This is a genomic window from Sphaerisporangium sp. NPDC051017 (assembly GCF_040683095.1).
GTDB lineage: Bacteria > Actinomycetota > Actinomycetes > Streptosporangiales > Streptosporangiaceae > Sphaerisporangium.
Genome location: NZ_JBFBCI010000015.1, coordinates 57672 through 115342, shown reverse-complemented (window position 1 = coordinate 115342; position 57671 = coordinate 57672). Strand labels below are relative to the sequence as shown.

The 57671-nt window shown below is 71.0% G+C and carries 45 protein-coding genes (2 of these 45 cut by a window edge); 17 read left to right on the top strand and 28 right to left on the bottom strand.

Going from position 1 to position 57671, the window contains the following annotated elements:
- The 6 genes from AB0M95_RS15595 to AB0M95_RS15570 all read left to right on the top strand — a co-directional run.
- Window positions 1-161: the 3' portion of a hypothetical protein gene (locus tag AB0M95_RS15595; protein WP_363764234.1), read on the top strand. Its footprint begins 1435 nt before the window's first position; only the last 161 of its 1596 coding nucleotides appear in the window; its start codon lies off the left edge, out of view; the stop codon is at window positions 159-161.
- A 101-nt stretch (window positions 162-262) separates the two neighbouring features.
- Window positions 263-2074 carry an LCP family protein gene (locus AB0M95_RS15590; protein WP_363764231.1) on the top strand — a complete coding sequence of 604 codons (1812 nt, stop codon included), beginning with the start codon at window positions 263-265 and terminating at the stop codon, window positions 2072-2074.
- 224 nt (window positions 2075-2298) lie between these two features.
- The gene (locus AB0M95_RS15585; protein WP_363764229.1) at window positions 2299-4194 is read left to right on the top strand and encodes an acyltransferase family protein; all 1896 of its coding nucleotides are present in this window, start codon (window positions 2299-2301) and stop codon (window positions 4192-4194) included.
- A gap of 80 nt (window positions 4195-4274) precedes the next feature.
- Window positions 4275-5390, top strand: coding sequence for a glycosyltransferase (locus AB0M95_RS15580; RefSeq protein WP_363764226.1), 1116 nt, complete (start codon window positions 4275-4277; stop codon window positions 5388-5390).
- 327 nt (window positions 5391-5717) lie between these two features.
- Window positions 5718-6464: an acetoacetate decarboxylase family protein gene (locus AB0M95_RS15575; RefSeq protein WP_363764224.1), complete on the top strand. Its 747-nt coding sequence runs from the start codon at window positions 5718-5720 to the stop codon at window positions 6462-6464.
- 82 nt (window positions 6465-6546) lie between these two features.
- Complete coding sequence (locus tag AB0M95_RS15570) at window positions 6547-7575, top strand: hypothetical protein (RefSeq protein WP_363764221.1); 1029 nt, start codon at window positions 6547-6549, stop codon at window positions 7573-7575.
- 83 nt (window positions 7576-7658) lie between these two features.
- Here AB0M95_RS15570 and AB0M95_RS15565 read toward each other — a convergent pair whose 3' ends face one another.
- The 5 genes from AB0M95_RS15565 to AB0M95_RS15545 all read right to left on the bottom strand — a co-directional run bounded on the left by AB0M95_RS15565 (window position 7659) and on the right by AB0M95_RS15545 (window position 16667).
- The gene (locus AB0M95_RS15565) at window positions 7659-8063 is read right to left on the bottom strand and encodes a RidA family protein (protein ID WP_363764218.1); all 405 of its coding nucleotides are present in this window, start codon (window positions 8061-8063) and stop codon (window positions 7659-7661) included.
- Between the two features lie 118 nt (window positions 8064-8181).
- The gene (locus tag AB0M95_RS15560; RefSeq protein ID WP_363764215.1) at window positions 8182-9207 is read right to left on the bottom strand and encodes a hypothetical protein; all 1026 of its coding nucleotides are present in this window, start codon (window positions 9205-9207) and stop codon (window positions 8182-8184) included.
- Window positions 9208-9290: 83 nt separating this feature from the next.
- Window positions 9291-10718, bottom strand: coding sequence for a hypothetical protein (locus AB0M95_RS15555; protein ID WP_363764212.1), 1428 nt, complete (start codon window positions 10716-10718; stop codon window positions 9291-9293).
- 7 nt (window positions 10719-10725) lie between these two features.
- Window positions 10726-14130, bottom strand: coding sequence for a hypothetical protein (locus AB0M95_RS15550; protein ID WP_363764210.1), 3405 nt, complete (start codon window positions 14128-14130; stop codon window positions 10726-10728).
- A complete protein-coding gene (locus AB0M95_RS15545; RefSeq protein WP_363764207.1) occupies window positions 14130-16667 on the bottom strand; it encodes a hypothetical protein in 2538 nt (845 codons plus the stop codon). The genes AB0M95_RS15550 and AB0M95_RS15545 overlap by 1 nt, the downstream gene beginning before the upstream one ends.
- 164 nt (window positions 16668-16831) lie before the next feature.
- Here AB0M95_RS15545 and AB0M95_RS15540 point away from each other — a divergent pair, with 164 nt between their 5' ends.
- Together AB0M95_RS15540 and AB0M95_RS15535 are read left to right on the top strand one after the other, a co-directional pair.
- Window positions 16832-18661 carry a hypothetical protein gene (locus AB0M95_RS15540; RefSeq protein WP_363764204.1) on the top strand — a complete coding sequence of 610 codons (1830 nt, stop codon included), beginning with the start codon at window positions 16832-16834 and terminating at the stop codon, window positions 18659-18661.
- A 23-nt stretch (window positions 18662-18684) separates the two neighbouring features.
- Window positions 18685-19212 carry a hypothetical protein gene (locus AB0M95_RS15535; RefSeq protein ID WP_363764201.1) on the top strand — a complete coding sequence of 176 codons (528 nt, stop codon included), beginning with the start codon at window positions 18685-18687 and terminating at the stop codon, window positions 19210-19212.
- A gap of 159 nt (window positions 19213-19371) precedes the next feature.
- Here the strand turns inward: AB0M95_RS15535 and AB0M95_RS15530 are convergent, their stop codons facing one another.
- The 5 genes from AB0M95_RS15530 to AB0M95_RS15510 form a co-directional block, all read right to left on the bottom strand.
- Window positions 19372-20712 carry a hypothetical protein gene (locus tag AB0M95_RS15530; protein WP_363764198.1) on the bottom strand — a complete coding sequence of 447 codons (1341 nt, stop codon included), beginning with the start codon at window positions 20710-20712 and terminating at the stop codon, window positions 19372-19374.
- A gap of 56 nt (window positions 20713-20768) precedes the next feature.
- Window positions 20769-24296 (bottom strand): CHAT domain-containing protein, encoded by a 3528-nt coding sequence (locus tag AB0M95_RS15525; RefSeq protein ID WP_363764195.1) that lies wholly within the window; start codon window positions 24294-24296, stop codon window positions 20769-20771.
- A 1-nt stretch (window position 24297) separates the two neighbouring features.
- The gene (locus tag AB0M95_RS15520) at window positions 24298-25086 is read right to left on the bottom strand and encodes a hypothetical protein (protein WP_363764193.1); all 789 of its coding nucleotides are present in this window, start codon (window positions 25084-25086) and stop codon (window positions 24298-24300) included.
- A 34-nt stretch (window positions 25087-25120) separates the two neighbouring features.
- Window positions 25121-25888, bottom strand: coding sequence for a Crp/Fnr family transcriptional regulator (locus AB0M95_RS15515; RefSeq protein WP_363764190.1), 768 nt, complete (start codon window positions 25886-25888; stop codon window positions 25121-25123).
- Between the two features lie 567 nt (window positions 25889-26455).
- Window positions 26456-27238, bottom strand: a complete 783-nt coding sequence (locus AB0M95_RS15510) for an MBL fold metallo-hydrolase (RefSeq protein WP_363764187.1) — start codon at window positions 27236-27238, stop codon at window positions 26456-26458.
- 92 nt (window positions 27239-27330) lie between these two features.
- On the opposite strand from AB0M95_RS15510, the gene AB0M95_RS15505 reads away from it, so the two are divergent.
- Window positions 27331-27933: a TetR/AcrR family transcriptional regulator gene (locus AB0M95_RS15505; protein WP_363764184.1), complete on the top strand. Its 603-nt coding sequence runs from the start codon at window positions 27331-27333 to the stop codon at window positions 27931-27933.
- A gap of 313 nt (window positions 27934-28246) precedes the next feature.
- Here the strand turns inward: AB0M95_RS15505 and AB0M95_RS15500 are convergent, their stop codons facing one another.
- Together AB0M95_RS15500 and AB0M95_RS15495 are read right to left on the bottom strand one after the other, a co-directional pair.
- Window positions 28247-28444, bottom strand: a complete 198-nt coding sequence (locus AB0M95_RS15500) for a DUF397 domain-containing protein (RefSeq protein WP_363764181.1) — start codon at window positions 28442-28444, stop codon at window positions 28247-28249.
- A gap of 11 nt (window positions 28445-28455) precedes the next feature.
- Complete coding sequence (locus tag AB0M95_RS15495) at window positions 28456-29310, bottom strand: helix-turn-helix transcriptional regulator (RefSeq protein ID WP_363764178.1); 855 nt, start codon at window positions 29308-29310, stop codon at window positions 28456-28458.
- 231 nt (window positions 29311-29541) lie between these two features.
- On the opposite strand from AB0M95_RS15495, the gene AB0M95_RS15490 reads away from it, so the two are divergent.
- Genes AB0M95_RS15490 through AB0M95_RS15480 form a run of 3 tightly spaced genes read left to right on the top strand, consistent with a single transcriptional unit; the run spans window position 29542 to window position 30865 of the window.
- The gene (locus AB0M95_RS15490; RefSeq protein ID WP_363764175.1) at window positions 29542-30348 is read left to right on the top strand and encodes an ATP-binding protein; all 807 of its coding nucleotides are present in this window, start codon (window positions 29542-29544) and stop codon (window positions 30346-30348) included.
- Complete coding sequence (locus AB0M95_RS15485) at window positions 30309-30596, top strand: type II toxin-antitoxin system Phd/YefM family antitoxin (RefSeq protein ID WP_363764172.1); 288 nt, start codon at window positions 30309-30311, stop codon at window positions 30594-30596. The genes AB0M95_RS15490 and AB0M95_RS15485 overlap by 40 nt, the downstream gene beginning before the upstream one ends.
- A complete protein-coding gene (locus tag AB0M95_RS15480; RefSeq protein WP_363764169.1) occupies window positions 30593-30865 on the top strand; it encodes a type II toxin-antitoxin system RelE/ParE family toxin in 273 nt (90 codons plus the stop codon). The genes AB0M95_RS15485 and AB0M95_RS15480 overlap by 4 nt, the downstream gene beginning before the upstream one ends.
- A gap of 195 nt (window positions 30866-31060) precedes the next feature.
- On the opposite strand, the gene AB0M95_RS15475 is transcribed toward AB0M95_RS15480, so the two are convergent.
- The 8 genes from AB0M95_RS15475 to AB0M95_RS15440 all read right to left on the bottom strand — a co-directional run bounded on the left by AB0M95_RS15475 (window position 31061) and on the right by AB0M95_RS15440 (window position 40493).
- Window positions 31061-31960, bottom strand: a complete 900-nt coding sequence (locus AB0M95_RS15475) for a glycosyltransferase (protein WP_358524703.1) — start codon at window positions 31958-31960, stop codon at window positions 31061-31063.
- Between the two features lie 204 nt (window positions 31961-32164).
- Window positions 32165-32932, bottom strand: coding sequence for a CDP-alcohol phosphatidyltransferase family protein (locus AB0M95_RS15470; protein ID WP_358524706.1), 768 nt, complete (start codon window positions 32930-32932; stop codon window positions 32165-32167).
- Window positions 32910-33950: an iron-containing alcohol dehydrogenase family protein gene (locus AB0M95_RS15465; protein WP_363764277.1), complete on the bottom strand. Its 1041-nt coding sequence runs from the start codon at window positions 33948-33950 to the stop codon at window positions 32910-32912. The genes AB0M95_RS15470 and AB0M95_RS15465 overlap by 23 nt, the downstream gene beginning before the upstream one ends.
- A 64-nt stretch (window positions 33951-34014) precedes the next feature.
- Complete coding sequence (locus tag AB0M95_RS15460) at window positions 34015-34749, bottom strand: phosphocholine cytidylyltransferase family protein (protein ID WP_358524708.1); 735 nt, start codon at window positions 34747-34749, stop codon at window positions 34015-34017.
- A gap of 228 nt (window positions 34750-34977) precedes the next feature.
- Entirely contained in the window at window positions 34978-35661 is a 684-nt protein-coding gene (locus AB0M95_RS15455) for a DUF5941 domain-containing protein (RefSeq protein ID WP_363764164.1), read from the bottom strand.
- A 1-nt stretch (window position 35662) separates the two neighbouring features.
- Window positions 35663-37384 carry a CDP-alcohol phosphatidyltransferase family protein gene (locus AB0M95_RS15450; RefSeq protein WP_363764162.1) on the bottom strand — a complete coding sequence of 574 codons (1722 nt, stop codon included), beginning with the start codon at window positions 37382-37384 and terminating at the stop codon, window positions 35663-35665.
- Window positions 37385-37958: 574 nt separating this feature from the next.
- Window positions 37959-39386 carry a bifunctional cytidylyltransferase/SDR family oxidoreductase gene (locus tag AB0M95_RS15445; RefSeq protein ID WP_363764159.1) on the bottom strand — a complete coding sequence of 476 codons (1428 nt, stop codon included), beginning with the start codon at window positions 39384-39386 and terminating at the stop codon, window positions 37959-37961.
- A gap of 78 nt (window positions 39387-39464) precedes the next feature.
- Window positions 39465-40493 carry a glycosyltransferase family 2 protein gene (locus tag AB0M95_RS15440; protein WP_363764274.1) on the bottom strand — a complete coding sequence of 343 codons (1029 nt, stop codon included), beginning with the start codon at window positions 40491-40493 and terminating at the stop codon, window positions 39465-39467.
- 103 nt (window positions 40494-40596) lie between these two features.
- On the opposite strand from AB0M95_RS15440, the gene AB0M95_RS15435 reads away from it, so the two are divergent.
- Window positions 40597-42156, top strand: a complete 1560-nt coding sequence (locus AB0M95_RS15435) for an LCP family protein (protein ID WP_363764156.1) — start codon at window positions 40597-40599, stop codon at window positions 42154-42156.
- Window positions 42157-42177: 21 nt separating this feature from the next.
- Here AB0M95_RS15435 and AB0M95_RS15430 read toward each other — a convergent pair whose 3' ends face one another.
- Window positions 42178-43008, bottom strand: coding sequence for a phosphoribosylaminoimidazolesuccinocarboxamide synthase (locus tag AB0M95_RS15430; protein WP_363764153.1), 831 nt, complete (start codon window positions 43006-43008; stop codon window positions 42178-42180).
- Window position 43009: 1 nt separating this feature from the next.
- On the opposite strand from AB0M95_RS15430, the gene AB0M95_RS15425 reads away from it, so the two are divergent.
- Both AB0M95_RS15425 and AB0M95_RS15420 read left to right on the top strand, forming a co-directional pair.
- Window positions 43010-43315 (top strand): M15 family metallopeptidase, encoded by a 306-nt coding sequence (locus tag AB0M95_RS15425; protein WP_363764271.1) that lies wholly within the window; start codon window positions 43010-43012, stop codon window positions 43313-43315.
- 496 nt (window positions 43316-43811) lie between these two features.
- Entirely contained in the window at window positions 43812-44888 is a 1077-nt protein-coding gene (locus tag AB0M95_RS15420) for a ParB/Srx family N-terminal domain-containing protein (protein ID WP_363764150.1), read from the top strand.
- A gap of 110 nt (window positions 44889-44998) precedes the next feature.
- Here the strand turns inward: AB0M95_RS15420 and AB0M95_RS15415 are convergent, their stop codons facing one another.
- The 3 genes from AB0M95_RS15415 to AB0M95_RS15405 all read right to left on the bottom strand — a co-directional run bounded on the left by AB0M95_RS15415 (window position 44999) and on the right by AB0M95_RS15405 (window position 51920).
- Window positions 44999-48136, bottom strand: a complete 3138-nt coding sequence (locus tag AB0M95_RS15415) for an InlB B-repeat-containing protein (RefSeq protein ID WP_363764148.1) — start codon at window positions 48134-48136, stop codon at window positions 44999-45001.
- Window positions 48137-48146: 10 nt separating this feature from the next.
- Complete coding sequence (locus AB0M95_RS15410; RefSeq protein ID WP_363764145.1) at window positions 48147-50222, bottom strand: alkaline phosphatase family protein; 2076 nt, start codon at window positions 50220-50222, stop codon at window positions 48147-48149.
- Window positions 50223-50756: 534 nt separating this feature from the next.
- On the bottom strand, window positions 50757-51920 hold the full coding sequence (locus AB0M95_RS15405) for an acyl-CoA dehydrogenase family protein (RefSeq protein WP_363764142.1): 1164 nt from the start codon (window positions 51918-51920) through the stop codon (window positions 50757-50759).
- Window positions 51921-52091: 171 nt separating this feature from the next.
- On the opposite strand from AB0M95_RS15405, the gene AB0M95_RS15400 reads away from it, so the two are divergent.
- Entirely contained in the window at window positions 52092-53411 is a 1320-nt protein-coding gene (locus AB0M95_RS15400) for a UDP-glucose/GDP-mannose dehydrogenase family protein (protein ID WP_363764139.1), read from the top strand.
- 136 nt (window positions 53412-53547) lie between these two features.
- On the opposite strand, the gene purE is transcribed toward AB0M95_RS15400, so the two are convergent.
- Window positions 53548-54096 carry a 5-(carboxyamino)imidazole ribonucleotide mutase gene (gene purE / locus AB0M95_RS15395; RefSeq protein WP_363764136.1) on the bottom strand — a complete coding sequence of 183 codons (549 nt, stop codon included), beginning with the start codon at window positions 54094-54096 and terminating at the stop codon, window positions 53548-53550.
- Window positions 54096-55241, bottom strand: a complete 1146-nt coding sequence (locus tag AB0M95_RS15390; protein ID WP_363764268.1) for a 5-(carboxyamino)imidazole ribonucleotide synthase — start codon at window positions 55239-55241, stop codon at window positions 54096-54098. Before AB0M95_RS15390 ends, purE begins: the two co-directional genes overlap by 1 nt.
- A gap of 286 nt (window positions 55242-55527) precedes the next feature.
- On the opposite strand from AB0M95_RS15390, the gene AB0M95_RS15385 reads away from it, so the two are divergent.
- A complete protein-coding gene (locus tag AB0M95_RS15385) occupies window positions 55528-56121 on the top strand; it encodes a GtrA family protein (protein ID WP_363764133.1) in 594 nt (197 codons plus the stop codon).
- Between the two features lie 29 nt (window positions 56122-56150).
- On the opposite strand, the gene AB0M95_RS15380 is transcribed toward AB0M95_RS15385, so the two are convergent.
- On the bottom strand, window positions 56151-57422 hold the full coding sequence (locus tag AB0M95_RS15380) for an ATP-binding protein (protein WP_363764130.1): 1272 nt from the start codon (window positions 57420-57422) through the stop codon (window positions 56151-56153).
- A gap of 11 nt (window positions 57423-57433) precedes the next feature.
- A protein-coding gene (locus AB0M95_RS15375) for a response regulator transcription factor (RefSeq protein ID WP_030451323.1) crosses the window boundary here: on the bottom strand, window positions 57434-57671 show its final stretch. Its footprint extends 431 nt past the window's final position; 238 of the gene's 669 nt are visible here — the last part of the coding sequence; its start codon lies off the right edge, out of view; it ends in the stop codon at window positions 57434-57436.

Below are 57671 nucleotides of genomic sequence, written 5' to 3'. Positions count from 1 at the left end.
TCGACTATCGATACGTGCTGCCGGCGGTGCCGCTGGCGTGCCTGGCGGCGGCGCCGGCGGGACGGGGCCGCCCCCGGTCCGGGCCTGATCCCACCGGTTCCTGTGAACTTCCAGTAAAGCCAGGGATTACGATATTCCACCGAATATCCTCGCCTGAGTAGGCTTGACCGCCGGACGAACCCCTCTGGAGTCCTCATGATCATGCGTTCATTCACCCGATCATGGCTCCCAGAGCCGGGCCGATGACTAACCTCATGACGAAATGAGCGAGTACCGACACGACGCGGTCGGAGACCCCCGGGGCGAGCCGCCACAACCCGGCCGCCGGAGCCGCGGCCGGGGCCAGCAGCCTCCCGGCCCGCCTCCGCCGTCCCAGGGGGAACGCGGCCGCCGCCACCGCGGCGTCCCACCCGACCAGCTCGTCGCCGCGCACGAGGATTCCGGCGCGCACGGCGCCTACGCCCCGACCCGTTCCCGCAGCATGCAGGAGACCGACCCGGCCGACGTTCCGCGCTCTGGCCGCCGCCGGGGCGGGCCGCCCCCGCCGCCCGACGAGCCCTCGCGGGGCCGCAGGCGCAACCCCCCGTCCGGGGGCAGGCGCATGGGGGTGCTGTCGTGGATCAGCATCGCGCTCACCGCGGTGCTGGTGATCGTCGCGCTGAGCGGCTACACGCTGTACCGCAACCTGCTGGGCGGCATACACACCGAGGACGTCAACGGCGACCTCAACGCCAACCGCCCGGTCAACAGCACCGGCGCGCTCAACGTCCTGCTCGTCGGCTCGGACTCCCGCGCCGGCGACAACAAGAGGTACGGCCAGCACATGGCCGGCGAGGGCGAGCGCACCGACACGATCATCCTCATGCACGTCTCGCCGAACCGCGACAAGGCGACGCTGATCAGCTTCCCGCGCGACTCGATGGTGCAGATCCCCGCCTGCAAGAACGCGCGGACGAAGGCCCCGATCCCGCCCCGCCTCGACATGATCAACTCGGCGTTCAACGAGGGCGGCATGGCCTGCACGATCAACACGGTCGAGGCGAACACCAACATCCGCGTCGACCACTACATCAAGGTCGACTTCACGGGCTTCAAGAGCATCGTCGACGCGCTCGGCGGCATCCAGATCTGCGTCCCCACGGCCGTCGACGACAAGGACGCCAAGCTCCACCTCCAAGCCGGAAAGCAGATCGTGAAGGGCGAGACCGCCCTCGCGTACGTCCGCGCCCGCCACTCCCTCGGCGACGGCAGCGACATCAGCCGCATCAAGCGCCAGCAGATCTTCCTCTCCCAGGTGGCGAAGAAGGCCACCAGCGGAGACACCCTGACCGACCCGACCAAGCTGCTCGGCCTGGTCTCCGCCGCCGCCAAGGCGGTGGTCATGGACCCGCAGCTCGACGTCGACACGCTCATCGAGATCGCGCAGAGCGCCCGCAGCCTCACCGCCAAGGGCGTGAAGTTCGTGACCGTCCCCTGGGAGCCGTACCCGGCGGACAAGAACCGCGTGCAGTGGAAGCAGCCGGACGCCGGGCGCATGTTCGAGTCGCTGCGCAACGACATCGAGGTCACCCCGACGGCCAAGCCGAGCGCGGCGGCGTCGTCGTCCGGCGCCCCCGCCAAGCCCGCGCCGAAGCCGGGACAGATCCAGGTGCAGGTGCTCAACGGCACCAACACCGGTGGCAAGGCCAAGGAGGTCGCCGAGGCGCTGGCCGCCCAGGGCTTCAAGGTCACGCAGGTGGGCGACGCGCGGCAGGCCGACGGCACCGACCGGCCGCAGACGATGGTCCTCTACGCCAAGACGGCCGCCGAGGGCGCCGACTACGCCGCCCCGCTGGCCGCCAAGCTCGTGACCAAGGTGACGCCCGCGGCGGGCAAGGTGAAGACCGGGCTCACCACCCCGTTCACTCCGTCCGCGGCGGTCAACCCGCCCGCCGGGGCGACCGCGACGCCCGAGCCCGGCAGCCCCGTCATCCAGCTCGTCGTCGGCGCCGACTTCAAGGGCGTCAAGGTGCCCGTGACGATCCCGGACAGCGCCCGCGTCGTGGACTCCAAGACCGACGTGTGCAGCACCTGACCCGCGCCTGATCGTCGTGCGGAACGGCCCGGCCCCCCGGTGGGGCCGGGCCTTTTCATGATCGAATCTGGGGGAACTCGGCCCTCTGCCGCGACAACGACCGGCGGGCGCGTTATGGTGGATGATCTGGCCGGGCCGCCTTCCGCCATTCCCGTCCGCCTCGCAGACAGGCCGCCCTCCAGACGCCAGCCCTGGTCTCCCGACAGATAGCCGAGCTTTCCCCCGTGAGCGACACGAGATCCTCCTCCTTCCAGGTTCCGGCGCCCCGCACCGACGACGTCTCCACCGACGCCGACGCCGCGGCCGTCCCCGGCAGACCAGGAGAGGGGCCCGTCGAGCCGGGCCCGGACGCGAAGGCGGCCGAGGAGGACGCGCCGACGGCCCGCTGGCCCGTCCCCGACTACGCCGAGCCGCCGACGGGCGCCTGGGACCGGCTGCGCCCGCAGACCGGCGACCAGCCCCGGCAGCCTCTGTGGCCCGTCGCCGAGCCGGACGCGCCCACCCCTCACGACGGCGCCCGCCGTCCCATCGGTGACGACGACCCGGAGACGTTCAGCTTCGACCGTCCCTCGTGGGACGAGCCCCCGCAGACCTCCTCCGGCGGCCACGCCGCGCCGCCGTCCTGGGCCCGGCACCCATCGGGGCCGGTGAGCCCGTCCTGGGATCAGCAGGCGCCGGGGCCGAGCCCGTCCTGGGGCCGTGAGGAATCCGGGCCTGCGAGCCGGGCCGGCGAGCACGCGTCCGGTTCGTATTTCCAGCCCGGCCAGCACGCGCGGCAGGCGGGTGACCACGCGTCGGGGCCGCAGGCGTGGGACGGGCCCACCCCGCCCGCCGGCGACCGCCAGGCGCCGCCCCCGCCGGTGCCCGCGTGGGAGGCTCCCCCGGCCTCCGCCTCGCCGTCCTCCGACGGCTTCTCGTACTGGGAGCGGCGGGTCCCCGAGGCGCCGGCGCCCCCTCCCCCGGGCTGGGACACGCGGGGGTCCGCGCCTTCCGGCTTCGGCGGCCCGGGCATCGGCGGCGGCGCCCGCAGTCGGCGCCCGTCCACCGAGGCCGCCTGGGACGCGCCCGCCCCCGAGGCCGAGGAGGCCCCGGAGGCCCGGCCCGCCAAGCGCCCGCGCGAGCCGTACCTCGACAACGTGAAGTTCCTCCTGATCACCCTGGTCGTCACCGGCCACTCGCTGGTGCCCACCCTGTCGGCCCACTCCTCGCGGTCGGCGTACCTGTTCATCTACGTGTTCCACATGCCGCTGTTCGTCATCATCAGCGGCTACCTGAGCCGGAACTTCTGGAACTCCAACGCCAAGACCAACAAGCTCGTCGACACCTTCCTCATGCCATACGTCGTCGTGGAGCTCGGGTACGCCCTGCTCCGCTTCGCGTTCGGCCACAAGTTCAGCCTGACGATCATCGACCCGGCCTGGCTGAACTGGTACCTGCTCGCCCTGCTGCTGTGGCGGCTGTCCACGCCCGTGTGGAAGCGCATGCGCTACCCGCTGCCGATCGCGGTGGCCGTCTACCTGCTCGCGGGCCTGTCGGACCTGCCCGGCGACTTCAGCATGGACCGCTTCTTCGGGCTCATGCCGTTCTTCGTGCTCGGCCTGCTGCTGCAGCCCCACCACTTCGACATGCTCGACCGGCTCTGGGTGAAGATCCTCGCGGTCGGCGTGCTCGCGGGCGCGGCCGCGGTGGCGATCTTCATCTCGCCGCGCGTGCCGCTCGACCCGATCTACTACAAGGACAGCTACGCCGACCTGCACATGTCGTGGTGGATGGGCATGGCGATGCGCGCCGCCCTGCTGGTCGCGGCGCTGCTCGTCTCGGCGGCCGTCCTCGCCCTGGTCCCCCGCAAGAACACCTGGTTCTCCGACCTCGGCACCCGCACCCTGTACTGCTACCTGCTGCACGGTGTGCCCGTGTACATCGCCAAAGAAATGGGCTGGCTGGGCTTCCCGTGGCTGCACGGCCCGCTCGGCGTGATGGCGATCACGAGCAGTTGCTTCGCCCTGGCGATCATTCTGTGCCTGCCGGAGACCCGAACGGTCTTCAAATGGCTGCTCGAACCACGCCTCACCTGGCTTTACCGCAGGCCGTCCGCCGAGGCCAGCGCGGGTGCCCGCTAGGGGCGTATGTTCAACGGCATTTCCACCGCGATTAACTGGACGCATCCGGATCTGAAGGAAACGGCACCCAACATCTACATATGAAGGTATGTGTCGGCACGATCGTCCACCATCCGGAGGACGCTCGGATCATGCACCGGCAGATCCGCGCCCTGCTCGACGCCGGACATGCGGTGACGTACATCGCGCCGTTCACCCACTGCAATGTCACCCCGCCCCGCCAGATCACCGCGATCGACGTGCCCCGCGCCGTCGGCCTGCGGCGGGGACGTGCGCTGAGCGCCGCGCGGCGCGCCCTCAAGAAGGGCGCCAAGGACGCCGACATCCTGCTGATCCACGACATCGAGCTGCTGCTCGCCCTGCCCCGCAAGCGGCCGACCACCGTGTGGGACGTGCACGAGGACCTCGTCGGCTCGCTGGAAACCAAGACATACCTGCCCGAATCGGCCCGCCGGATGCTCCCACACCTCGTGAACCGCATCGAGAGCCGGGCCGAGCGGCGCATGCACCTGATCCTCGCCGAGGCCGCCTACCGCGACCGCTTCCTCGGCAACCACCCGGTGATCCCCAACACCACGTACGTGCCCGCGACGCCGCCGCCGCTCCCCGGCGCCAACCGGCTCGTCTACGTCGGCCACCTGTCCGAGGCCAGGGGCGCGCTGGAGATGATCGAACTGGCGCGCCGGCTCGCGCCCGCGGGCGTCCGGCTGGACCTCGTCGGCGCCGCCGACCCGGACGTGCGCCCCATGCTGCGCGACGCCCAGCGCGCGGGCCTGCTCGACTGGTACGGGTACGTGCCCAACGACCACGCGCTGCGCATGGCCGAGGGGGCGATCGCGGGGCTCTCGCTCCTTCACGACGTGCCCAACTACCGGCAGTCGCTGCCCACCAAGATCATCGAGTACATGGCCAGGGGCATCCCGACCATCACCACGCCGCTTCCCATGGCCGCCTCGATCGTGGGCCGCGCCGACTGCGGCGTCATCGTCCCGTACGGCGACGTGGACGCGGTGGCCCAGGCGGTGCTGCGCCTGCGCGACGACCCCGAGCGCCGCGCGGTCATGGGCGCCCGCGGCTACGCCGAGGCCCGCGGCCACTACCACTGGCCTGACCACGCCCGCGACTTCATAGCCCGCCTGGAGGAATGGTCCCTCCCCGCCCCCGCCGCCGCCCTCCCCCGAGTGGTCCCCGCCTGACCGGCGCCCTCACCCGTCCCCGGGCCCTCACCCGGACGAGCGCCGTGCGGCGCGGGCTCCTGGGTGGGGGTGCGCGCCTACATGCTGTGGGGCTGGTACGCCGTGTGCGCTCTGCTCGCCCTCCTGGCCTCCTCGCCCTCCTCCGCCACGTCCTGCGCCGCCCCTCGAACACGAACACCCCCCAAGCCCCTCAGCACCGCACAAAGGCGCCGACATCCCCGTAGACCCATCCCGCTAAGGGCCCGCATGGGCTGTTCACCACACGGCCCTCCCGCGTCGTTCTGCTACCGGTGGCGTCGGGCACCTGGGGTTGGTGTACTTGGTGTCATGGCCAGCCATCTCATCCAGGGGCGCGAGGTCACCCTGCCGGTGAAGGTCGCGGACGCCACGGCCTGCGCGGCGATCTACACCGTCCGCGCCGACGCCGCCCGGGCCGTGCTCGCCTACTCTCCCGACCTGGACGTCACCGAGGTGCTCCCCGGCAAGGCGCTGTGCGTGCTCGGGTTCATCCGCTACGACGACGGCGATCTCGGCGCGTACAACGAGTTCGGCGTGGGCTTCATGGTCCGCCCCGCGGACGCGCACCGGCCGTCCGCCGCCCGCAACGCGCTGCACGGCATGCGCGAGCTGCGCAAGCAGGGCACGGGCGCGTTCGTCCACTGGCTTCCCGTGGACCAGCGCTTCACCATGGAGGCGGGCCGCTCGATCTGGGGTTTCCCCAAGGAACTCGCCGAGATCGACCTGCGCATGTCCTCGCCGTACAAGCGATGCATTCTCCGCAAGGACGGACGTCTCATCCTCGACCTGCTGATCCGCCCGGGAATGCCCGTCCCGCCCGGCTCCACCCGCCTGGACGCGTACACGCACCTGGACGGCACGACCCGCCGCGTCCGCTGGACCACCCGCCCCCAGAGCGTGCGCTCCCGCCCGGGCGGCGCGCTGATCAGGCTGGGCAACCACCCCATCGCCAAGGAGCTCAGCGAGCTGGGCCTCCCCAAACACGCCCTCCTTACCACGACGATCACCCACATGACCATGACCTTCGCCGAACCCGAGACCATCCCCCGATCCTGAGCCACCATTCAGCCGCGCCGTCCGCGCCCGGAACCCGGGCGCACTGAAGTACAGTTCAGCGGACCGTACTTCAGTATTGGAGTTGTCACTCTTGGTCCCCAAGCCGACCCACGTCTTCGACCGTGACTGGGAATGGGAAGCGCTCACCTCATTCGCGACCGGCTCTCATGCCGAGGTCTCCTTCGGCGTCGTCAGCGGGCGACGGCGTCAGGGAAAGACGTTTCTGCTGAGATCATTGACCGAAGCCCTCGGAGGGTTCTACTTCGAGGCGACCGAGGGTACGGACGTCGAACTGCTCCGCCTGTTCGGTATGGCCCTCGCCCGGCACTCCGGTTCTCCGGTCGGCTACCCCTTCGCGGACTGGCGGGACGCGCTCACCTTCTTCTTCTCTCTGCCCAAGGACCGTCCGATGCCCCGCGATCCCGCGCTGTACCACTCGGTTCTGTCCGCGGTTGCGGAAGGTAACAACACCTGGGGCGGCATAGCCAGCCATATCGGCTACAAGTCCTCGGACATCGCCCACCCGCTCAACGTCCTTGAGGACTGCGGCCTGCTCGTGAAAGAGAAAGACGCCTTCCGGTCAGGGCGGACGCGCTACCGCATCGCCGAGCCGTTGATCACCTTCTACCAGGCGATCATGCGCCCCGAATGGACGGACCTGAGCCTCGGTTTCGCCGCAGAAGTCTGGGAACGGTCGCGCCGGCGCTTCCTCTCCAAGGTGATGGGCCCGCACTTCGAGACCCTCTGCAGAGAGTACGCGCTGCGCTACGGCCGGGCGCACTTCGGCGAGGTCGTGGCCGGGACGGTCGCGGATCCCGCCAACAAGTCCCAGATCGACGTGGACATCGCCGTTCTCGGCGTCGCGCACGCAGGTGAGACGCGTGCGATCAAGTCCCTGGGGGAGGCCAAGTGGGACAAGGTCATGGATCTTCGCCACCTTGAGCGCCTCCGCCGGGCTCGCGATCTACTGGCCGCCAAGGGCTATGACACCACGAACACCACTCTGGCCTGCTACAGCGGCGCCGGGTTCCATGACACCCTCCGCGCCGAAGCCAAGCGCGACCCGGCGATCCTCCTCGTCGACATCCCCATGCTGTACGGCAACGCCTGACCAGGAAGCGCCGGGTCTGCTCACCAGAGGGGCGGGTGTTCTTTGAGCGTGCCGGCGGGCGGCTTCGCGGGTGGGGGCTGCGGTCAGCCGGCGGCGGTTATTTCGATTTCCACCAGCCAGTCGGTGTCGAGGGTCTGGGCGACGATCGCCGTGGTCGGGATCACGCGTCCGCCGAGCGCCGCCACGCGGGCCGCCGCGTTCGCCTCGGCGTACGACGCGTCGCGGAGGTAACTGGTGAGGCGCACGATGTTGTCCACGGTCATGCCCGCCGACGCCAGGATCGTCCGGAGGTTGGACCAGATGAGACCGAGCTGCTCCTCCAGTGTGGCGCCGGCCGCACCCGTCGCGTCGAGGCCCATCGTCCCGGCCACGAACAACAGCCGCTGGGCGTTGCGTACCTCGACCGCATGCACATAGTCACTGCTGCTCGCATAAACCCCGACATCGGGGTCGTGCGTCACGATCTCCATCTGAGGCTTCGATGTCACGAGGCCCGATCCTTTCAGGGATCGGAGACCGAAGAAACACGGTTATGTCGTAGTCGTTGGCGCGGACGCCCGTCAGCGATGGCTCAGGACGTTGACCACACGGCCGCTCGGGTCGCGGTTACAAGGCTCCGTCAACGTACCGGGTCGGCGTGTGGGGCGTCCGGAGACGGGAGGCGGGGGCCGTCGGCGGAAGACGCCACCCCGCGATGTCGGTCTGGGCGACGTCGGCGGCCAGAGGGCCCGCCGCCATCGCGGCGAGACGCGCGCGCCGCTGGGCAGAGCCTGTGAGGCGGACGGCCGCGTGTTCGGGCTCGCTTTTCACCGGGACGGCGAGGGCGAGGATTTCGGTGCACCGGCGGCTCATCCACGTACAGGCGGCGTGGAACCGCGTGACGGCCGTGGACGTGTAGAGGGCGGCCGGATCGGCGGCCAGCGGGGCGGTGACCCGGTCCAGGAGGATGGGCATGCCGGATGCCCGCCAGTCCTCGTCGGCCCACCTAGTGTCGCTCCGCACGGCCTCGACGGCGAGCGCGGAGTCGATGGGGACGATGGCCTCGTCGGGCCACGAGGCGGGGAGGTGCAGCTTCGCGCGGGCCCGCTGCCGCGCCCAGGCGGCGGCCACGACCGGGGTGGAGCGCTCGTGTCCCCTGCCGTCGACGACCAGCGTCGTCCGTTCCGTGCCGGTGTGGTCGAGGGCGACGGAGAGCCAGGTGGCGACCTGGTGGAGGCGCACGGAGGTATCGTCCCGCGCGATGTCCCCGTAGTCCACGACCAGGAGCGTCGCGTGCGCGCCGGCCAGCGCCGCGCGCAGTTCGGCGGCGGCCACCGTCCCGTCCTGGGCAGTGTCGTACGGGTCGCACGACGGCGAGACCATGAGACGGGACAGCGGCCTGGTGGGAGTGCGGGCCAGCATGACGTGCAGCGCGCCGCCCACCGTCCGGCTGCCGGGAAGGGCCGTCACGGCCAGGACCCGCGGTTCGTACTCGCCGCGGGAGACGGCTCCGGTGGCGATGGCGGTGAGATCGTCGAGCAGACGCCGGGGCAGCAGCCCACCGGTGACGGCCGGGGACATCCGCGCCAGCAGCGAGGCGATCCGCGTCCACCGCTCCGGCAGCCCGCCCGCCTCTCCGCCCACCACGCTCATGGGCCCCGCCTCTCCGGCGCAGCTCCCCTGTCCGGTGGGACCCGCCGCGTGCGCGGGGTGTGCGCCGGCGGAGGCGACGTCCGTCACGAGCTGGGGATGTAGACGACGCGTGCGCGCTTGTCCCCGTACCCCAGGCGCAGGGTCCACACGATGCTCCCCGGCTCGCCGCGCACCAGTTCGAGGAACTCCCGCTGCCTGAGCTGGATGCAGTCGTCACTCATGGACTGCCGCACATCCTTGTACAGGACGCTGCCAGGGGTGATCATGGTCGCCCCGCGCCCCCCGGGGTGCTCGTCGATGATCTTCCGCAGCAGTTCGACCTGCCGGTCCCACCAACTGCCCTGCCGCGGAAGGGGGATCGGTACGAGCCCCCGGATCGCCTCGTCGGTCTCGGCCAGCCGGACGAACCTCTTGGTGTCGTCGAGCGACTTGTCCAGAAGTCCTGCGAAGCGGCTGGCGATGGCGCTGCGGTACGACGTGACCTCGCGGGCCGCGGGGCGCAGATCCTTGCCGGGCACGACGCCCGCCAGGCCGACCCACGTCGCGGGGTCGTGCTCGGCCAGCCAGGCCACCGCCGCGGCCAGCTCCGCGAGCGGCCTCCACCGTTCGCCGCGCGCCCGGTCCTCACCGAGGAGTGTCGTGACGAACTCGGGATCGACCACCGGCGAGGGCCCCGCCCCGGCTTCCAGCAGCCTCGCCACTTCGAGGTCATCGGCGTCCTCGGCGTGACCGTCGAGTGCCTCGGAGACCAGTTCGGCGGCGCGGCGCCTCCACTCTTCTTCCTCCTGTGGCGCCAGACGCAGGAACAGCAGGGAGATGCGCCGCCGTACGCCGGCCGACCACTCCTCGTGCGGACCGGTCAGGTCGGTGAGCTTGTAGGCGCGGGCGTAGTCCTTGGTCTGTGTGGCCTCGGCCAGTTCCCGGCACAGCTCCCTCAGCGCGCCGGCCACGACGTCCTCCCGGCTCGGCGGAGCGGTCGGCGCCGGTTCGTCATCATGCGAAGGCCCGTCTCCGGGCAAGGGCCGCGCGCCGGCTCGGTTACCGGCGTCGCCGCTGCCCGCGTCGCCGTCAGCGTCGTCACCATCGTCACCCACGCCGCCCGCCTTGCTCGCCTTGCTCGCGTCGGCCGCGTTACCGGCGTTGCCCGCGAGGGTCACGTTTCCGGTCAAGGCCGGGGCAGCCGTCGTGGACGCGGTCCCCGTCGCGGTCGCGGAGCGGGCGGCGTAGAGGACACTTTCGAGCGCCTCCCTCGCCGCCCTCACCACCAGGTACTCCCCCTTCCAGCCGTCCGGCACACCGGCGGCCTCCGTGCCGCCGAAAGCCTCCCGACCGGCGACGGCCACGGCGGCGGGCTCGGCCTCGATGGCAGTCCTCACCCCGGAGTGAAGCACGTCGTACAGCTCGCGCAGCTTCGCCCGGACGGGACGGGCCTGTCCTTCGGGGAGCAGGGTGAGGACATCGATCAGTGCCGGGCCGAGCCGTTCGGGCCCGGCGGCGCTCGGTGTGGTCATGGCGGATTCAGTGCCTTCCGTTGAACGGGTTGCGCTCGGGCTTCAGCTCCGGCTCCCCCGGCTCCATGGAGACGCGCAGGACCGATCCAGGGATCCGTTCGACGTCGCGCACTGACCCGGCCTCCCAGTAGCGGGGCTCGCCCCGATGCAGGCGCAGCCGTCCCCGCACGTCGAGGGTGGCCACGTACCGCGCGACGGGCCCGCGCCCGCCGCTGACGTGCAGGACCGCCAGGTCCTCTTCCGTCCCGTCGGTCCGGCGGAGGAAGAAGCGGTAGTCCCCCATCGCGGAGGGGGACGGCAGCGGGGCGGAGATGATCCCGGGGACGGCCGGGCTCTCCAGGTGGGCCTCGTCGTGGAAGAAGCGGGGGAAGTACCCGGTCACCTCGTCGCCGGGGGCGGGCCGCCACTCGGGGAAGATCTCGGCCACCCGCTCCGTGCCGTCGGCGTCCGCGGCGGCGACGCAGACCGTCGCGGGAAGCTCGCGCAGCCGCCGTTCCTCGGTGCTCCAGCTGGACGCGCCGAGCGCCGGACGCAGGTCGATGACCTGGCCGGGGGCCGTCCCAACGTGGTAGTGGGCCGGTCCGTGGCTCAGGTGCAGGCAGGGGGTGAGAGACTGGTCGACTTCGAGCTGCGCCAGCACAAGCGCGGGACGGGTGCCGTCCGAGCTGGGCTCGAAGATGGCCGGGTCTGGGCGGTAGCCGCCAGGGTCCTGGTAATTGTAGGTGCGGAACACGCCCCACTGGATGCTCTTGGCCCGGCCGGTCGGGCGATGGATCTCGAAGCTGGGGATCATGGGTTCCCACGCGGCGGCCCGGGCGGCGAGCGTGCCCTTGTCGTCCACCTCGATCATCTTCGTGCCCGGCCACAGGAGCGGCTTGCTCTGCCGTCCGGTGAGCTTGAGCTGGAATCCGCATGGCAGGCTGTGGAACAGGTTCTCGACGTCGACGTTCACCCACGTCCGTCCTCGGTCGAGCTCCGACTCGCCGCCGCCGGTGCCCCTCTCGCGGATCGACTGGGCCCAGCAGGCTCCGAGGGACGCCGCCTGCTTGGCCCGCTCCGACTCGACGGCCAGCTCGGACGGGTTCCAGGGCAGCCGGTCCTCGCCGTGGGCGAGCACCTGGGTGACGACCTCGGACAGCAGGGGCATCCTGCTGGTCTTGCCGGACAACATGACCCGGTCGAGCACGGTGTCCTCCGGGTCGGTGAGCGTGGTGCGCACCAGCCACGCGGCCAGCTCGGCCGCCTCCCGCAACGCGGGGCGCAGCAGCGTCTCGAACTGCTCGCGCGGCAACCGCAGATCCTCCTTGGGAAGGAGTTCGGCGAGCTGGGGCAGGCCCTGGACGTTCTGCTCGTCGATCTTGCGCACCAGGTCCTGGAGGTCGGTCTGGCTGAGCTCGATCCACTCCTCCGTGGTGCCGCTGAGCTTGATCTTCGCCGTCTCGGCGAGGTTCCACAGCAGGTGGAAGGCGTCCTGGGCATGCTGCCGCACCTTCTCGTCGCGGCGATGCCAGTGTGTGGGCAGGCCCGCGGCCAGCGCCTTCCCGATCTCGTCCGGCACGGGATCTTCCGCGTCCGATCCGGCGACCAGCGCGGCCAGCGACCCCGGGCCGGCGCCCTTGCCGCGGAGGTTGGCGTGGACGCGCTCGGAGAGCCGCCGCCGCTGTTCCTCGGGTCCGGAGCCCGACAGCAGGGAGTCGAGCAGCGCCGCCTTGATCCAGTAGAAGACGCGCAGGGTCAGGTAGTTGCCGCCGAGCTGGGGGTGGCCGGTGGAGTTCAGCACCTCCGGGCGCAGGATGTAGTGCCGCCCCCGGACAAGGCTGTCGGGGTGGTCGGGGGTGATGTCCTGGAGGGTGAGGCCGATCAGCGCGACGTCGGTCGTACCTGCCCCGATGTCGATGAGCAGCATGTTCTGCCGCCAGGTCGGCGGGTCGGCGGACACCTGCCGGGCGCGGGCGCGGATCGCCTCGGCGCCGAACTCCAGCCGGCCGCTCCCGAAGTCGCGCATGAGGAAGTACAGGCCGGCGGCCACCCCCTCGTCGAAATCGATGACGACCTTCCGCAGGTCCAGGGACACTTCGAGCAGCTCGTGCAGGTGACGGCGCGCGGAGAACGGGGTGGTGGTCGGGTAGGTCGCCACCAGGTTGATCAGCCGCTCGACCGGCCTCTCGTCCCCGTCGCGGGCGAAGTTCTCGGTGTCCTCGACGAGGATGCGGTACACCCGCGCGATCAGGTCGTCGGTGGTGGCCTCACGGCCGTCCTCGACCGTCATGCCGGGCAGCAGCTCGCTCTTGAACAGGTACCCCTTCAGGTCCCGCCGCACGCCCTGGCCGTCCGCGCTGAGCTCGATCTCGACCGGGTTCTCGGCCGTGACCCGGATCGAGCTCGGCCGCTCCCGCAAATCCTCGTCGGGGTCGAAGACGACCTCGCGGATGTGCAGCTCCTCCAGGTTCGGCACCGTGAACGCGCGATCGAGGCAGGCCAGCAGCCGGGGGGCGAACCACTCGGCGAGGTCGGTGCCGCACGCGGCCAGCGACTTCTCCAGCACCAGGCAGATCTCGTCGAGCAGCGGATCGGTGGTCCCGCCGGCGGACGTGGGGAGGCCCTCCAGCAGCGCGGCGAGCGCGGCGGCGTCGGCGACCTCGCCGCCCGGCACCTGCGGCCGGACGGTCTGGACCAGTTCATCCAGCAGGGCACGCCACGGCGCGGCCAGCGAGGACGGGGGCTCGGCCCGCAGCAACTCCGCGAGCTCCTCGCGCAGCCTGGCCGCCTGCCCCACGTCGATCGCCCGCTGGTCGACGTGCCGCATGTCGGAGAACGCCACCGCGGACGAGGAGGTGCCGAAGTCGACCACGGCGAAGCCGGTGTAGTCCTTCTCGTCCTCACCGCGCCTGCGCACCACGATCGGCTTGTGGCGGGTCGTGCGGGGCCGCGGCTCGTCTCCGGCGGTGACGGGCGGGGGCTGGACTCCCGGGGGCATGAAGATCAGGCGCGCCCGCACATCGCTGGACGCCGACACGCGGCTGACGTCCGTGTACACGTACCGCCAGGTGGCCACCACCTCGGGGGACGCGCCCGTGCCCGCCCCGGCGAGGTGGGCGGGCAGCGTGACGCGGGTGGCCAGCTCACGGCGGCCCGACACCCAGCTACGCTCGGTCTCCCAGACCTCGGCCCGCTCGGCGGCCTCGTTCCAGGCGGAGCGGACCGCGCCGGCGAGGTCCTGTGAGCCGGCGGTCGCCCCGGTCGCGCTGACGACCGTCGCCTCCTGCAGTTCGGCCTTCGGGACGGCGGGGCCGGTGAAGAGCACGACGTCGGGCAGGACGTAGACGCCGCCGGTCTCGTACAGGCGGAACGCCCCGGTGGCGGCCACCTGCACGTGCTCGCCCGGCGTCTCGAAGGACAGTTCCAGCAACATCACCGGCTCCTCAGTTCCGCGATCACTTCGATGAGCGGGCTCGCGCCGCCTCCGGGCCCGCCGCCGTCCTGCGGGCACCCGCCGGTCCCGGACGTCCCGTCATCGTCGTCCGGCCTCCTGCGGTCGGGCGGGAACATCAGGCGGGGCGCGGCGGGGCCCGGGATGCGCTGCCACAGGGTTTGGAGCACCTTCAGCATCTCGCCGTGCAGACGCTCGACGTCGGCGTTGACCTGGGCCGTCAGCCCGGCCGTGAGCCCGTTGCACAGCTCCCGCTGGAGCCGGAACACGTAGACCTGGTGGCGGGCCATCTGCTGCTCCACGTCGCCGGGCCCCTCGTGGACGTCCGCGTGCCAGGGCAGGGCCCGTTCCAGGTACAGCGGGTACCCGGCGGCGACGTCCTCGACCGGCGTCTCGCCTTCGAGGATCCTCTTGACGCCCTTGGCCATCCACGACAGGTCGGCCAGCCGGGTGAGCACCTGCCCGACGCCCGCGCCGTAGAGCCGACCGAGCTTGGGCAGGCCGGCGTCCAGCAGCCGGGCGACCTCCGGGTCGCCCAAGCGCTCCTTGAGGTCGCCGAGCTGCTCGACGCTGGACTCGATCCAGCGCAGCGCCGCCTCCTCGACGCCGCGACGTCCGCGCGTGGCCGCCGCCCTGAGGACGTCCGCGTAGGAGTCGAAGAACGTGGCCGTGGTCTCGTTGCCGAGCGAGCCGTCGCCCTCCAGATCGTCCTCGTCGAGGAACCAGTCCACGGCCGGCGGCTCGGCGCGTTCGGTCTTCGGGATGAACCCGTCGTGGGAGCGCTGGAGGATGGCCTGCCACTCCGGCCACCGCATGACCTCGGTGACGGCCGAGGTGCGGATGCGCTCCACGAGCGGCGCCCCGTCGGCGGCGCGCAGCCCGGCCGGGTCGTGGAGCGCCTTGAGCGACTCGGCGACCCGCTGGTGGCGCAGCCGGAAGTCGTTGAACAGTTCCTCGACGAGCTGGCGGGCCGAGGAGTTCTCGTCGTCGGTCAGCTCCTCGGCCAGCAGCAGCCGTTCGAGCTGGACGAGCGCCTCGCGCATGCGCCGGTCCTGGGCGCGCATGGTGAGCAGCTTGTTGCGCAGACCGTGGGTGCGCGCGTGGTCCTCGATCAGCGTCCGCAGCGCCCTCATGCCGCCGTCCTCGGCGAAGGCCGCCAGCGACGCGGCCCACGGGTCGGCCGGGTCGGCGTCGGTCAGCCTCGCGGCGATCTTCCCCCACGCTTCGGCGGCCTCGGGCCCATAGGCGACGGCGGCCTGGACCTTCTGGCCCTCCTCGCCGGGGAAGTAGCCGGCCAGGCCGGTCTTGCTCATCGCCACGGGGGAGGAGACGAGCCGGACGCGCGCGGCCTGGTCCTGGACCAGGGCGAGCGCGGTGTTGGACAGACCGGCCAGCTTCTGCGACGCCGCTCGCAGGTCGGGGAAGGTGAGCCGGTCGTGCACGCCGACCGCGGGCGCGGGGACGAGGTCGAAACGGTTGCCCGCGACCAGGATGTAGTCGCGCAGTTCCTTCTCGTCGCGCCCGTAGCGCTGCAGCATGCCGTAGAACCGGTCGGGCACGCTGGTCGACGGGTTGCCGGCGTCGATCACGGTGATGATGGTGTGGACGACGCCCAGCTCGGTGCGGCTCAGGTACTCGTCCCGCAGCGCGGAGCGCCGCGAGTCCAGGCCGGGGAAGTCCAGCAGCACGACCTCGTCGCGGCCGCTCAGGCCGTCCAGCGGCCACACCAGGGGGTCCACCCGCACCTGATAGGACACCCGCTTGACCAGGGGAAAGCCGGCCCGCAGGGTTTCCCCGTCCCGCGCGACGCCCTCAAGGGTGATCGAGCGGACGGAGCGGGGCGGGAACTGGCCGGGCACCGGCCTGTCCGCGCCGAGGTCGACGGCTTCGCGGATCAGCTTGCCGACCACGACGGCCCTTTGCCCGAGCAGGCCGGGTCCGCTCAGGTGCGCGTCGCGCAGGGCGAGCAGCTCCACCGCGATCTTCCGGTGCTCGATGTTGCCGTGCGCGCCGGCCCACACCTGGGTTCGGCACCAGTGCTCCAGCCGGGCCCAGCCCTCGGCGATCGGGTCGTACTGAAGCGGGGTGACGTCGGCGTCGGGGAAGATCTTCTTGACCGACAGGGCGAGTTCGCCAAGCATGTCGCGCACGCAGTCGGTGAGCTCCTGCACGGTCATGTAGGTGACGGTCGCGAGTTCGTCCCACTCCGTGCGCGCACCTGGCTCTCCGGGCTTGAGGTAGAGCGCGGTGACGTTGCCCGTGGTCGCGCGCTGCTCGGTGGGGAGCAGGTCCGGGCGTCCGAGCAACGTGCCGATCAGCATCGACTTGCCCACCGAGAACGCGCCGACCACGCCGATGGTGATCGGTTCGTCCGCCTGCGTGACCAGTTCGACCGCGTGCCGCTCGACGCGGTCGCGCACGGCGCGCAGCGTCTCGTCGTCGGGGAAAACATGGGCGTTCAGCGCGGCGCGCAGCCTTTCGGCGTCCGCCCGCATCACCGCTATCTCGTCGATCGCCATAGGGCCGTCCCTCCGCGCCTTCCGAAGTACGGCGTGAGCGTACGTAGGGAACCGGGCCCCGCATCCCGTCCTTAAACGGGTTTCCGGTGAAACGTCCTGTGTTGACTGGAAGCACTTTCGAGGATCGCGCCGAATCCACCCGCGGGCGTAGAGAGGACGGGGCGGTGAGGGAGGAGCACTCCGACAGCGCCGACAACGCCGACAGCGACGTCGCGAAGGCGATCGACGGGCTCGCGGCGGAACCCGAGCTGAGGGGCCGCGCCGCCGAGTTGCTCGAGCTGAGCGCGATCCTGCGGGACGGCCCGGCGCATGGCTCGGCGGACGCCGATCCCTGGACCGGCACGGACCTGCTCGCGACGTTCGCGCGGGACGACGTGCTCGCCCCCGCGCCCACGCGACGCCCCCGCCTGCGCCGGAACCTGTCGCTGCTCGCCTCCAGCCTGGTCTTCCTGCCGCTGCTGTGCACGTGGCTCGGCATCAGCGGCGCGGCCTCCGCCTACGGCTCCATGCTCGGCGACCCCGAGGGCCGGCGCGCCTCCGCCGGCCACAGCTTCCTGGAGCTCTGGCAGAGCGGCTTCGGCGGACGGCTCACCGGCCTGCTCGACCTCACCCACGTGGCGGTCTACGCGCTGGTGTCCATCGGCCTGCTCATCGCCGTCACGGCCGCCGCCTCCGGGCTGCGGCAGGCGGACGAGCAGGCCGCCGCCCGGCGTCGCGAGGCGCTGCTCTCGCGGCTGGTGCCGGTGCTGAGCCGGGCCCAGCGGGCGCTCAACCGGCGGCGCCTGGACTCTCCGGCCCGGTTCGCCGCCGAACTGTCGCTCGCCGCCCACCACCTCGGCGAGCTCCTGGAGGACGTCGACCGGACGCAGCGCAGCACCTCCGACCTGGCGCTCCGCAACGCGCAGGCGTCCAAGGAGCTGCGGGCCTCGGCCGCGTCCCTGACCACCGCGACCGAGCGGCTCCAGACCACGAGCGCCGCGGCCGGCGCCGCCGCGACCGCGCTGCGCGGCGTCGTGGGCCGGCTCGGGGACGAGATCACGGGACAGGCCGCGGACGCGGCGGCCCGGCTGGAGACGTCCGCCGAGGCCGCCAGGACCGAGCTCGGGGCACTCCAGGCGACCGGCCGCGCCACGCTGCGCGAGGTCGGGGACCAGGTGGAGGAGACCCTCGCCGGGCTGGCCGAGCGCGTCTCCCAGGCCACCGACGGGCTCGTGGCGGCGGGCGGCGGCTTCGCGGCCGAGATCGGCGCGTCCGGCGGGCGGGCGGCCCGCGACATCGGCCACACCTACCAGGAGGCCGTCGCGGCGGCGGCCGTGGACCTAGAGGAGAAGATGATCTTGATCGGCGAACGACTGAACACGGCGGTGCGGGAGATCCGCGAGACCTCGCGCGAGCAGGCGGAGTCCGCCCGGGCGGCGGCCGCCCCGGACCTGGACGCGGCCTGGCGCGCGGCGGTCGCCGGCGGCCCGGCGGCGTCCGGCCTGCTCGATCGGCTGCTCGGCGACGTGGTGCTCCGGCTGGTCGACCCGCTCACCGAGGCCGCCCGGTGGCGGGCCCTCGGCCCGGAGGACGTCGCGACGGACCTCACCTGCCTGCTCACCCGCCTCGGCGACGGCCCGCGGCGCGAGCACCTGGTCTTCGGCGTGGGCGCCGGGTCGGTGACCGTGCTCAGGACGGACGGCCCGGCCCAGGCGTACGGCCCCGAGGAGGGCGGGCCCGAGCGGGGCAAGGAACTGCTGCCCACGTCACCCGGCGCCGTGCGGTGGGAGCGGTTCTCGACCACGGCCGGGGAGGTCACCGTGGCGTGCACGGCCTCCACGACCCGCCTGCTGTCGGGGCCGCGGTTCGCCGACCGGATCGCCGCGGAGTGGCTGGACGGGCCGCCCGCGCTGATCCGCTTCCTCGGGCACCTCGCCCTCCCCGAGCCGCAGAGCCGGGGAGACCGGACGGCGATCGTGCTGTGGGAGAAGAAGGCGGGCCGGGAGGACGGGTGATGGCGCGGAACCGGGAGCCGGGCATGTCCACGACCGCCGTGGCGGGCTGGCTGTTCGCGGACCTGCTGGCCGCGCTCGTGCTGGTCGTCCTCGGTGCCGAGGTCTCCGCCCCGGCACCGGGGACGGCCGCGAGACCCCCCGCGTCCCCGGCCCCGGCGCCGTCGCCCACCGCGCCGTCCCCATCCCCGGTGGTGATCAGCGTCTCTGATTGGCTTAGCGATCCTGTGCGTTACACAGAATCAAGGCACAACGAGCTGCCCGGTATTCACCGATCGTCTTCGTGCCCTGGTGCCGGCAACTGGAGCCGCCGGCCCGTCGAGCACGTCCCTCCGGACGCCGACCGGTCAGGCATGCACAGCCCGACCGGGGAGGGTGCCCGACGTCGCCTGGGCGCCGGGCGTGCTGGTAACAGCATGCCACGGCATAACTACGATTCGCTAATCGAATCAGAAAGCCTGTCGGTGAAGCCGAAGGTCTTCTCGCGCGCGGTGATGCGGGACTTCCACGACGGCGCCCTCTCCCCCGGCACCGCCCGCCTGGAGATATACTAAGGAGAAACTATGCTTCTGGACAATTTCGAAGCCCTGACCTGCGGCGATGCCATTTCCAGGGTCCAGTAACCGCGTTTCCCTTTAGTACCTGTTCACCGGCGAGTAACCGGCGGGCGGTCCGCGGACGGTGGGCCGATCCGCGGGCCGCGGAGCCGGAGATCAGGACACCGGAAGGCTCGCCGCGCGCAGGGCCGGGGGGACGAAGAGCCAGGCGGTCTCGGAGAACTGCTTCTCCGGGATGACGACGGCCGCCTGGTGGAAGTCCGCGGGCATCAGGTCCTCGTACCCGTGGGCGACCACCTCCCGGTACAGGGAGTCGGTGACGGCGAAGGCGATGTCGGCGGACCTGTCCCCCGCGAGGGCGTCCCGGAGCGGCCTCGAGTCCAGGACGCGGTTCACCGCGATCGACGCCGCGCCGACGTAGCCGTTCGCCGCCTCGCGGATGATCCCCCGGCACAGCGCCACGCGCAGCCGGAGGCGGTGGTGGTCGTCAAGGCCCGCGTTGGCGTCCTTGAGCTCGATGCGCAGCCCCCGGATCAGCTCGGGGATGACCACGGTCTCGTCGATGCCCGGGGGGAGGATCGCGAACTGGCCGTCCCCCGACGGCTGGCGGCCGACCTCGGCCTCGGCCACGCCCGCCCGGCGCCGGGCGCCCTCCAGCATCCGGACCAGCCGCTTCTGGGCGGCCTCCTGCTCGTTGTCGTCGAACCTGCTGTACTTCTCGATGTCCGCGCTCACGCACAGGCGCACGGCCGCGCGAGCGCGCGGGGAAGGTGCCGGCGGCGGTCCGTCGTGGCCGGTCACGGGCAGCGGCTCGCTGAACGTCTCGGGCGTGGACAGACCGGTGGGCAGGACGTTCGTCCGCTGACGCCGGGTGCGGGTGATCTCGGTGGTCAGGGACGCGCTCCCTGCCAGGTCGGGGATCCCCACGGGCAGCTCCACCAGCGCGTGCAGGCCGTACCTGCGGCGCAGCGCGCCTCCCTGCCGGGCGGTCACGGTGTAGCCGAACCCGTCGGTCCTGCGGATGCCGAAGACCTCCGGCTCCTCCTCGCCGGGGCCGGAACGGCGCAGCCGGCTCCACATCCACCGGCCCCTGCGCGCGTCGGTGGCCGGTGGCGCGGGCCAGGGGCCGGTCACCTCGTCCCAGGCGCCGTCGTCGGCGCGCACGCTGAGCGGCGTGGCCTCGTCGATCAGGCGCACCTCGAAGCGCACGCGCGTGTAGCGGCGTTCGGCGGGCAGCCCCTCCAGGTCGAAGGCGAACAGCACGCCGTAGTAGTCGATGCCCAGGCTGCGGCGACGGCCGCGCAGCGCGGGCGAGAGCCACTCGTCCGGGACGACGTAGGCCAGCGGGCGGGCCATGACCGCGCCCGACTGGCGCGACCACTGGTCGCCCGTGCCGAGGAACCGTTCGGTGAGGAACAGGTCCGGGCGGGACAGCACGTCCCGCGCGTCCAGTTCCGGCTCGTCCTCGAGGAGGTCGGCGCTCGGCAGGTCGTTCATCGGACCGGCTCCATTCTGTTCGTCCACGACTTCTCTCGCTCAACCGCAAGCACGGCTCAAAGCCCGTAATAGGTGCAGGCCGCCCACACGTGCGGCTCCCGGGAGGTCGACAGCTCCGCCGCCGCCTCGGCCTGCGCCCGTCTCAGCGCGCTCACCGGCCGCAGGCCGTCCTCCAGCCAGCAGCCGTGGAACTCCGCCATGACGTCCAGGGTGGTGACCTCGCCGACCCGGTACAGGGTCATCAGCAGGCCGCTCGGCCCGGCGGCCAGGAAGGCGCGGCTGAGCCCGATGACGCCGTCCGGCGTGACGTCGCCTGCCCCGGTCTCGCACGCCGCGAGGATCACCAGGTCGGCGGCGAGGTCCAGGGCGGGGATGTCGCGGGCGCGCAGAAGCCCGTCGTCGGCGTCCGACCCGGCGAGCGCGACGTAGGACATCATCGGGTCGTTCTCGACCACCTTGGCGTGGGTGCCGAAGAACAGCACCGTGCCCTCGGCGCCCGCCTCCCGCAGCGTCACGAACCCGGCGTCCGGCCCTCGGTGGACGCGGCGGCGGCCCTCGGCGTAGTACCCGGCGATGTCGCCGAACCGCCGTTCGAGCACCTCCAGCGGCTCCGAGCCGTCGGTGAGCGGCGCCGGGTCGATCAGGGCGACCAGCGACGGCGGCGCCTCGGCCGCGCGCGCCCGGCGGGCGGCCAGGTCCGGCAGGATCGCCAGCGCGGGAAGCACCCGGATCGCGTGCCGGTGGACCAGATGGGTGCCCTCCGCGTCGAGCAGCGCGCAGAACGGCACCTGGAACAGCTCGGCGTGCGGCACGACCGTGACGGGGGTGTCGGGGTCGGCGGGCAGCAGGTCGGCGGGGATGACCTGCCACAGCTCGGCGTGCAGCAGGCGCAGCGCGTCGGCCATGTCCCTGCGGAGCGGGTCGGTGAGCCGGCCGAGCTCCGCGAGCCGCCTGAACGTGCCGACCGCCTCGGCCAGCCGGCGGCGGTCCAGCGGGCGGCGGATCACCCTCATCGGCCCGCCCGGGGGGACCACCCAGATCACCAGCAGGTCTCCGGCGAGGAAGTACTCCACGACGGTCGCGTCATGCGCGGCCAGGATCTCCGCGAGCCGCGTGCGGTCGACGACGCCCGCCGCTTCCAAACCGGGAGGCGCCGGGCGGTCCGACCGGGCCTCCCGGAGGTCGGCGAACGCGCGGGCGCGGGACATCTCCGAGGCGACCAGGGCATCCTCGGGGGCGTCCAGGTCCAGCAGCAGGGTGGCGATGCGCTCGTAGAACGGCATCGCGCGCCGGGTCGACTGGATCCTGTCCCAGTCGTCGTCCAGCAGCGCCCGGGCCATCTCCACGTACCGGCTCGCCAGGCGCACGCCCTCCTGGGTGCCGTCGCGCAGCCGCGCGGCCCCGCCCGCCGCGTCCGACCGGGCCAGCCGGTCGCGCAGCAGGTCGAGCTCGCCGGCCCCGTCCCGGGCGAGGATCGCGAAGAGCTCCCTCGGCGCGGGAACCTCGTCCTCGCCGAGCACCTCGGTGTAGACGCGGCCGGTGTGGTCGGAGGACGCCCAGGGCGCGGGCACGGCGGCACGCAGCCCATCCGCGGCGGCGGCCAGCGCCCCGTCCAGCTCGGACGCCGCCAGGGTGAGGGCCGTGGGGTTCTCGGGCGCGGGCCGCAGGCGGCCGATGACCTCCTCCAGCGGGGCGAGCGCAGCCACGGCGTCCGACGCCGCCGCGTGGACCTCGATGGCCGTGACCAGGTCGGGCCCGCCGCGCAGCCGCTCGCGGGCGTCGGCGGCGGCCTGCCTGAAGTACCGGAGCCGGTCGGCCAGATCCGCGACCGAGGCCCGCGTCGAGCGGACGACGCTCCGCCACGGGCTCAGGGTGGTCACGCTGGTGCGGCGCAGGTCCGCGAGCACGGCCAGCAGGTCCTCCATCCGCGCGTGGTCCGAGCGGGCGAACGCGCAGCGGATCCGCGCCTCGACCAGCCCGAGGCGGTCGAGCACGTCCTTCCCCATGTCGCCGGTCGCGGGCGGGTCCGCGTACAGCCGGGCCGCCCGCTCCAGCACCCGGTCCGCCTGGCCGTAGCGGCCGCTCGTCTGGAGGTCGATGCCGAGGTGGCGCAGCGCCGTCCGGTCCTCGGCCGTGAACGCGTCGTCGGCTTCTTCGTCCGGATCGTCCCGGACGAGTACGGCCAAGCGCAGGTCCCCACCCTCGGGGACGAGACCGGCCGCGACGTCCGGGCCGGGCGCGAGGCGCAGGAACCCGCGACGGCCGAGCGCGTCGCCGGGCCCTGGCCGAGTCACCCGGTTCACGGGACCGTATGGCACGGACCAGAAGTCCTCGCCGGCCACTCCCCCCGCGCGCTCCGAGCCCTCCCCCGCGATGGGCACTTCCGCGTCCCCTGAGCTTTCCCCCACGTCCCTTGAGCTTTCCCCCGCGATCGCCACTCCCCTCGCGTACCCCGAGCTCTGCCCCGCGCCCGCCGCGTACCCCGGCCCCTCCCCGGTGGCGGCCGTTTCGGTGCGGGTGCTCACGGTAAGGCGGCCGCCGGGGCCCAGCGCCGCCCGCCACCGCCCGCGCAGCGACGCGTCCGCGAGCTTCGCGCGCAGCCGCTCCACCGCACCGCCCGGCGCGGGGGACGGCGGCGCGGGGTCAGGGTACGGATCCGGCCCGGGCGGGCCGCCGCCCTCGCCGGGCACCCAGTCCGCCTCCACCCGCCGCCCGGAGAACGTCGCCTCGTACCGGCCGGCGACCCCGTCGGCGCCGACGCCGCCCAGCCACAGCCTGCCCGTCACCTGGTCGCCGGCCACGTCGATCCGCGCGCCGCCCCGCCGCGCCTGGACCAGCCCGGCGATCGGCAGCCGCGGCTCCCGGTACGCCCAGAACGCCCCGACCGGGTCGGACGGCCCCGGGTCGATGACGACCTCGACGATCCCGCCGCTCGCCGTGACGCGGGAGCTGTCCGGCTCGGCGGCGATCATCATCATGTCGCCGGGAACGGTGACGGTGTCGGTCGCCAGGGTGACGTTGACGGCGAGCGGCGAGCCGGGCGGCGGTTTCTCCAGGTACAGCATCGCCGGCTGCTCGGGCAGGCGGATCCCGTTGTGGGTGCCCCGCAGGGTGACGGCGTACGAGGTCGGCACCGGGACGTCTCCTATCCGGCGGACGACCGGGCCCGCCTCCTGTTCGTGTAGCGGCACGAGCCGCTGCCGCACGCGCGCGATGACGCTGCCGAACCGGCCCGGGCCGAGGTAGAGGACGTCCAGGGTCCACGCGCCGCCGGCGTCCAGGGTCAGGTAGCCGTCCACCGAGGCGGGCCGTCCCTCGCCGGGCGGGCTCTCGGCGGCGAACTCCAGCGAGCCGCCCGCCGTCCACCAGTTCCCGCGCAGCGTCGCTGATCCCAGGCGGGCGGCGAAGGAGCCGTCCGGTGAGAGGGACAGGGTGTCGTCGGTGAAGGCGCGCGCGACGAACGCGTCCCTGGGCCGTGGGGGCGCCAGGTGCCAGCCGTCGAGGGTGCCATCGGGACGGGTTCTCGGCTCGGCCTGCTCGACCTCCGGCGTCTGTCCCCGCAGGACGCGGTCCGGACCGCTCATGTCACTCCTTCTCCGAGCTTTCCGGATTTACCGGATATTCCGGGTTTGCCGAGCCCCCACAGCTCCCCCAGTACTCCTGATGCGAGTGCTCCGGGTCCTGGTGCCACAAGTGCCTCGGGTCCTGATGCCACGAGTGCCCCGGGTGCTGCGAGTGCTCCAGGTCGCCGGGGTGCTGCGAGCCCTCTGGGTGCTCCGAGTACTGCGAACTCTCCGGCTGATCTGGGCTCTCTGGGCCGAAAAGCCGGATCCAGGCGGGCATAGGAGACTTCACGCCCGCCACCTCCACGCCCACCCGCCGGAACCGGTCCTGGCGCAGCACCGGGAACCCCGGGTGGGTGATCTCGTCGAACAGCGGCGCAGAGATGATCAGCGCGAGGTCGCGCCGCGGGTCGGCGGACAGCTCCGCGTCCAGCGTCTCGACCGCGCACATGCCGCAGACCGCCGTCACCGCCCGGCCCTCGAAGCCGTCGCGGCCCAGCCGGGTGATCCCCTGGTGAAAGGCCACCCGCAGACGCCCGGCGTCGGGGCGCCGCGCCGCACGGCGCAGCTCCCGGGTGAGGTCCTCGACGACGCGGGCCTCGTGAACGCCGGGAGGCATCACCAGCACGACCCCTGCCGGGTCCCCGGCGCCGTGGCACTGCTCCTGCACGAACACCCCGTCCAGGCCGGCCGCCGCGCAGGCCTCCCGTACGACGTCGAGCAGCAGGCGGTGCGGGTCCGCGGCCCGCGCGCGCGACGGCCACCGCGCGCGGACGGCCGCGCACAGTCGCCGTACCGGATCGGAATCCATATCGCCCCTTCGCCGCCGGCGTGCGCCGGACCGGTCACTCCCCCTCACCTTGGGGCCGGGGCGCGGGCCACACCCCGTATTCCGGCGGGATCTCGGAGATTCCCGCGATGGCGTGCAGGGCGGCGGGGTCGCTGATCAGGATCCGCCGGTATCCGGTCTCGACCACTCCCCTGTGGCGCAACGCGCGCAGCTCTTTGTGCACGGTGGGCTCGCGGGCCCCGGCCAGCGCGGCGAGGTCGGGCTGGGTCAGGGCGAGCCGGATCTCGATGCCCTCCGGCACCCGCTCCCCGTGCTGGGCCGCGAGCTGGACGAGCACGCGGGCGAGGCGCAGCGGCGCGGGCGTACTGCCGTACTCGATGCGGTGCCAGGTGGAGTTGCGCAGCTTCGCCGTGACGACCCGATACACCGCCCGTGACACCGCGGGATTGTGGTCGAGGAAGTCGAGGAACTCCCCCTGGCCGATACGGCGCACCACGGACGGTTTGACGGCGATGACACTCGCCACGCGCGGCTGGCCGTCCAGGCTGGCCAGCTCGCCGACCAGGTCGCCGTCGGTCCTGATGGCGAGCAGGACGGTGTGACCGTCGGCGGTGTCGCTGACGACCTTGACGCACGCGTCGATGAGCAGCAGGACGTGCCGGGAGTCGGGGTCCCCCTCGCGCAGCAGGGTCTCACCCGCGCCGAACTGCGTCGCGGTGCCGAGCCTCAGCATGAGGTCCCGCGTCGCGGGCTCCAGGCTGCCGAGAAGACTCCGGGCGGGCCAGTTTCCTAATCGCCGAGGTCCCGGGCCACGGCCCTTCATGCGGCCCTCCGCGCGTCACATGAAGAATTCACGGCCACGAGCCGGACGCCGCCGGCGGCCGGTCGAAGACGGGCGCTGGGCAACACCGATTCACGCCTGCAGGGGCGTGTTCCGTCGCTCATGTCGACCTCCGGTGGGGGACCGGGTGCTCGGTTTTGGAACGATGCAGTTCGCGCGCGGGACGCTAGGTGCGCCCTTTCCCGCGCTACGGAAACAGTAGCCAGCCAATGGCGGAGAGTGTGCGAAATTGCCCGATCATTCCCAAGAAGCCCGAGCGAACCCCCGATGCCCCGACTCCGCGACGACGGACCGGGGTCCCGGTACTAATGGCGCAGGATCCAACGGATATGCCTTTCACCTGCGCTTATGCAGAGGTCTCAGGCTGATAGGCCAGAGGATGCCCTCGCACCCTGCTGCGGGGGCATCCGCATGTCGGGACCTGCGGTGTCGTCGTCTACGACAGCGGGCCTGCCGGCGCCGTGCGGCTCCTCGACCCGTCCTCCCGATGGAGTCTTGCAGCCCAGCCCGACAGGGGCGCCGCACCAGTTGGCACGGCGGAGTTTCCGGTCATGTGGCCAGGTCCAGCCATTCCCCGACGGCCAGCACGTGTGCGCGCCGTCCGGCGTGCGTGCGGAACTCATTCTCCGGGTCCAAGACCTCGACGTAGCCCGCGATCTTGTCCGGCTGCTCCGCCTCGTAGTGCATCGGCACTGCGTACCGGGCGTCGAGGATCTCCGCGGCCGCGGCGGCCTGCATCGGGTCCATCGCGGCGGGCAGCGGGCTCGGCGGCTGCAGGTGCGGCGCGTCGACCACCGCGCCGTTGGCGGGCAGGAACACCGCGTCGAACGGGCTGAACCGGCGCGCGATGAGCCACCAGTAGCCGTGGAACATCGTGTCGCCGCCGTGGAAGACCCGTTGCCCGTCGGCCTGCACCACCCAGTTCAGCTGCGGGTCGCCCAGCCCGTCGACGGAGGGGACCGCGGTGACGCGGAACGGCCCGACTTCGCGGGTGGACCAGGCATCCACGACCTCGGCAGCCAGCCGGTGCAGGGCCAGCTCGCGCTCGGCCAGCAGCGTCGTCACGTTGTCCACGTCGTCGCCGTGACCGGGCGCCGGTCGCAGCACCGGCGCCCCCGGCGTCAGCGCGTCCGCAAGCGCGGACGCGTCGGTGTGGTCCCGGTGCAGGTGGGTGACCAGTGCGGCGGTGACCTTCCCGCTCGGCACCACCAGCCCCTCGCCGGGCTTCCACCCCGTGAACAGCGGTGAGAGGTCCCGCGCGTAGTCGATCACCAGTCGCTTGCCGCCTGCCTCGACCTCCAGTCCGGCCCAGCCCAGTCGTCGCACCCGCATCTCGCACTCCTTCGTCCCGGTGGTTGCCGCCGAATTTAGCGTACGGTCGTTCGCCAAATCAATAGCGAACACACGTACGCTATCCTCGTCGCATGTCACCACGACGCTCAGCGGCCGAAGCGCAGGCCACCAGGGGCCGGATCCTCGGCCGTGCCGCCGAGATCGCCTCCGAAGAAGGGCTGGACGGCATCACCATCGGCCGGCTCGCCGAGGAGCTGGAGATGAGCAAGTCCGGGGTGCACAAGCACTTCGGCACCAAGGAGACGCTGCAGATCTCCACGCTGGACAAGGCGTTCGTGGACTTCTGGCACCGGGTGGTCGAGCCCGCACTGGCCGAGCCGCCGGGTCTGCGGCGGCTGCGCGCGGTGTGCGCCAACTCCGTGGGCTACCTGGAAGCGCCACTGCTGCCCGGCGGCTGCCTGATGACCGCGGCGCTCACCGAGTACGACGGCCGCCCCGGCCGGGTCCGTGACGCGGTGGCCGAGGTGTGGTCGCGCTGGCGGGAACAGCTGCGGGCGGACCTGACCGCGGCGGTGGAGAACGGCGAGCTACCCGCCGGGTTCGACGTCGACCAGGCGCTGTTCGAGATCGTCGCCGCCGGGCTGGCACTGAACGCGGCCATGCAGCTCCAGCACGACCAGGCGGCCGCGGACCGGGCCCGCCGCGCGATCGAACGGGCCTTTGACCAGTCCTGACCGCACGCCGGCACTGGCCGAGCACGCCAAGCGAGAGGCGATCGAGCAGGCTCCCACCGACTTCGCCACCTTAGATACGACCGCCTGACCTGGTGCCGCGCACGGGGCGGGCCGTGATCAGCAGGGGCAGGGCACCTGCCGGGGCCAGTTCCGTTCGCGCTTGCACTGGGCGACCCAGCGTGCGAGGTGTTCCTGGTATGCCTACATCCGGGCATACGCCGCGCCGACCAGTTCCAATCTTCGACGGTCAACGCTGCCGCAAGCACGCGGTTGTACGCCGAGCTGGAATCAAGGCCGCGCCCCGAGCCACCACTCAGCCCACCTCACCCGCCTTGACCCCCGCCACGAACGCCCGCCACGCGCCAGACGAAACCCTCATCAGGGGGCCGCTCGAATACTTACTGTCCCGTAAGACCCACCCGCCGGCATCGAGGTATGCCACCTCAACACAGTTGTCACCAGCAGCGCTGAAAGTACTCTTGCGCCACACAAACAGCTTCGTCTCGTCCACGGCATCCGCCTTTACGGTCGCAGTTGATCTGCCAACGAGGCCACGTACGCGACAGAATCTTCGACGGTCAACGCTGCCGCAACCACGCGGTTGTAAATCAGGGTATATGCCTGAAGTTCCGATGGTCGTTCCAGGAACAAGTTGTCGGTCGCGGTCTCCAGATAGACGACGGACGGATCAAGATCACCGGGAAAGTCCAGGATCACGAAGGAGCCGTGCATAGCGGCATGGGCACCTATCGAGTCCGGCAGCACCTGAATCGTCACACTGGACCGCTTCGCGGTCTCGACCAGGTGGAGGAGTTGTTCCCGCATGATCTCCTCTCCGCCGACCACCTTCCTCAGAGCAGCCTCATCCAGTACGGCCCACAACTGTGGAGGGTTGTGCCGGACAAGGAGCCGCTGCCGGGCCAGCCTCGCCTGGACCTTCCGCCCAATCGCCGTCTCGTCATCGACCAACACTTGGCCGCCCCGGAAAATGGCCTCCGCGTATCCGGGCGTCTGAAGCAGGCCAGGGACGGTCAGGGCCTCATAGGTGCGGATCTGGGAGGCCTCAGCCTCGAAACCGGGCAGTGAGCCGCTGAATACGTCGCGATACTGCGCCCACCAGCCCTTTTCGCGACTCTGCCGAGCAAGGTCTAGGATCGCTTCCCGCACATCCCGATCCGTGACCCCGTATAGATCGAGAAGAGCGCGGATGTTGGTTGTATCCGGTCTCACCCATTTGTTCGTCTCCATGTGGGTGAGGCGGCCGCGCGACCACTCCAGACGTTTGCCGACCTCATCGACTGTCAGTCCCGCTTCCTCCCGCAAGCGGATGAGTTCCGCGCTGAGACGACGCCGCTTGATCGTAGGACTACCTGTCACGATATAAGCCTCCCTACCAGCCCAAATGGCCGACGCTAGCTCATTTTGGACACTTTATTTTGGGGTTGAAAATCTCATGTCCAAGCGCCACCATGTGACGAGTATGCATCACTCCAAGTGACGGTGTTGTCGCTATCTGGAGATCGACCTCAACTTCTCCAACACAGGGGCGGCTAGGTGGGCAGGCGTGGACCGAACGGTCGGCACAGGCAAGGCGTCATCACTGAGGACATGCCACGAGGAAGCTGGGACACCACCGAGCGCGCCTTAGCCCAGCAGTTGAACGAAGTCGAGCCGGCATGGACGGTCTGGTACGGGGTGGGAAGCCGCCGCTTCTTCGCCATCGCGACCTGGGGCACCTCCACGCCTTTGATCGTCGAGGGTCGTTCCATCGACGAGGTACGTGTGCTCATGCGGGAGGTGGAGTCCGAGTCCCCGCCGTATGCCGAGCACGTCCCGCACGTACCAGCACCCACCTCTCAAACCCATGTCCTCACCACGCCCACTCCCCATGGAGCATCGATGACGAGAACGCCGGACGGTCTTCGTACCGTCACCTGGGACATCCCGCACGACCTCGCGGCGGTCGGCAAGGCTCGGCACATGGCGAACGAGGTCCTCACCGGGTGGGGGCTGAGCGACCTCGCCGATGACGTGGTACTGGTGATCGGCGAATTGCTGAGCAACGCCGTCTCCCACGGCGCGCCGCCGATCCGGCTCTCCCTCTGGGCCACCGCCGACGACCTGTGCGTCCGCGTGACCGACCACGGCCCCGAGGCACCACGACACCTCGACCTGGGCCCGCACGCCGTCCACGGCCGTGGCCTCCCCATCTTCGCAGCACTGGCCGGGGCAAGACCGTATGGGCACGATGGAGAACGGCCCCCACGACGACGGAAACGAGAGCTTCCCGATCAGGCCCTCGTAGCGCCCAGTCCGCGATCGAACCTTTTGGCCGGAACTTTGGCCGAGACCCAAGCTAGACGTAGCATCGTTCTATGGAGCTCATTCCGATCAGTGAGGCGAAGGACCGGTTGACCGAGTTGGCCGACCGCGCCGCACGCGAGCACGATCACTTCACGCTCACCAGGAACGGCCGCCCTCATGCCGTGATCTTGTCCGTGGCCGAGTGGGAATCCCTGCAGGAGACACTGGAGATCCTCTCCGACCCGGAGATGCGCGCCGATCTGGTCGAGGCCGCAGCCGCCGAAGAGCGAGGCGATGTGACCTCTGAAGAGGAAATGGCCGCGATCATGGCAGCACGCTTCGGCAAGGCGAGTGCATGAGTGACCGGTACACCATTCTCCTCGATCCACCTGCCCGTCGAGCCCTGGCCACCGGTCTTCCCGAGGTGGTGGCGGCAGCAGCCTGGGAATTGATCACCGGCGCGATCGCCCGAGAGCCATGGCGCGTGGGAAAGCCTCTCCATGAACCGTATGAGGGGCTCCATGTGGCTCGACGTGGGACTTATCGCGTCGTCTACCGCATCGACGAGGACAAGCACAGCGTGACCATCCAAACAATAAAACACCGTCGCGACGCTTACCGTCCGTAACGTTGACAGATCGGACATTCCGGTCACCCGGCGGCGCCGTAGGACGTGGCAACGGCCGCGGACGTTTGGAACGACCTCGCAGACGTGCGTCGGCGGACGACTCCCCGGTGTGGAAGAGGGAGATGTGGGTGAGCCCAGGACGACAGGCCAGGCTCACCCACCGGGGTGAGGCAACATGCGGACCGTCTGGGTGTGTCAGACGATCGGGGGGCGGCCGAGGCGGAGCATGCGCCAGGCTGTGCGCCACGCCATGGGGCGGCGCTCGCCGGCCGGTTCGCGGATGCCCTCCACGAAGCCGCGGAACCACGACCGGATCGCCAGGCCCGAGCGCTCGCGCAGGAGCGTGAGCATGATCCAGTCCAGGAGGTACAGCGCCGCGAGCGGCCAGGGCAGGTTGCGGCGGGCCAGCCAGACCCGGTTGCGCGCGTTGAGCCGGTAGAAGTCGGCGTGGCGCGTCGGCGGGACCTGCGGGTGGTACATCACGCAGTCGGCGTCGTACTCGATGCGGTAGCCCTCGCCGAGCAGCCGCCAGGCCAGGTCGGTCTCCTCGTGCGCGTAGAAGAAGTGCCCGGGAAGGCCGCCGACCTGTAGGTACGCCGAGCGCCTGATGGCGGAGGCGCCGCCGAGGAAGGTGGTCACCGGTGAGGAGCGCTGCGGGTCGCCCGCCCGCAGCCGGGGGACGTGGCGGCGCTGGCCCACGCCGCCGTCCGGGTCCATGACGCGGAAGGACAGCACCGCGAGGTCGGGCTCGTCGGCGAACCGCTGGCGGACGTGGGCCGCCACCTTGTCGTCGGCGTACCAGCCGTCGTCGTCGAGGAACATGACGACGTCGCCGCCGCACTCGCGGACGCCGTGGTTGCGCCCCTCGGGGATGCCGACGTTGTCCGGGATGCGCACGGTGCGCAGGGACCCCGATCCGCCGCGCGACATGGACGCGAGGGCGGGGACGTCGGCGCCGTTGCCCACGACGACGACCTCGACGTCGCCGTCGGTCTGCGTCAGCGCGGACTCGACCGCGCGATCAAGCTCGGCGACACGGTTACCCATGGTGAGGATGACACAGGAGATCTTCAACGCGTCATCGTCCCGACGCATGGAGAACGCATGTGTTCATGATCACCGAGTCTGTGTAAGGGGGCAATCCCGGCTGTGTCTGCATACTGCGAATTAAGCGTATCGGAACTGTCAGGAAACCCCCACCAAACTTTGAATGACGAAGGGGCGGTGACACTTGACAAACTTCGATCCGATAGTTGTGGGACGCCGACAGGGCGCCGTCGGTTCCGAGGCTCTCTCATGTCACGCAAGCCGCCGGGAGGCCAGGATGCTCACCAGGTGAAGGACGGTTTGCAGCCCCGCGAACAGCACGCACGCGACGGTCAGCACCTGCGTCGCGGTCAGACCGCCCGCCACGGCGTCCCAGACCGCCGCGACGACGGCGATCAGCGACAGCTCGACGGCCTGGATCACCCGGTGGAAGCGCAGCGCCGCCGCGACCTTCCGCGCCGCCCCGAGCCGCCGCGACTGGAACTGCTCGGCCGCGGCCTCCGTGGTGGCCGTAAGCCCCGAACGGGCGCGGGCGACGTCCACGAGATCGGTCTCGGACTTGATGAGGATGGCCCCGAGCGCGGCGGCGACGCCGAGCACGGTGTACCAGTCGGGCAGCGTGGCCGACGCCCGGAACCCCAGGCCGATCAGCAGCGCCGCCTCGGCGAAGTAGTGGCCGACGCGGTCGAGGTAGACGCCCGTGATCGACGTGCGGTGGGTCCAGCGGGCCAGCTCGCCGTCGGAGCAGTCGAGCAGCAGGTAGACCTGGATGAGGACGGCCGCCGCGACGGCCGCCCACAGCCCCGGCAGGGCCAGCACCACGCCCGCCAGGACGCCGGCGACGATCATCAGGCCGGTGACCTGGTTCGGGGTGATCGCGGTGCGCGCCAGCGCCCACGTCACGTAGATCGACAGCTTGCGCATGTACAGCGCGCCGGCCCAGTGCTCGCCGGAGTTGCGGCCCATGGTGGTCTGCGGCTGGGCGACCGCGCGAAGCTCAATTACCGACGGCCCGGACATATCGCTCCACCCGGTCACGCACCTCGGCCTCGGACAGGCGCAGGTGCTCAAGGATCGTGTACCGCCCGGGACGGGTCGAGGGCGCGAGCATGACGGCGGCGCAGAACTGCTCGTTCGTCAGGCCGATGTCGCCCGGGGTCACCGGCAGATCGTGGGCGCGCAGGCACTCGACCACCAGCGACAGCGGCCGGTGCTCCTCGCGCAGGAAGTGGCAGAACGCCGCGCCGATGCCGGCGAGCTCGCCGTGGTTCGACGTCCCCGGGTAGAGCTGGTCGATGGCGTGCAGGATCTCGTGGTCGCCGCCGCTGCTCGGACGCGAGGACCCCGCGACGACCATCGACATGCCCGAAAGGATCAGCGACTCGGCGAGCACCGTCAGGAACGCGTCCGACTCGATCGAGTCCTGGCGCCCCAGCACGGCCTCGGCGGCGGTGCGGGCCATCGAGACGGCCAGACCGTCGATCGGCTCGCCGCGCTCGACGTTGCCGAGCTGCCAGTCGTCGATGGCGGACAGATTGCTGATCACGTCCCCGACGCCCGCGCGGACGAGCCGCGGGGGCGCGTCGTGCACGAAGTCGAGGTCGACGAGCAGCGCCAGCGGCATCGGGACGCCGAACGACCCCTTGCCGCCCTCGTGCTCCAGCGAGGACACCGGCGAGCAGATGCCGTCGTGCGAGAGGTTCGTCGCCACGGCGACCATCGGGATGCCGGCGAGCGACGCGGCGTACTTGGTGACGTCGATCGTCTTGCCGCCGCCGATGCCGACCACGGCCTCGTACGCGCCCTTGCGCAGGTCGGCGCCGAGGGAGACGGCCGCGTCGACCGAGCCGTCGGGGACGCGGAAGACCTCCGCCTCGCCGAGGGTCGGGGCGATCATGCCGGAGATGTGGTCGCCCTGGCCGGAGCCGACCGCGACCGCGACGCGGCCGGAGGTGGCCACCCGGCTGTCGGCGAGCAGCGCGCCGAGATGGGCCACCGCGCCCCGGCGGACCTCGACGGTCAGCGGGGCCGTGAGCATTCGAGCTAGAAGGGGCATGCGGTCTCCAAGGCCGTCGTCGCGCCGGCGGGGGCGGCCGGGGCGGCTAGTACGTGCACGCGATCTCCCTGGCCTTGGCGAGGTCGTCGTGGTTGTCGACCTCGACCCAGTCGACCTTGCCGATGGGCGCGACGGCGATCTTCTCGCCGCGGGACACCATCTCGCCGTAGCCGTCCTCGTAGTAGAGCTGCGGGTCGCGCTCGAACGTGGCCTTCAGGGCGTCGGCGAGACGCTCGGCGGCCCCGGGGCGGATCAGCGTCGCGCCGATGTACTCACCGTAGGCCTCGGACGGGTCCATCAGCTTGGTGATGCGGCGCAGGTGGCCGGCCTCGTCGAGTGTGACCTTCATCTCCTCGTCGGCGAGGGTCTTCACATCGTCCACCGCGAGGAGGATGTCGCCGGTCACCGGCGCGTCGAGAAGCGTGCGCTCGACCGAGACGGGGTGGACGGTGTCGCCGTTGACGAGAAGGGCGCCCGACGCGAAGTGGTCACGGGCGCACCACAGGGAGTAGGCGTTGTTCCACTCTTCGGCCTTGTCGTTGTGCACGAGGGTGAGCTTCACGCCGTGCCGCCGCTCCAGCTCCGCCTGGCGGTCGTGGACGGCCCGCGCCGCGTACCCGACGATGACCACGACGTCCCGCAGGTCCACGGCCGCGAGGTTTCGCAGCGCGATGTCCAGGATCGTGGTCTCGCCGTCGACCGGCACGAGCGCCTTGGGCAGCGTGTCGGTGTACGGCCGCAGCCGACGTCCGGCCCCGGCGGCCAGCACCATTCCCAGCAACGTGCACTCCTCAGTCTGACTGTGAATCTGTAAGGCCAAAGGTTAGTTGCCTGGAGGTGGTGATCGTGTAATCGGGAGTTCACCTATTCGATTACAAGACCTCATCTTGGCAATGTAGGCCGTGACAGGAGTGTCACTGGGGACAGACGGGACATCCGAGCCGCCCACGTCTCGCTGAAGGGTCAAGCCCCGGTCATGTCCGGGGCCGGCCTCGGGAGGGATCCGCCGTCAGTCCTGCGCGCCGAGGTCGGCCGCCTCGACACCGGATCTGGGCGCGGCCAGCCAGCACGTGACGCTCTCCCAGCAGAACAACGCCGAGAGATACAACGCGGCCAGCACGAAGACGGCCGTCACGATGCCCAGCAGGGCGCCCATGGCGATGATCAGCATACGCCCCTCCCAGCCCAGACCCGCCGACGCGAGCCAGGTGGGCGGGTAGACGTGCTGACGGCAGCGGTAGACGACGTCGTAGTGGTGGAACAGCACCGCGCCGAGCAGGGCCAGCACCAGGAACCGTGGGACGTCCCACGCGAAGCCCACGCTGGCGATGAAGACGTACTCGGTGATCCGCAGGATGGGCGGGACCAGCCAGTCCAGACGGCCGTCGTGCGGGTGGGAACTGCCCGGGCCCGCGAGCATCAACGCCACGGCCGGCGCGAACACGGCGGGGCCGTCCGCGCCCGCGACGCCGAGCAGCAGCATCACGCCGGTGACGAACGCCCCCGCGATCGCGGGCGGCAGGGGCGGGAGCTGCCCGGCGACGAGCAGGCCCATGCCGCGCGCCAGCACACCGTCGTCGCGGTAGGTCACCACGGAACTGCGCGGCACCCGGGTCATGTGCACCGTGGTCACCTCGGGCGCGGCCTCGCGGCGCCGCTCACGGGGGTCTCTGCGGGCAGGTGTGGTGGTCATGTCAGAAAGACCTCGCGATCCTGCCGGTGAGGGTGTACAGAAACGCGAAGCCGCCCCAGGCGAGCAGCGCCACGAACGTCGCCCGCGCGTCGAACAGCGCGGCCGTCACGCCGATCAGCATCATTCGCTCGCCGATCGGCAGGACGATGATCTTTTTCAGCCAGCGCACCGTGGTGTTCCCGTCGAGGCGCGCCTGGACGCGTGCGACGGCGCCGCCGCCCGCCTCGGCTCGAGCGTCGGCGAAGGAGAAGTCGACCATGTGGCGGACGCCCTGCAGCAGCATGGCGGCGACCGCCATCGCCCAGATGCCGTCCGGCCCGAGCACCCCGGCCTCGGCGCCGCCGGCGTACCCGACGGCGAGGCCCACGTAGACGACGTACTCCTTGACGCGGTCGAACGTGGCGTCCAGCCAGGCACCGAGGGGCGAGAACATGCGGGTGTAGCGGGCGAGCTGCCCGTCCACGCAGTCCAGGACGAACGAGAGGTACAGCAGCACGGCGCCGGCCACCAGCGCGCGGCGCTGCCCCGACGAGAAGGCCACGGCGGCCATGCCGGCCAGGCCGACGGACAGGCCGGTCACGGCGTTCGGCGACAGGCCCAGCCGCGCCGCAGCCCGTACCAGGTGGCCCGACCACGAGCTGACCAGGTAGGTGGACGTGAAGCCGTCGTCGGACTTGACGGCGGCCTGCAGGCGGGCGCGGTTCTCGTCCACCTCGGCGAGCCGGGCCATCGCGGCGTCCGCCGCGGGCTGGGTCGCCACCCGCTCGCAGCGCAGCCGCCCGAGCGGCGCGGCCCGCACCGGGACGCCGACCCGCACCAGCCCGGCCAGCAGCAGGGCCGTGACCTCCGACTCGTCCGCATCGCCGAGGCGGTCTTCCTGGGCGAGGTTGGCGAGCTCGTCGGCGACGTCGGCGAAGCTCGCCAGGTCCGCCTCGCCGACGTGCAGCACGCCGCGGAAGGTCGCGTTGGGGGCGCTGACGGTGTGGAACGAGTTACCCGCCGCGACCACCCGGCCGCGCTCGGCGCGCACGGGCGGTTCCGCCGGATCGCCCTCGGCATGGCCGAAGGAGACCAGCGCGCCGGTGCCGCGCGCGGGGTCGGACAGCACCAGGGCGAGAGCCTCGGTGTGCGCCACCAGATCCCCGGGAACCACGGCCACCGGCCCCGCCCCGGACCGCGCCAGATCGGCCACCGCCCGCAGGTCCCCGGCGAGATCGCCGCTGCGCGTCGCCCTGGCCACGGGGGCCGGTCCTCGGGAGGACGTCCGCTCGGGCGGCGGGAGGGCGGCCGGGTCCGCGACGAGCAGAGCCGGGCGCGGCGCCGGGACGGGGGGCATGGGCGCGGTCGGGGGCGAGGCCGGGGACGCGGGCGTGGACGTGAGTGACGACGGGAGTGACGACTCGGGCGACGACGGTGAGGACGGGGCCGGGGGCGTCAACGAGGGCGGGCTCGGCGACGCGGGCGTGGACGTGAGTGAGGACGCGGGTGACGACTCGGGTGAGGATGGCGCCGGGGGCGTCAGGGGTGTGGACGTGGGCGGGGCGGATTGTGCGGGGTCGGCCGGCTTCGCGGCGTCGGCGCCGATCACGAGGGGCGTCGCCCTCGTGATGAGATGCACCGGCCCGGCATGAAGCGTGGCGAGCTGTCCGGTCAGGCGCTCGGTCAGCGTGCCCTCGGCGCAGACCAGGCGGGTGGCCGGGGTCGTCGCGAGCACGGCCGTCACGCGCCTGGACGCCTTGACGTGCGGAGGCCGCACCGGGGGGGCTATTGGTGCCGGCGAGGGCTGCGCGGGGGGTGGGGGCGCGGACTCGGGCAAACCGGGGTCTCCTTCCGCGACCGGGGATCGTCCACCCCGCAACGTAACCGAGCGATCACACAGCTTGCAATCCCATCCGGCGCGTCGCCCCTCGCACCGCAGGTGAAAGCCCGTCAGGCATCCTCGGCGGACGGCACCCCGCCGCGCCCACCGGTACCAGAGCGCAACGATCGTCCCGCTTCAGGAAGAACGACCCCTACCGGACACCGCCCGCGACGGACGACGACCCCGAGTGAAGGTCAGTAGAGCCAGGCGTGCACTGGTCACCGAAAGGCCCAGCCAAAACCGGCGACCAGCATCAATTAACAAAGAACCAGCGACCAAGACCAGTAATCACCAGTAATACAGCAAGAACCAGCCTCACAACACAGCCAACACGCCGTTCACGAAGCCCGGAGCCCGACCACTCTGCCCCTGCCCGGCCGACCGTCGCACCTCATCCGGCTGACCGCCCTGCCCTGCCTGTCGGCTGGGGACCGGCTCAGGGGGCGTGGGTGGCGGTGGTCAGGTGGCCCGTCAGGTCGGAGGCGAGGATGGTGACGGCCATCCGGGCGATGTCGTCCGGTGAAGGGAGGGAGTCGCCGTGCCTCGGCTCCACCGGGGGCGTGCCGGTGTCCGTCAGGGTGACGCAGTTGACTTTGATGCCGAGGTCCGCCCATTCCTCCGCCAGGGCGCGGGTCAGGGCGGCCACGGCGGCGGCGGTGGACGAACGGAGGCTCGCGTTCACCCAGGCCCCCGCGGATGCGCCGAGGGTGGACAGCAGGAGGTGGCCGCGCGTCTCGCGCAGGTAGGGCAGGGACGCTCTGGCGATGGTGACCGGGCCGAGGTGGTCGACGGTGATGGCCTCGCGGACGGCCTCCTCGCCGACCTCGTCCAGCCCGCCGCCGTCCGCGGCCCCCACCACCGGGCCGGCGACATGCACCACGTGATCCACACGGCCGCTCCGCTTGGCCGCCTGTTCCAGGGCGTGCGCGACCGACGCCGGGTCCTCCACCCGTACCCCGCTCCCGCCAGGCCCCGTCGTCCGCGAGAACACGTGGACGGTGGCGCCGTACCCGGTCGCGAGGCCGGCGATCCGCGGGCCGATACCGGTGTCGTCGCCGCCGAAGACCACCACCGTCCTGCCCTCCAGGGCGCGCCGGCAGGCGTCGGGCCCGGCCGGGGCGGGCGCGGCGCGCGAGGCGAGCTCGATGAGCTTCTCGGCGATGTGGACGTCGACCGGATGCGTGACCTTCATGTTGCGCTCGCTGCCCGGCACGATGTGAATGGGGACGTCGGGGAGGTAGCGCAGCACCACGCCGCAGTCGTCCGTCGCCGGCCGTCCCGCGAAGTCCGGGTCGCGCCACGCCCGCTCGTACGCCTCCCGGATCACCGACAGCCGGAAGCCCTGCGGGGTCTGGACGCGCCGCAGCAGGGACCGGTCCGGGATCTCGCGGATGACCTCGCCGGAGGGGCCGGGAGCGGCCACCAGGATCGTGTCGGACGACGGGATCGCGACGTTGACCGCCGAATGCGTCCGCAGCGCCTTGACGCAGTCGGAAATGATGCGCGGCTCGACGAGCGGCCGGACCGCGTCGTGCAGGAGCACGTCGCACTCGTCGGTCCCGAGCGCCTGGAGGGCCCGCCAGGTGGACTCGGTGCGCGTGGCGCCGCCCTCGACGACCTGACGGACCTTGCGGAAGCCGCCCCGGGCGACGATGCGCTCGGCCTCGGCCGTGAAGCCGGGCGCCATCAGCACGACGACCTCGTCGATCTCGGGCGCGCGTTCGAAGACCGCCAGCGTGTGCTCGATGATCGTCCGCCCGCCGAGCTTGAGCAACTGCTTCGGCCTGCCGTGCCCCATGCGCCGGCCGACGCCTCCCGCGAGCACGACTCCCACGACCCGCCGCCGCACGTCTCCTCCAGTCACCGACCGCACCCTCTTCTCGTCAGTCCCAGTGTCGTGCACCGCCCGGCCCGAGCGGCACCGGACGGGCGTTTATCCAGGTCAGGGGGTGGTCGTCCGGGTCGGTTTGCTCAGGGCCGGGGGGCTGGTGAGGAAGCCCCAGCCCCAGGAGAGGTGCATGGTGGCGTAGACGATCGGGAGGCGGGCCAGGACGCTCGCGGGCAGGCCGCGGCCGGTCAGCACCGAGCCGGCGAGGATCGCCACGACGTAGGCCGCGGGGATGAGGATGGCGGGCCAGAAGAACGGGGACACCAGCAGGCCGAGGAGCATCGCGGCCACGGCGACCGGCGGCGCGAGGTAGCGCAGGTTGATCGTGCCCTCGTGGGTGCGGGCGACGACCCGGCGCCAGCGGCCGTAGTGGAAGTACTGCTTGGCGAGGGCCTTGACGCTCGGCCGGGGCCGGTAGGAGACGCGCATGCGCGGCTGGAACCACACCAGGCCGCCGGTCTCGCGGATGCGGTGGTTCATCTCCCAGTCCTGCGCGCGCTGGAAGTGCTCGTCGTAGCCGCCGACCCGCGCCAGGGCTTCACGGCGGAACACGCCGAGGTAGACGGTGTCGGCGGGCCCGGCCTCGCCTCCGGTGTGGAAGCGGGCGTTGCCCACGCCGATCTTGGACGTCATGGCGCACGCGACGGCCTTCTCGAACGGCGTGACGCCCTCGGCGGCCATGATGCCGCCCACGTTGTCCGCTCCGGTCGCTTCGAGCGTCTCGACCGCGACCTGGAGGTAGTCCTCCGGGAGCATGGCGTGGCCGTCGACCCGGGCGATGATCCCGTTGCGGGACGCCCCGATGGCGGCGTTGAGCGCGTTCGGCGTGCGTCCGGTGGGGTTGGGCACCACGACCACGCGGGGGTCCTCGGCCGCGAGGGCGTCGGCGACCTCCTGCGTGCGGTCCTGGGACGGGCCCACGGCGAGGACGACCTCGATCGGGCCGTCGTAGCGCTGCGCGAGCACCTGTCGTACGGCCTCACGCAGGTGGCGCTCCTCGTTGAGCACCGGCATGACGACCGAGATGGGCGGCCAGACGCGTGTGGTCCGGCTTGTTCGGGGCGAGTCGGGGAACTCCTTCATGGCGGCGCTCACGCTACTGTACGAGCGGGTGGGGACGGCAACCCACGGACGCGCGAAACGTCCTCACCGACGACGCGTTCTCGTCGACGAGGGGGACACCACGGTGAGCGACGACGATTCCGGCGTTGCCGTGGGCGCGGACTCCGGCGTCCAGGTGGGCGGCGACGCCTACGGCGGGGTGCGGCTCCCGCAGCGCCGTGGGAGGCGGTCGCGGGCCGGCGCGCGGGGCGTGATTGTGGCCGGGGCCCTGTCCACCATGGTGCTGGCCGGGTCGGGCGCTCTCTGGTTCTTCTCGACGTACGCGACGAGCCAAATCAAATCGGTCGACGCGGGGACGGCCGGGTCGGACGCGCGAGGCGCGATGAACATCCTGCTGGTGGGGGTGGACAAGCGCGACGATCTCACGCGGGAGGAGCAGAATCGGCTGCACCTCGGCCGCGAGGTGGGGCAGCGCAGCGACACGATGATGGTGATCCACCTGTCGGAGGACCACGACAAGGTCACCGTGGTCAGCCTGCCCCGGGACAGTTGGGTGAACATTCCCGGCAAGGGCACCCACAAGATCAACGCGGCGTACTCCCTCGGCGGCGCGCCACTGGCCGTCCGCACCGTGAGCGAGGCCACCGGGCTGAGCATCAACCACTACGTCGAGGTCAACGTGCTCGGCTTCATCAAGGTCGTGGACGCCCTCGGCGGCATCTCGGTCTGCACGCCCGTGGCCATCGACGACCAGCACACGAAGTTCAAGCTCGCGCCGGGGACGTACGAGCTCGACGGGGCGAAGGCGCTGTTCTACGCGCGCACCCGCGCCACCGCGCGCTCCGACCTCGACCGCATCGACCGCCAGCAGCAGGTGATCTCGGCGCTGCTGCACCGCGCGCTGAGCGGCGGCACCCTCGCCAACCCGGTGAAACTGACCGCGCTGGTCGGGTCGACGCTGCAGACGCTGACGGTGGACGACGCGCTGTCCAAGGACATGCTCGGGCTGGCCAACCAGCTCAAGGACGTCTCGACCGACGATGTCGCGTTCACCACCGTGCCGCTCGCGGACGTCAACTACAGGGCGCCCACCGGGGAGTCGGCGGTGCTGTGGGACAAGACGGCGGCCCGCGACCTGTTCCGGCGCATCGCCGACGACGAGCCGCTGGTCAAGCCCGCCGTCACCAAGTCCGCCACCCCCGGCCCGTCCGCGAACTCGTCCGCGTCCGCGTCGTCGGCGTCGTCGGCGTCGGCGTCGCCCTCGCCGGACTCGGCGGACGCCTCCGCCGGGAAGGACCTGACCGTGCCGCCGGAGCGCATCGCGGTGCGCGTGGTCAACGGCACGTCCATCACCGGCCTCGGCGCGCGGACCAAGGCGGACCTGCTGCGGGTGGGGTTCCAGGTGCCGTCCGCGCCGGGCGACACCGCGACCAGGAACTACACCGACTCCGTGGTCCGCTACCCGGCCGGGCGCGAGGACTCGGCGCGTACGGTCGCAGCCGCGATCCCCGGGGCCGAGATGCGCGAGGCCGACGTCGCGGGCGTCGAGGTGATCGTCGGCACGAAGTACTCGGGCGCGCGCAAGGTGACGGTCAAGGAGGCGGTCGCGTCCCCCTCGACCTCTCCCTCGGCCTCGGACGCCCCGGTGGCCAGGACGGCGACGCAGAACATCTGCAAGAAATGACCGGTCCGTCCCGGCTTGGCGTCACCAGGTCTTGCCGGTGATGAGCTCGTAGGCCTCGACGTAGCGGGCGCGGGTGGCCTCGACGATGTCGGCGGGGACCTCGGGGGCGGGGGCCTGCTTGTCCCAGCCCGTCCCTGCGGCCCAGTCGCGGACGAACTGCTTGTCGAAGCTGTGCTGTGGGCGCCCGGGCCGCCAGTCGGCGGCGGGCCAGAAGCGCGAGGAGTCGGAGGTCAGCAGCTCGTCGCCCAGCGTGAGCGTGCCGTCGGCGGACCGGCCGAACTCCAGCTTGGTGTCGGCGATGACGATGCCGCGCTCGGCGGCGATCTCGGCGCCGCGCCGGTAGACCTCCAGGGTGGCGCGGCGGAGCTCCTCGGCGGTCTCGGCGCCTTCCTGGGCGGTCACGTCGTCGAAGGTGATGAACTCGTCGTGCTCGCCGAGCGGGGCCTTGGTGGTGGGCGTGAAGATCGGCTCGGGCAGGCGTGAGCCCTCGACGAGGCCGGACGGCAGCGCGACTCCGGACACCGAGCCGCGCGCCTGGTACTCCTTCAGGCCGGAGCCGGTGAGGTAGCCGCGCGCGATGCACTCCACGGACACCATGTCGAGCCTGCGGCAGCGCACGGCCCGGCCCGCGAACTCCGGGGGGACGTCGGTGGCCGAGATCACATGGTTGGGCACGACGTCGGCGAGCTGCTCGAACCACCACAGCGACAGCCGCGTGAGGATCTTGCCCTTCTCGGGGATGGGGGTCGGCAGGATCACGTCGTAGACGGAGACGCGGTCGGAGGCGACGAGGACGATGTCCCCGCGGTCCTCGTAGACGTCCCGCACCTTCCCGGAGTGGAGAAGCTTCACCCTGCCCCCTGCTCTGCGATCCCAGGCGGCCCTCCCGCCTCCCCGGCCGCTCTCAGGCTACCGCCGCCCGGCCCGCCGCCATCCCCCAGCCCCCGTCCGCGACACCGGCGACTGTCATACCGCGAGCACGTCGATCTCCACGGAGGCCGCCGGGCGCCGTCACGTCCTCGGCGAGGCGCTGGAGGCGGCGGGCCTGGTCAACTATCCGACCGAGTGGTGGCACTGGTCCTACGGCAACCGCTACTGGGCCTACGTCACCGGGGCATCGGCCGCGCGGTACGGGCCGATGACGCTGGCCGATCTCTGATTCCGGCGGGGCGGACGTTCTACACGCCAAAGGTTCACAGGGCCCTTAAATTTCCACCTATTTCATTATTGAATTACGGTTGTCAAGACCCTAGAGTGATCCTGGATCATGGTATGGAACGCCGCCCCCCTCTCCACCACAGGCGGCTTCGCCATGCCGGGGAAATGAATAAGGAGGTTCAATGCGACCAGCATTGTCCGGGGAATCGTCCCCCGGTGGACCTCCGGTCAAGAGCCTGCACCGGTTCGGAAACCGTCCTTCGGGGCCCGCGCGCTCACCGCGATGATCATCGTTTTCCCCGGCGTCGCCTTCGCGGGCCCGCAGCCCGCCCTCGACTGGGCGGCTCCGTTCGGAAGTCCCGCCGCTCTTTCTTTCCCCGGAGAAGAACGATGTTCGCCTCTGGTTTTCCCGGATGTCGGGGTCATGATCTCGTGCGTTGGTTGATTACCGGCACCCTCACCGTCGACATACGCATTGCCAACGAGGAGCACGTGTTATGCGCTTCAGTTCTCCGTACCGCCTGGCCTCGGCGCTTGGGGTGGGTCTCGCCGTCACCGTTGGCGCGGGTGCCGCCCTGGCGCCGGGCGCGCTCGCCGCGCCCGGTGCTCCGGGTACCCGGCCGTCGTTCTGCCAGCACGACAATCGCAGCACGCCGTTCGCGCAGTACCTGTGTGCCAAGCCCGGTGACCTGCTCGATGTCCGCATCGGCGACGTGCACCCGACCCAGCCGTCGCTGGGTTATGACGAGGTGTACTACAAGCTCGGCCGCTACACCCTCGGCAAGGACGCGATCAACAAGAAGTTCGACGACTGGTGCGAGGCCGATGGCCGGGTGGCGGCGGCGTCGGCGTCGCCCGGCGCGCGCCTGAACGACCCGTCCTCGTTCACGTGCCGGCTCCCGGTCGGCGCGGAGACGGCGGACAGCATCGCCGTCATGAAGACCGTCGTGATCGGTCCCGGCGGCGAGCCGTTCCTCACCGATGGGCACCACACGCTCACCTCCTTCTTCGAGAGCCCCGATGGTGGCGCCGACCTGCACGTGCGACTGCGGGTGCAGGCCAACCTGAGCACCCTCACCCGTCAGGCCTTCTGGAACGAGATGCGGGCGAACAAGTGGGTGTGGCTGCGCGGCCCCAACGGCAACCCGGTCAAGGTGAACAAGCTGCCGACCAGCGTGGGGCTGGCCAACTTCACCGACGACAAGTACCGCAGCCTGCTCTACTTCGGCCGCGACATCGGCTATGCGCAGAACGGGCTGCCGTTCCAGGAGTTCTACTGGGGTAGCTGGGTCCGCGACGCCAAGCCGATCGACCTGGCCAACTGGAACCAGAACGACCACGGCAGCTACCTGGCCACCGTCAAGGCACTGACCGAGGCGATCACCGCATTGCCCAAGAACACCGTCGTCGACAACGGCTTCACCGCCGCCCAGCTGGGCGCGCTGGGCCAGTGGAACGACGGCAAGGCCGCCAATAAGGGCGAGTTCGACAAGCTGAGCAAGCCGTACTCCGACGCCAAGCCCGGCAAGCTGGCGTACGCGCTGGAGTACAAGCGGGTGCACGGCCTGGGCTGAGGCCTCCGGGGCGAGTACGGCCGGGCCGTCGAGCGATCATGCTCGACGGCCCGGCCGCTGCGGTGAACGTTGCGGTGCTGAGACTGACCCAGGGGGGCCGACCGCGTCGGCTAAGGCGCGGGCTCCACTTGGACGGCGATGGTGACCGGGTCGGAGATCATGCCCTTCCTCGTCGACGTGATCAGTGCGGTGTACCAACCCTCGGCGGTGAAGTCCACCTGGCTGAGGTCGACAGCGAGGGTGGCGCTACCCGGGTTGGTGCCGGCGCCGACGTCGTTGAGGAATGCGGCGTCGTCGGCCGGACCGTGGCCGACCTGGTAGGCGATCGTGTGCCTGTTCACCGTGACTGTTGGAGCCTTCGCCGGTGTCGGGCCGGTGGTCTTGCCACCGACGGCGAACGTCGTGACCGCCGCGGCGTGGTCGCTGGCCCAGGCGTTGCGGGCGACATTTGTGGCCGAGGGCCAGCCGACCGTCAACGTGTGTGCCTCCTCGACGTGCAGGGCACCGCGGGTGTAGTGGACGTAGTCGATGCGGTCCTGCGGTTCGGGCTGCCCGTTGCCGTTGATCGGGGTGACCGGTGACCAGGTGTTTCCGGGGTTGGCGGCGGGATCGGTGTTGGCCACCCGGAACGAGTCGGCCAGCCCGGCCTTGGTGAACACGTCCGGGACGGGCCAGTCGACAGCACCTGCGTCGCAGTGCGAACCCGATGTGGCAGCGGTCCAGTCGGCACCCGAGGGCGAGGCCAGGTCGCCGAGCAGTATCACCGGCACGCTGCGCTTCAGGTCGTCCTTCATCGCTTGTGCCACCGCCTGCGCCTGCGCGTACCGAGTGGTCGACTTCTCGTGCGAGATCAGGGTCCCCGGGGCGGTCACCCCGTCGAAGCAGGCGTTGTAGGGGCCGTAGTCGGACTCGTTGAGGTGGACGTCCCACACGTGGATCGGGTTGCCGTCAACGCTGATCGTCGCCGCGACTGCCGGCGTCGAGTTGGTCGGGTACACCCGCTTCGCGGTCGTGAACGGGTAGGACGAGACGATGCCGAGGTCACCGGCCCCGTGGACCTGCCAGCCCAGCGCGGTCCCGACGGACTGCGCCATGGCGTAGCCGCCGTCCTGGAACCCAACGACACCAATGCCCTGCGAGGCGATCACGGCCAGGTTCTTCCCGGCCGCGTCGGTGACGTGCCGGCCGTTGTCCCAGGCGTTCCACGACGCGGTCTGGATTCGCGGGGCCGCGTGCAGCGCCACGACCGGCACCTCAACGAGGATGCGCGAGGTCGTGGTCCCGTTGGTCGCCGACACCGTGATCTCGCCGGCATGTTGCGGCACCGTGTCGGGGGCGGTGCCCCTGACGGTGCCGTCCGCGCTCACACTGAGCCACTCGTCACCCGAGACCTTGCTGAACTGCGTCGGCGCCGCGCCGTTCCACAGCCCGACCAGCGGCTGACTGATCGCCGCCGTGACCGGCGCGCTCGGCAGGTGGAAGGTGTCGGTGACGAAACCCGCGGGCAGGCTCGACCACGAGCCCGGCTGCACCGACAGCTTGGTCCACTGTGCATACAACGTGACGGTGCCGCCCTGCTCGGCGGTCAGGTTGTTGACGGTGGCCATGTCCTCATAGACGACCGGGCCTGTCGCGGTGGTGCTCCACCCGGCGAAGCGGAAGTGTTCGCGGGCGGAGCCGTTCGGCGCAAGCGCCGCAGCGTGGTCGTAGGAGAACGAACTGTCGTCCGTTGTGCCCCCGTCGGCGCCGTTGCCGTCGTAGTGGACCGTGTAGGTGTTCGGCGCGAACTGCGGGGTGAGCGTCACGTCCGCTGCCGGCATGGTGAAGGTGTTGTTGGCATTCACCGTCAGGCCTGCCGGAGTCTCGACCTGCCAACCCGCGAGGTGATATCCAGTCGTCGGCGCCGGGGTGAGTGTCACGGTGCCGCCCGGGGTGACCGAGTCCGCTGAAGCGGTCGCGGTGCCGTGCGCACCGGTGCCGAACGAGACCAGGTGCTGCCCCGTGCCGCGCCAGCGTGCGTAGAGCGTGACAGTCGCCCCGTCGGCCACGGCGAGGTTCGACACGCTCTCCCCGTCGCGGTAGACCACCGGCCCGGTCGGGCTTGTCGCCCAGCCGACGAAGCCGGCGCTGGTACGGGTGTAGCTGTTCGCCGTGAGGGGCGTGGACTGGTCGTAACCGATCTTCTGGTCCGGAGTGGATCCGCCGTCCGCACCGTTGCCGATGAAGTGCACGGTATACACGTTCGGGTCGAAGGTCGCCCGCACTGACACGTCCGTGGTGGGCATCGCGAACGTGTTGTCCGAGCTGATCGTCAGACCCGACGGGCTCTGAACCTGCCAACCGGCGAAGTGGTAGCCCGTCGTCGCGTTCTGGGTGAGCGACACCTTCGTGCCCGGGCCGGTCGCGGCGAAGTTCGCCGATGCCGATCCGTGGCCGCCGCTGGTGACCGTGATCGAGCGGTAGTTGGCCGGATTCGTGGCGGCGTAGTCGTTGGCGATCTGGGTGGAACTGATCGGCTGGTCGTAGATGTTGAAGTCGTCGACCAGGCCGCTGGCCCAGGCATTGGGGTATTCGCCGGTGAGCGTCACACCGCGGCCATCGGTGCCGATCCGGAACGGCAGGCCACCGTCGAGCGGATTGGTCGTGGTGTACTTGAGGGTGCTTCCGACCTGGGCGCCGTTTTCATAGACCTTCAGGGTCTTGGCGGTGCTGTCGACGACGGCGCCGATGTAGACCCACTTACCCTTGATGTTGTCGAGGTTGGTGAGCCGGGCCGAGTTGCCGCCGATCAGCGCACTGAGCTGAGTGGTGCCGTTGAGGTTGTAGAGCAGCAGGCCACCGTAAGGGCCCGTACCCGACCGCCAGTCTTCGTTGCCGAAGATGGCGCCGTCCTCGCTGGCTTCCGTCTCGTACAGCCAGAACTGGACGGACACGCCGGTACTGCCGGGCTTGACGTTCGACGGTAGCGTGACGATCCGCGTGCCGCGGTAGAACTGCATCGCCTTGCCACTGATCCCGCTGGCATAGCCGGGCGTTCCCGTCCAGGTCGCGTTGTTGCCGTGGCCCGAGGAATCGACGACCGTGCTACCCGAGTCGTTGTCGAAGTCGTACGAGGCGACTGGCTGGACGTCTCCGGAAACCGTCGGCACCGATGCGCCGGCCGGCGTCGCCGACACGGTGAGCAGTGCGAACAGCATCGCACCGGCCGCGGTGACGGCGGTTGCCTTCCTTCCCCGCTTGATGTGCATTGTCGTCTCCTCAGATCGTCGCAACGCGGCCGGCGTAGCGCTGGGTCCAGCCGGTTCCGGTGTCGGCGGTGATGATCACGTCGTAGTAGCCGTTTTTGGTGGGCCACTCGACGACGGTCGACTTGCCGCCGGCCACCCGGAGGGTCTGGTTGCCGCCGAGGTAGTCGTTGGCCGTCAACGAGTAGCGCACCGACTGCGACCCGTCGTTGCGCAGCGTGATCTTGACCGTCGCGGCGGAGCCGGCCACGAGGTCGACGTCGACACGCGGGATCCCGATGTTGTTCTGGCCGGCGGGCACAACCTGGCCGGCGAAGGAGCGGACGAAGCCGTCGTGGCCGTAGACCGAGAAGGCGTACTTTCCGTCGGTCCGCGTGACGTCCCAGGTGTAGCTCTTCGTGGCGCCCTGGCCGACCGTTATCGCGGTGTTGGCGAACGCCTGGTACTTGTCCGGGAAGACCTGCATGCTCAGCGTCTTGCCGGACGCGCCGCCATGAATGGACAGGTCTGCGCGGACGGTGCCGTTGACGCGGTCTTCGACGAGCACGCCGTGGCCGTGGAAGGGCAGCGGCAGGGGCTTGAGCTGCCCCGCGGGGTAGGTCGGCACGCTGGACGTGCTGAGCGTCAGCGGCTTGACGATCGGGCGAGTGAAGTCGATCGCGCTGGTGAGGTCGCCGCTGATACCGCGGCGCCATCCGCTGATCGTGGTGCTCATTGCCGGCGTGCCACGGTACGCCGTCCACGTCTCGAGGAAGCGGACGACGGAGGTGTGGTCGAAGACCTCCGAGTTGACCCAGCCGCCACGCGTCCACGGCGACACCAGAATCATCGGCACCCGAGGGCCATAGCCGATCGGGGTGCTGCCGGCCCACTCAGCCGGCTCGCCCGGTTCGGGACGCGGCGGCAGGACGTGGTCGAACGCGCCATCGTTCTCGTCGTAAGTGATGATCAGCAGCGTCGACTTCCAGAGCTCCTCGTTGGCCTGGAGGGTGTCGATCACCTTCTTGACGAATCGGCCGCCGTCACCCGGACCTGCCGCCGGGTGCTCGGACCAGGCGTAGGGCGCGACGATGTACGACACGTCCGGCAACGGGTACTGCGCGTCGGGTCGGCACGCGGCAATGAACTCCCTCAGCACGCCGACGAGGTTCGTGTCGGAGTTGTTGTTCGGGACACCGGTCGAGGCGTACGGGAACGAGTTGGCGCGCCACACCAGGCCGGTGCCGGGAGCGGTTTTGATCGGGTCGTTGAGGTTCGCGCTCGACGGGGTGAACGCGGCGAAGCCGCGGATCGGGTTGTCGGTGTAGTCGCCGACCCAGCTGTCACCGTTGTTGGTGTTGTCGACATAGATCCGCCAACTGACGCCCGCCGCCTGCATGGCCTCCGGGTAGGTCGGCCAGGCGCGGTTGCCGGAAGACTCGCCACCGTTGTTCGTCACGCCGTTCGAGGTTCCCGTCCAGAGGAACAACCGATTCGGGGTGGTCGGGCCAGGTACCGAGCAGAAGCTCATGTCGCAGACCGTGAACTCCTGCGCCAGCGTCGCATGCACCGGCACCTCGTTCAGGTAGTAGTAGTGCAGGCTGTTGCTGCCCTTGTCCGGCACCCAGGTGTTCCAGCGGCCGCCGTTCGCGCCGTACAAGTTGTGGTCGAACCCGTAGTTGCTGGCGGAGTGGAACGGCGTGACCACCTTGGAGCCGTTCGGCTGCTGGAAAACGGTCGTCCCGTCCTGGAAGCGCAGGGCCTGCTTGTCGTAGTGACCGCGCACGCCCGGCAGCTGACCGAAGTACTGGTCAAACGGGCGGTTCTCCTGCATGAGGATCACGACATGCTTCAGATCGGCCAGCGTCCCGGTGAAGCCCTCGGGCAGCACATAGTCGGCCGACGGCAACGGACCAGGTGACTTCACCGGCGCCGCTGCGGCCGGATCAGCGCCACCCACCGCAACGCCACCGACCGCCGCGGCCCCGGCGGCGAAGCCAAGGCCCTTGAGCACCCGCCGGCGTGTCGGCCGGAAGCCACTACCCCCGGCGGAGGCTCGACCCTCGCCATCCCCGGCGGCGCCGATGTAGCCGGGATCCTCTGTGGACATGGCGGTACCCCTTCTAACGCGATCGAAAACTCGGCGCAGTTCACCATTTGAAGTTGAACGGACGGGCGACCGCGAGTTCACCATGGCCGATCTCTCGACGAATATCTCCCGAGATGCGTGGTAACTACGCATTAGGCCGTCGGCGATCCGTTTGTCACCATTCGCGACCGGGAGAAGAGCGGGGACCGGTTCGTCACCCTGCGATCGGGCACCCAAGACGCGGTGAACACCTTCTCCATGCGCTCACAGGAAAAGGCCTGCCTGTGCGAGACCGTCAGGATGGCCGAGCGGCTCGGGCTCAGGCACGTCGGTTCCCGGCCTGATCTGGAAGGAGGCGATGACCGAGGCGGTGCGAGAGACACAGGAGACCGGCTTCGCCCGGCCGGACGCCGCGCGCTTCGGCGGCTGCCGCGACGCCTGCCCGAACCGGCTCTCACGGAACAGGTACGGAACCGTGATCGTTCAGAGGTCCCGTCCGGACACAGCGAACCCCGCCTCCCCAGCATGGGAGGCGGGGTTTCTGCATGTCAGGGGCTACTTGAGGAGCTGGCGAGCCATGACCATGCGCTGGATCTGGTTGGTGCCCTCGTAGATCTGGGTGATCTTGGCGTCGCGCATCATGCGCTCCACCGGGTAGTCGCGGGTGTACCCGTAACCACCGAGGAGCTGGACGGCGTCGGTGGTGATCTCCATCGCGGCGTCGGAGGCGGCGCACTTGGCGGCGCTGGAGAAGAAGGTCAGGTCCGTGACCTTCTCGCCGTGCATGGCGGCCTCGGACTTGGCCGCGGCGGCGTAGGTGAGCTGGCGGGCGGCCTCGAGCTTCATCGCCATGTCGGCGATCATGAACTGGAGCCCCTGGAACTCGGCGATCGGCCTGCCGAACTGCTTGCGCTCCTTGACGTAGCCGATGGCGTAGTCGAGGGCGCCCTGGGCGATGCCGAGCGCCTGGGCGGCGATGGTGATCCGGGTGTGGTCCAGGGTCGCGAGGGCTGTCTTGAAGCCTGTGCCCTCCTCGCCGATCATGCGGTCCGCGGGGACGCGCACGTTCTCCAGGATGACCTGGCGCGTGGGCGACCCCTTGATGCCGAGCTTCTTCTCCTTGGCGCCGAAGCTCACGCCCTCGTCGTCCTTCTCGATGACGAAGGCCGAGATGCCCCGGGCCCCGGCGGCGGGGTCGGTGACGGCCATGACCGTGTAGAACTCCGAGACACCCGCGTTGGTGATCCACATCTTGGTGCCGTTCAGCACGTAGTGGTCGCCGTCCCGGACGGCCCGGGTCTTCATCGCGGCGGCGTCGGAGCCGGCCTCCGGCTCCGACAGGGCGTAGGAGAACATGCCCTCGCCGCCGGCCACGCGCGGCAGGTAGCGCTGTTTGAGGTCCTCGGAGGCCGACAGCAGCAGCGGCACGGTGCCGAGCTTGTTGACCGCCGGGATGAGGGAGGAGGACGCGCACGCCCGCGCGACCTCCTCGATGACGATCGCGGCGGCGAGCGCGTCGGCTCCGGCGCCGCCATACTGCTCGGGGATGTGGACGGCGTGCAGGTCGGCGGCCACCAGCGCCTTGTACGCCTCCCACGGGAACTCTGCGTTCTCGTCCACGGAGGCGGCGTGTGGGGCGATCTTCTCGTCGGCGAGCGCCCGAACGGTCTCGCGGAGCATGCGGTGCTCGTCACCGGGTGCGTACAGAGGGAAGCTCATAGACAAATAGTAGGACGTCCAACAATACGGGGACCGAACAGGGGTATATGGATAGCACCCTGGTGAAATGTCCGGTTTGTTCTGTTGCGGGAGCCAGGGGGGCCGGTAACATGCCTCGGCAACGTAACGGTAAAGATGGGGTCGACAGAGGAACATGGAGGGAGCACGCTCGTGTCCTATCGCCTGACGGTCCTGGGGACCGGATACCTGGGTGCCACACACGCGGCGTGCATGGCCGCTCTGGGGTTCGAAGTGCTCGGCCTGGACGTCGATCCGGGCAAGGTCGCCAGCCTGTCCGCGGGTGAGCTCCCCATCCACGAGCCGGGTCTGGAGGACATCCTCCGTCAGGGCCTCGCCTCCGGACGGCTCCGCTTCACCACCTCCTACGAGGAGGCGGCCGAGTTCGGCGACGTCCACTTCGTATGCGTGGGCACGCCGCAGAAGAAGGGCGAGTACGCGGCGGACGTCTCGTACCTCGACGCGGTGGTCGAGTCCCTCGCCCCGCACCTCACCCGCGAGTGCGTGGTCGTCGGCAAGTCGACCGTGCCCGTGGGCACCGCCCAGCGCCTCGCCGACAAGCTCGTACGCCTCGCCCCCGCCGGGGAGCTGGTCGAGCTGGTATGGAACCCCGAGTTCCTGCGCGAGGGCTTCGCCGTCCAGGACACCATGCGCCCCGACCGCATCGTGCTCGGCGTCGTCTCCGACAAGGCCGAGAAGGTCATGCGGGAGGTCTACGAGCCCATGCTGGCGGAGGGCACCCCGCTGATCATCACCGACTACCCGACCTCCGAGCTGGTCAAGGTCGCCGCCAACGCCTTCCTGGCCACCAAGATCTCCTTTATCAACGCCATGGCCGAGGTCTGCGAGGCCGCGCACGCCGACGTCAAGGACCTGTCGCTGGCGCTGTCCTTCGACGAGCGCATCGGCGGCCGGTTCCTCAACCCGGGCCTCGGCTTCGGCGGCGGCTGCCTGCCCAAGGACATCCGGGCGTTCATGGCCCGCGCGGGCGAGCTGGGCGCCGACCAGGCGCTCACCTTCCTGCGCGAGGTCGACGCGATCAACATGCGCCGCCGCGCCCGCATGGTGGACCTGGCGCGCGAGCTCGCCGGAGGCTCGTTCCAGGGCTGCACGGTCGCGGTGCTCGGGGCGGCGTTCAAGCCCAACTCCGACGACATCCGCGACTCCCCGGCGCTCGACGTCGCCGTGAAGATCCGCGAGCAGGGCGGCGACGTCACCGTCTACGACCCGGTGGCGCTCGGCAACGCGCGCAAGGCCCACCCCACGCTCGGGTTCGGCACCTCGGCCCTGGACGCGGCCAAGGGCGCGCACGTCGTGCTGCTGCTGACCGAGTGGCAGGAGTTCATCGACCTCGACCCCGAGGAGCTCGGCGCGGTCGTGTCCGCCCGCAAGATCGTGGACGGCCGCAACGCGCTGGACGCCGAGACCTGGCGCGCCTCGGGCTGGCACTACCGCGCGCTCGGCCGCCCATAGCCGGGCCGCCCCAGGAACGCCACAGGGCCGCTCCCGTCCGGGGGGCGGCCCTTTCTCGTGGCCGTCAGGCCGGGTACACGTCGACTTCCAGGGCCGAGGCTTCGGCGTCGGCTCCCGGATCGCCCTCGGCGGGCCGTCAGCCGCCCAGGCCGGCGGTCTCGGCGCGCAGCCGCTCGCCCTTGGCGTGGGCCTGGTCCCGCAGGTCCGCCTGGAAGGCGGTCATCTTCGCCCGCAGGCGCTCGTCGGAGGCGGCCAGGACGCGCACGGCCAGCAGCCCCGCGTTGCGCGCGCCGCCGACCGCGACCGTCGCCACCGGCACCCCGGCGGGCATCTGGACGATCGACAGCAGCGAGTCCATGCCGTCGAGGTACTTCAGCGGGACCGGCACGCCGATCACCGGGAGCGGGGTCACCGAGGCCAGCATGCCGGGCAGGTGGGCGGCTCCCCCGGCCCCGGCGATGATGACGCGCAGGCCCCGCCCGGCGGCCTCCTCGCCGTAGGCGATCATCTCGCGGGGCATGCGGTGGGCCGAGACGACGTCGGCCTCGAAGGGGACGCCGAACTCCGCGAGCGCCTCGGCGGCGAGCCGCATCACGGGCCAGTCGGAGTCGCTGCCCATCACTATGCCGACCAAGGGGCCGACCAGAGGGCCGACCAAGGGGCCGACCTGGGGTGTGCCCGGCATCAGACGTACTCTCCCGTGGCGAGGTGGACGGCGGCGTGGCGGGCGCGGGCGCGCACCTCGTCCAGGTCGGTGCCGAGCGCGGTGACGTGCCCGATCTTGCGCCCCGGCCGGACCTCCTTGCCGTAGAAGTGGATCTTCACGCCGGGGTCGTGCGCCATGACGTGCTCGTAGCGGGCGAACACGTCGGGGTCGGCCCCGCCGAGGACGTTGGCCATGACCACGACGGGCGCGGCGGGGGCGGGCGAGCCGAGCGGCAGGTCGAGCACCGCGCGCAGGTGCTGCTCGAACTGCGAGGTGCGGGCGCCCTCGATCGTCCAGTGGCCGCTGTTGTGCGGGCGCATGGCCAGCTCGTTGACCACGAACCGGCCGCCGGGAAGCTGGAACATCTCGACGGCCAGCAGCCCGGTCACCCCCAGCTCGTTGGCGATCTTGAGGGCGACGTGCTGGGCGTGGGCCGCGTCTTCCGGGTCCAGGCCCGGAGCGGGGGCGATGACCTCGACGCAGATGCCGTCCTTCTGGACGGTCTCGACGACCGGGTAGCTGACGCCCTGGCCGTGCGGCGAGCGGGCGACCAGCACGGCCACCTCGCGCTCGAACGGGACGAACGCCTCGGCGATGAGCGGAGTGCCGGAGGCCGGCACCCCGGCGGCCTCGGCGGCCGACGCGCAGACCCACACGCCACGGCCGTCGTACCCGCCGCGCGTGGCCTTGAGCACGACCGGCCAGCCGTGCTCCTTGCCGAAGCCCTCGACGTCCTCGGCGGTGGACACGCGGGCCCACGCCGGGCAGGGCGCGCCGATCGCGGTGAGGCGCTCGCGCATCACCGACTTGTCCTGGGCGTGCACCAGCGCCTCGGCTCCCGGGCGCACGGCCACGCCACGCGCCGTCAGTGCCTCGAGGTGGCCGGTCGGGACATGCTCGTGGTCGAAGGTGATCACGTCGCAGCCCTCGGCGAAGGCCTGGAGCACGGCGAGGTCGCGGTAGTCGCCAAGGCGCGTCCCGGCGATCACCCGGGCGGCGCTCTCGTCGAAGGAGTTGGCGAGGACGCGCAGCTCGACGCCGAGCGCGATGGCCGCCTGCTGGGTCATCCGGGCGAGCTGGCCCGCCCCCACCATGCCGACGACGGGGCCGACGACGGGGCCGATGGGAGGCACTTCCCTGCTGGTCGCTTCACTGGTCACAAGCCCAAACCCTACCGAGCGCGCTCAGGTGGCCGTGATGTCGGCCGGCCGGACGCAGCACGCTGGGAGCCGCCTCTCCAGGGCACACCATTGCGGACCGCGGCGCGGCGTAGCGCACCGCACCGGTTACAAGCCGTTAAAGTCCGGATATTTCACACAACAGTATTTATGAGAGGTCTGCGGACTCGACGCGAGGCTTACCTCGGCACCGGTAACCTGAAGGGGTTTTCGACCCCAGGAAGGACCAGTTGTGCAGCTCATACGTCGCTTGTATGACCGGTTCTCCTCGTTGTTGCACGAGGTCGCGAAGTTCGGAGCGGTCGGCGCCGTCGCGTTCGTCGTCGACTTCGGCGGCACCAACCTCATGCGGTACGGCGTCCAGCTCGGGCCGCTGACCTCCAAGGTCGTCGCCACCGTCGTGGCCGCCACGTTCGCCTACCTCGCCAACCGGTTCTGGACCTGGCGGCACCGCGAGCAGACGGGCCTGGCGCGCGAGTACTTCCTGTTCTTCGTGCTCAACGGCATCGGCCTGCTGATCTCGCTGCTGATCATCGGCTTCGTCGAGTACATGCTGGCGATGACCGACCCGCTGAGCTACAACATCTCGATCATCATCGGCACCGCCCTCGGCACGCTGTTCCGGTTCTGGTCGTACAAGAAGTGGGTCTTCCTCCCGCCCGGCCTGCCCCCGGTCGACCCGCACACCGGCCTTCCCGAGACCGCCGAGCCCCCGCGCTCCACCGCCGGCGGGGTCACGTTCCAGGCCTTCGACCCGGCCCCGGCGAAGACCGTCAACGGCAAATCCCCCCGTCCGGGCTCCGGCACGCCGTCCTCGCGCCCGTAACACCTCGCCCCCATAACGGACGACGGCCCTCACGCGGGCCCGCTCACCACGCGGTGGCGCGCGTTCTCGTCGGCCGGGCGCAGGAACAGGGCGAACACCGCCGGTCGCGGCCGGACCAGCTCCAGGCGCCCGCCGTCGGAGGCGGTCAGCGCCCGCGCCAGCGTCAGCCCCAGCCCGGTCCCGCCGGCGCCGCTGACGTTGCGGTCGAACACCCGGGCCCGCAGGTGCTCGGGGATACCCTGCCCCTGGTCGGCGACCTCGATCACGACCGATCTGTCGCCGTTGCCCGTCGTGATCGTCACCGGGCCGTCGCCGTGCTCCAGGGAGTTCTCCAACAGCGTCGAGACCACCTGGCTCAGCCCGCCCTTGCTGACCAGCGCGCGCAGGCCACGGGCCCCGTCCAGGTGCAGCGTGCGCCGGGACCTGCGGAACGCGGGCTCCCACTCGGTGATCTGCTGGCGCAGCACCTCGTCCAGGCTGATCGCCTCCGCCTGGGCATGGCGCTGCCGCCGGGCGGCGGCCAGCAGCTCGTCGATCACCGCCGTGAGCCGCTCGGCCTGGACGATGGCCGCCTCGCCCTCCTCGCGGACGATCGCCGGCTGGTCGGCCGCGGCCACGATCTCCTCCAGGCGCATGGTGAGCCCGGTGAGCGGGGTGCGGAGCTGGTGGGAGGCGTCCGTGGCGAACTCCCGCTCGCGGCTCAGCAGCTCGGCGAGGCGGGTGGCGCTGCGGTCCAGCACCTCGGCGACCCCGTCCAGCTCCGGTACGCCGTACCGGTGCCGGCTCGGCCTGGCCTCGCCGGAGCCCAGCCGCTCCGCCATCCTCGCCAGATCCTGGAGCGGCAGGGTCAGCCGGCGGGACTGCACGACGGCGAGCGACACCGCGACCGCGAGGGCCAACCCGGCGAGGGCGACGATGAGCATGAGCCATCCCCGGATGTTCCGCTCTACCTGGGCTCGGTCCCTAGATATGCGGACATAGACCCCGCTCTCCGAGTGGGTCTCCTCGGTCATCTGCCGATCGGGGGGCGGCTCCGTACCGACGATGACGGTCGGGCTGTTGCGGATGAAGATCTGGACGTATCTGTTCGGATACTGCCGCTGCAGCTCTTCGGGATCGATCGGGCGATCCTCGATACGGGCGTATTCCACCTGGCTGAGCAGCAGCGTCGCCTGTGCCCGGAGCTGCTGGACCGCCTCGTCGTCGATGAGACGAGTGACCACCAGCCCGAGTGGGACGCCCAGGAGCAAGACCGCGATGGCCGCGACCACCAAGGTCGAGGACAGCAACCTACGGCGCATCTAGCTGGATGCTATTCGCGCTCGAATCGGAAGCCGACCCCGCGAACCGTCGTGATGTAACGCGGCTTGGCGGCGTCGTCCCCCAGCTTGCGGCGCAGCCACGAGATGTGCATGTCGAGTGTCTTGGTCGAACCCCACCAGTTGGTGTCCCAGACCTCGCGCATGATCTGCTCGCGCGTGACGACCTTGCCGGCGTCACGGACGAGCACACGCAGGAGGTCGAACTCCTTGGTGGTGAGATGCAGCTCC

Bases quoted from the DNA above. Each gene is read 5' to 3' on its own strand.
- AB0M95_RS15545 (WP_363764207.1), bottom strand. From the start codon at position 16,667: ATGGCGATCGACGAGATAGCGGTGATGCGGGCGGACGCCGAAAGGCTG.
- AB0M95_RS15485 (WP_363764172.1), top strand. From the start codon at position 30,309: ATGGAGCTCATTCCGATCAGTGAGGCGAAGGACCGGTTGACCGAGTTG.
- AB0M95_RS15520 (WP_363764193.1), bottom strand. From the start codon at position 25,086: ATGGATTCCGATCCGGTACGGCGACTGTGCGCGGCCGTCCGCGCGCGG.
- AB0M95_RS15475 (WP_358524703.1), bottom strand. From the start codon at position 31,960: ATGCGTCGGGACGATGACGCGTTGAAGATCTCCTGTGTCATCCTCACC.
- AB0M95_RS15555 (WP_363764212.1), bottom strand. From the start codon at position 10,718: ATGACCACACCGAGCGCCGCCGGGCCCGAACGGCTCGGCCCGGCACTG.
- AB0M95_RS15455 (WP_363764164.1), bottom strand. From the start codon at position 35,661: ATGACCACCACACCTGCCCGCAGAGACCCCCGTGAGCGGCGCCGCGAG.
- AB0M95_RS15590 (WP_363764231.1), top strand. From the start codon at position 263: ATGAGCGAGTACCGACACGACGCGGTCGGAGACCCCCGGGGCGAGCCG.
- AB0M95_RS15535 (WP_363764201.1), top strand. From the start codon at position 18,685: ATGTCCACGACCGCCGTGGCGGGCTGGCTGTTCGCGGACCTGCTGGCC.
- AB0M95_RS15560 (WP_363764215.1), bottom strand. From the start codon at position 9,207: ATGAGCGTGGTGGGCGGAGAGGCGGGCGGGCTGCCGGAGCGGTGGACG.
- AB0M95_RS15480 (WP_363764169.1), top strand. From the start codon at position 30,593: ATGAGTGACCGGTACACCATTCTCCTCGATCCACCTGCCCGTCGAGCC.
- AB0M95_RS15405 (WP_363764142.1), bottom strand. From the start codon at position 51,920: ATGAGCTTCCCTCTGTACGCACCCGGTGACGAGCACCGCATGCTCCGC.
- AB0M95_RS15420 (WP_363764150.1), top strand. From the start codon at position 43,812: ATGCGCTTCAGTTCTCCGTACCGCCTGGCCTCGGCGCTTGGGGTGGGT.
- AB0M95_RS15530 (WP_363764198.1), bottom strand. From the start codon at position 20,712: ATGAACGACCTGCCGAGCGCCGACCTCCTCGAGGACGAGCCGGAACTG.
- AB0M95_RS15525 (WP_363764195.1), bottom strand. From the start codon at position 24,296: ATGAGCGGTCCGGACCGCGTCCTGCGGGGACAGACGCCGGAGGTCGAG.
- AB0M95_RS15580 (WP_363764226.1), top strand. From the start codon at position 4,275: ATGAAGGTATGTGTCGGCACGATCGTCCACCATCCGGAGGACGCTCGG.
- AB0M95_RS15470 (WP_358524706.1), bottom strand. From the start codon at position 32,932: ATGTCCGGGCCGTCGGTAATTGAGCTTCGCGCGGTCGCCCAGCCGCAG.
- AB0M95_RS15510 (WP_363764187.1), bottom strand. From the start codon at position 27,238: ATGCGGGTGCGACGACTGGGCTGGGCCGGACTGGAGGTCGAGGCAGGC.
- AB0M95_RS15380 (WP_363764130.1), bottom strand. From the start codon at position 57,422: ATGCGCCGTAGGTTGCTGTCCTCGACCTTGGTGGTCGCGGCCATCGCG.
- AB0M95_RS15575 (WP_363764224.1), top strand. From the start codon at position 5,718: ATGGCCAGCCATCTCATCCAGGGGCGCGAGGTCACCCTGCCGGTGAAG.
- AB0M95_RS15505 (WP_363764184.1), top strand. From the start codon at position 27,331: ATGTCACCACGACGCTCAGCGGCCGAAGCGCAGGCCACCAGGGGCCGG.
- AB0M95_RS15440 (WP_363764274.1), bottom strand. From the start codon at position 40,493: ATGAAGGAGTTCCCCGACTCGCCCCGAACAAGCCGGACCACACGCGTC.
- purE (WP_363764136.1), bottom strand. From the start codon at position 54,096: ATGCCGGGCACACCCCAGGTCGGCCCCTTGGTCGGCCCTCTGGTCGGC.
- AB0M95_RS15550 (WP_363764210.1), bottom strand. From the start codon at position 14,130: ATGTTGCTGGAACTGTCCTTCGAGACGCCGGGCGAGCACGTGCAGGTG.
- AB0M95_RS15515 (WP_363764190.1), bottom strand. From the start codon at position 25,888: ATGAAGGGCCGTGGCCCGGGACCTCGGCGATTAGGAAACTGGCCCGCC.
- AB0M95_RS15465 (WP_363764277.1), bottom strand. From the start codon at position 33,950: ATGCTCACGGCCCCGCTGACCGTCGAGGTCCGCCGGGGCGCGGTGGCC.
- AB0M95_RS15490 (WP_363764175.1), top strand. From the start codon at position 29,542: ATGCCACGAGGAAGCTGGGACACCACCGAGCGCGCCTTAGCCCAGCAG.
- AB0M95_RS15415 (WP_363764148.1), bottom strand. From the start codon at position 48,136: ATGCACATCAAGCGGGGAAGGAAGGCAACCGCCGTCACCGCGGCCGGT.
- AB0M95_RS15410 (WP_363764145.1), bottom strand. From the start codon at position 50,222: ATGTCCACAGAGGATCCCGGCTACATCGGCGCCGCCGGGGATGGCGAG.